Source organism: Pseudomonas sp. o96-267 (assembly GCF_003935465.1).
Taxonomy (GTDB): domain Bacteria; phylum Pseudomonadota; class Gammaproteobacteria; order Pseudomonadales; family Pseudomonadaceae; genus Aquipseudomonas; species Aquipseudomonas sediminis.
Window position 1 is genome coordinate 1 of the sequence record NZ_RHQP01000020.1, and the last position, 55,536, is coordinate 55,536.

Sequence of the window (55,536 nt, forward strand, 5' to 3'; positions counted from 1 at the left end):
GCTTTACGATCAGTTACGAAGACAGGCTGCCGCAGCAGTAACCCAAGCCCCGGTTACACAAAATTCTGCACACCCTCTCGAAACCAGCTTATTGCAGCCAAGCTTCAACAGCCTCTGCGCCGTGTTCGGTTTTCCACGCTTTCAATACCTTGTGGTTGCCACCTTTGGTTTCGATGACTTCGCCAGTGTGCGGATTTTTGTAGCGCTTCACGGTGCGCTCACGGCGAGCACCCTTGGCAGGGGCCACAGCGGTCTTACCAGCGCTCGGATCAAGCAGGGCGATCACGTTACGCAGGGAGTAGTTGTACTCAGCGAGCAGGCTGCGGAGTTTGTTTTCAAACTCGATTTCTTTTTTCAGTTTTTCGTCATTTTTGAGCGCTTCGAGACGAGCTGTTTGCTCGGCGATTTGGGCTTCGAGGGCTTTATATTCGGCAATTATCGACATGACGATTCCTTAGTTGTGACACTTGTATACAGATAATACATATATGAGCACAAAATCCCAATCAGCAGCAAGCCCTTCTCCTGCGAGCTCATTGCTTAATGTGCAAAAGACCTGCTTATAGCGGACATCGGGACAAGACCCGCATAGGGCGTCAGACGGAGAGAGTAAGGCCTGGAAGATGGTAACTCTGTTCAGGCTCAGTCACGTTTCGTCGATTAAGGAGAAGTGTCCAGTGGCCAAGCTCGCCCTCATGCCATTAGTGCGGGGCAATGTGCGATTCAGCACTTCAGCTGAGAGAGCTCTTCCTCCAGCAACGCTAATGCGTCCTGCAATTTTTGTATCTCGATTCTATTTTGGTTAATTATTTCCAAGCGCTTGTTTGCAAGATCCATGTAGAAGTTTCTGCTCTTCTCTATATCAACTTTTTCTTTGAGTAGTGTTTTGTTGGATAGGCGCGCATCTTGAAGTTGAGTAAACCAATAAATGATTTCGAGGCGGCTCTTCTCTAAAAGACTTTCAGGTGTTACACCTGATGCCTTAAGTAGTGCTTGTTCTTTTTTTTGTTGTGCGCGGTTGTTTTTAATTGTGGCTAGTTTTTCTAGTGGCCACTTGCGTAAATATATTGTGTTTCTATGAACCTTTGCTTGTCTGGCTAACTCGGTAACTGATGTGGATAGAGATAGATTCTTTTCAATTTTACGTAACGCGTCAGTGAGTAGCTTATTTATCTCATCATAAGGTTCATCGATGATATTGTCGTTTTGAGTGACGGTCATGCTAGTACCTCTTCGCCAAGGCTCTCAAGCACTGATTTGGCTTCAGCGATTGCGAGCTCAAGCTGTGCAATAGCGATCTGATTGTCTTTGAGATTAAAGTCGCCTGGGTCACGACTCGACGCTATTGATTCAATCTTCCTAAGGGAGATCAGATTCTGAATGTATATTTCACGCCACTTTGGAGCGTTTGCTTTGGTGACTACCGCATTTTTGCAATGGTTAGGATTGCAGCGTAGCGAGCCAATGCATGGCAGGGCCGGGTCATTGATATCTGTGCTATTGCCGTAGCAGTACCCTTGGCCGACATTGATAACGGCAAAACTTTGCTTAACCATCCGATCAAAAATTTCGTCCTTTGTATAGCCCTGTTCTAGATATCCTTGGAAGTACTTTTTCAACATGACGCGATGAGTCTCAGCATTGTCTCCTGCAAATCCTCCGTCTGGATCACAGGTATTAATCACGAGCTCCTTTTCTGCCTCATGCCTTAAGGATGAGCTCTCACTCAAACCATTACCTGATGTCAGGGCTATACCTATTTCCCCATAGTCAATCGTGGTGGCGCTAAAACGATTTTCAGCTATGGAACCGACAAGGTTTCCAAAGTGCTTAAGCTGGAATGAGATAAAAGGAAGACCCACGGAGGCCCGAAACATTTGATGTGCCAGCGAATGGCGTAGGGTGTATGGGGAAATATCTATTGACTCTAACTCTTCAAATGTTAGTGCTTCTGCTAGAAATGCGCATATTTGATGGGTGAGGCCATTCCCGCTGAGCGAATTAGCGTTTGCTGGTGCCCCAGGATGCATAGTGTTCATGTTAGACAGTAAGTAAGGATTTTGTTTGAATCTGTTAATTATTTGAAGTGCGTGTACGGCGTCGACGACTATCGGAATAGCAGCCCATTTGTCGCCAAATAATCCACCATAATTTTCCTTGCCTTTAATAATGTTGCTTGTAATTAGATTGTGGCCGAATTCGTTGGTGGTTAAGCAGCCTGCGCTCGGTATGCCTGAAAGTTCTGAAGGCCTCATGCCGGTGTACTGTGCAATGATGTAAAGTGCGCTGTTGTTTACAAGTGAAATATAGTTGTAAAAGTCATCGTTGAGGTCAGCGTCTGTTAGCTTACAAATAGCCTCTTTGTCTTTCAGCATTCCTGCTCGTTGTGGTGACCAATACTCCGGATTTGGCGAATAAAGAAAGGGTTCGATTTGATTGCCTGTATAGCCTCTGGAGCCTAAGCGGATAGCCACGTAAATGTCATAGCTTTCTCGGCTGAGTTTGCATTTTGCAGCTTCTTGGTAGTTGAGGGCGTCGGCGCATTCTAGTGTGTACGTGTCCGCCACTTTCTCATCTAGATGCTTAAGGAAGTCGACAATGACCAAGGAAGATTTTTGTGATGTCTTCTCGAAGATGTTGTTTTCTAGGTATTTCTTTTTTGTTCTGATTTGTGGGTTTTTTACGCTATTTTGTCGCCAGTTGAGTTCTTCCAGATCGACAAAGCACAACGGTTTTGCGAAAAGATTTTCTTGCAGAAAATTTGAGCGTAAATACTTAAGCCCTGAGCTGGTTTCTCGACGATATGCGAAGTTATACTGCTCGGCGCTAATTGTGTAATCCGACTCAGAAAAATTCACAAGGCTGTAGTGCGTGAGTTCAAAGAACTCAGCACCTTGGCGCTCTTTCTTTAGGGCGCACATCTTGTCAATGAATGGTATTGTGGCCTTGAAAATATCAAGAATGGTGTGTGGCTTAAGTTTTTTTGAGCGACTATTTCTGCCGGAGTACATGACTCCAGGAATCTGTAGGGCGCACAGAATTGCAATTTTCAGCTCAAAGAGAATGGTTGAGTTGAGATTCTCGTACTTACTGAAGTCAATTCTGGACTTTGCGCCTTGGATATTTCTGGCCAGAATTTCACTCTCGTTGTTGAAATCCCATACCATGTCTTTCATCAGGCTCATTTTGCTGACCGGAAGACTCAGCAAGGCCTGAAGTAGTTCACCTGCTTCAGTAAGTTGATCCTGTAGATCAAGCTTCTCCGTTGCAGATTCTTCGCTAAGATAGCGAATAAAGCTTTCCCGTGAGGGTTTGATTTTCTGAATGAGTTCATCAACTGTTGAAATCATATGGTCATTCTCTCAACGAGTGTGCTCGTGATGATATATTCAGAAAGTCGTTCTGCATTTGCCAGTTGCTCTGCATTGAAACCACGTGACGATGGAGTGAGTATGCTCTCAAGAACGTCCAGATTCTCTTGTACCACATGCCCGTATGGTGTCTCGGCGATAAGGCTCGTTTCCATCATTGCCCGATAATCTCTTCGCATCGCGAAGAGATCTGGGAGGTTAGACAGTGTGATGATGCTGTTCTGGCATGACAGGCACTTGTTCAAAAGCGAGCAGGGATTTCCCTCTTTATAGTTGGCTAGGCGTCTGATTTCATCTGGCGGATCGAAGACGTTACGGCACTCAACCAGTCCTGTTCTAATTGGGGCAGCGGGTGTTACTGGTTGAGGCTGTGCTTCTGGGGCGGCTTCTTGTGTGGCGCCCATAGCGTTTTCAATCGTTTTTCTGTGAATCCTGTTTAGCGCTTCGTCGACAATGGCTTGTGATGTCTTGCTGAATTCCAGCCGGTCTAAATACTTAATGGTAGTCGTTATGCTCTTGTGACCAAGAACAACTTGAATGACCCGGAGAGAGGCGCCATGGTCGATCAGTTCGGCAACCAGGCTAGGCCTTAACCGGGATGCGGAAATAGACAGTTTTCTGCCGTCATCGGTTTTCAGGTCGTGTTCATCAGAGAATTTGTTCATCGTGACATTGATGACGACGGAGTTCTCAAACGTTTTTACTTTTCTGAATTCGTTGGCTTTCAGTGACTCATAGATAAAAAGCCTATCTTTTATCGATGTTTCAGCGTGCTCACGAATGTGGCGCGTTAGATTAATAACATCAGTAAATATCTTCTTTATCTCACGGCTTTGCGAGGTTGTAAGCCACTTGAAGTCAGCATGCATGAGATCGAGGTGGTAGATTTTCTCGCCGCCGGAGCGCTCTTTCCAATAACGAAGACAAGGGCGTTTAGTGATTTCGTGGCTCTCAATGAAGTCATCCAGATCAAGGCTTTTCAGTGAGTCGGCGTTAAGTCCGGTGACTTGAGCGAGTCGGATTACATAGGGCGCTAGAACTCTTGATGTCACCTCATAGAGTACGTTCCAGCTCTTATATATATCAACAATACCTAGTGAGGAGTAATTTAGTATTCGAGAAAAAGCTTTTTCGTAAATGTTATCCGGATCCGCTGACCACCTGCTGGTTCGTTGGCAGTTAAGCTTGTTTTCATAAATCCACCTTGCGTTATCCAGCGTGCCAAGCCCGTTGATGATTGATCCATCTTCATTGACTGGGTCGCAGCCTCCGCCGAATGGCACATAGTCTTCTGCGAGTTTATTGGTACTCTCAATTTCTAACTTGCAGGAGTTTGCAATCTTTGCGCGTTCTGATTTTGTATAAGGGCGGTATTCGTCTGTCTTTCTTTTGTGCTCGAAACCTTCAGTGTCAATGAAGTTGTTGAGGCCAAACTCTTTAATTCGTATGGCTCTTTTGAGCATTACACGTGCCGCGCTCAATAGGCCATTGGCGGTATAATATGATATTGTATCTTCGCTTACGCGGTCGGCAAGATAATTTCTGAATCGTGTGAGGTAGTGTGGTGTAATATATTCTTTTGGGTGTTCATGGCCTTTGAAGCCAATTTCTTCGAGGTGTTGGCTGGCATATCTGAACCCTTCACAGTAGTTCAGTATTGTTGATTTACTTGTTGATTTCAGTGAGGCCGCCGCAAATATATGAAGTAGCTGATTGAAAGGGCGCGCGGGATCGCTTTCTATCAAGTCGTTTACTTGCGACAGGGGGATGCCCCTAAGGGCGTTGATCGCTTCCATTCGCGTTTGCGAGTCGCCCCTGCTAATCCTCGTTTGCTCAAGGTCTGCCTCTCGTTCCACGCAGGTCTTGTAATCGATATTGATTACTCCTAGCGCTTCTAAGTCGGCCATGATTTCTGAGAATGTCTGTTCTACAAGTGGTAACTTTTGTCTGGCCCACTTGAGGTTTCCCATTCCTTCAATTTTGTCGAGGCATCTTCGTGCCGAAATCTTGTTGGCAACAATCGGGATGTTGCGCTTATCTTCATCTGAAAGTGATTCGTACCAGTTGAGAAGCTTGCGGCGCCATTCGTTCGAGATTGAGTTGTATCCAGGGATGATGATTTTTTCTTCAATCATTTTGCTTATGATTGAGTCAAAAACCTCTTTGCGTAAAGTGAGAGTGTTATTATGCGTATCAAGTTCGCGTTCAAGATAGCTGGTTGATACGGCGGGCTCGCCGTTTTGCGATAGCTGTACGCTCAGAAGTGACCTGCGACTGGATTTTACATTCTCAGCCCAAGTGCTAATGCTTTCGGTGATTTGGCTCTCAGTGCGCTTCTTGCGTCTTGAATCTTTGGCGCTATCTGGCAATTCTTCTATGGGATCAGAGATAGATCCATCCATCACTTCTTGTCTCCCGAGCGAATTGGCTTAAACGTTCTCTCTTTAAGTCCTTGCATCTCTGCTGCTTTGGTTTTGCCTATGCTTCCGGGAAGGCAGAGTTTCCTGTAAATGTCTTGCGGAATTAGGCTGTATATTTCTGTCGTCTCTAGATGGTTGTGCCCTAGTGATCTTGAGCAGATAACTAGTCGATCTGCGTAATCCGCCCCCAAGTCTTCGCTATTTAAAAACAAATAAGCGGATCCATGTCGGAATTTATGGCCTGAGATATTTCTTCTTATCTGGTTGGACTTAACTGCTCGCTTGCTTACGCGATATAGAAGTTTTTCGACGCTCTTCGTTGTGTACGCTCCACCTTGGGCATTAAAAAATGCAGGTGTTTCTTTGGCAGTTGGATAGCGTCTGGAGCAACGCCGGTACAGTGGGGTTCTGTGGTAATCCTCAATGCGCTCCAGTGTTGCCCTGCTTACGAGCGTTGAGCGTGGCTTGTATTTATTTTTGCTACCTTTGGCTCCCATGATGACTAAGGGGCAGTAGTCCGACTTCAGCGGGCGGTCTTTGGGAGATGAGGTGTAATGGATATTCTGGATTTCCAGTGCGTTTCGGATGTCCTGAAGAGTTAGCCGTGGGAGTTCCGAAATCCGAATCCCTGCGTCGTACATAGCCTGGAGTAGGCAGCGTTCTCGTTCGCATGGGGTATGCATCATCAGTTGTTCAATTTCTTGCATTGAGCACGGTTGAATGATTCCGCGTGGATGTGCTGTTCCACCTCGGATCAACCCTGTCTCGTAAGGATTGTCTTCTCGCAGTGCCGGAGACTCATCGAGCCGCTTACAAAGGTAGGTGTTAAAGAAGTGCTGATATGCAGCATCTCTTCCTACGATAGTTTTGGCTGCAAGGCCTGCTTCAGCCAGGCCGCCAAGATAGGCTTCCAATTGTCCTAGGGAAACGCTTAGGAGAGCCTCATCCCGGTCTGTGCTTTCATACTCGGACTTCGCCTTTAGGTCATCGAGTAGGTAAGAGATGCGGTAGGCGAATGAAAAAACGCTAGCGTCAGCCAGTTTTGTTTTTCGAAAGTTGCCGCAGAGGTAGTCAGAAACCAAAGGTAGCAGGCGCTCATCCTTATCGAAGAGGGCACATCCACTGACGGCCACGATGGGGTCGCTTGCCTCAGGTTGAGCTAGGAACTGCTCCCTGAACTCTCCTTTTAGAAGGATGGAGTTACTTAGGTCGAGGGGCTTCGCTCTTGCCTTTACCACCTTCACTTTTCGAGCACCTTTCGTATAGGTATCGAGGCGTACCGGTGTGCATTCTAGGACTGTTTCTATGGGGATGGGAAGTGCTTGCTATAAGGGTCTTGGATGGTGATGTGCAGTTTAGTGTAGGGGGGTAGAAATCACTGCTTCAGCAGCGTGGTCGGTGCCGATCACCAGGCCGTTGTTGGCATTGGCGATGGCGAACTGGGCGACCATGCGGATGCGTGCCTTGATATTGCCGACGACGAAATCGCGCCGGGCGTCCGTCAGTTTCTGCAGGTGGCTGACCTGCTCGCCGAGGCCGCTCACGCTGCTGGCGATGTTGACCGTGTCTTCTTCATCGGCACGGATGAATTTCAGCGAATCCTGGGCGTCATGTTCGTCGTGCTGGGCGTTGTGCGGCAGGCGCACGGCGATGAAACGGTAACCTGTATCGCCCGTTTCGGCGCGCAGCTCCTCGACCGACAGCTGGGCCAGGCGCCCGGCAGTCAGTGAGTCGACACCACCGCTGATGCCCAGCACCAGTACCTTGAGGCCGGCGTTCTTCAGGGTGTGTTTGATGAAGCTCTTGCGGCGCTCGATCTCTGCGCTCAGCGCTGCCTCATCGGCGAACGGCGGCACTACGTCGAGAGCGGCGGCGATTTCGGCTTGGCGGTTGCTCATGTCTGGGTCCTCACTGGGTCACGCGAAAGACGTGTTTCAGGTAACTGACGAAATTCTCGTCGCGGCATTGGGTCTTGCCAGGCGTATCGGAAATCTTCGCCACCGGCTGACCATTGCAGGCGGTCATCTTGATCACGATGTTCATCGGAGTGACGCCAGGGATGTCGCAGGTCAGGTTGGTGCCGATGCCGAAGCTTACGTGGATTCGCCCGGAAAGTGCACGGTAGAGCTGCAGCGACTTGGGTAGGTCGAGTCCGTCGGAGAACACCAGGGTCTTGCTTCTGGGGTCGATGCCGAGTTTCTCGTAGTGGGCGATGGCTTTTTCCGCCCATACCAGTGGGTCGCCGGAGTCATGGCGCAGGCCGTCGAAGAGCTTGGCGAAATACAGGTCGAAATCGGCGAGGAAGGCATCCATGGTGATGCAGTCGGTCAGGGCGATGCCAAGCAGGCCACGATATTCGCGTACCCAGCAGTCGAGCGCGGCGATCTGGCTGTCGATCAGGCGCGGGCCGAGTTGCTGGTGCGCCATCAACCATTCGTGGGCCATGGTGCCAATGGGCTTGAGGTCGAACTCGCGGGCCAGGTGCACGTTGCTGGTGCCGACGAAGCGCCCGGGAAAGTCGCGCTTGAGGATATGCACCGCCTGCTCCTGCACGCGGTAGGAGAAGCGCCGGCGAGTACCAAAATCAGCCAACTGGAAGCCGGCCAGCTCGCTCGGCGAGGCTTCGGCCTTGAGCCAGTCGAGCTTCTCGTACAGGCGCTCGGCAGCCTGTTCCAGCAGCACTTCGCGGTAGCGATAGCGGTTGCGCACTTCGCTGACGATGGCCAGCAACGGTACTTCGAAGAGGATGACGTGCAGCCAGGGACCGCGCAGGCGGATGTTCAACTGGCCGTCTTCGATGCTGGTGCGCACGTAGCGCAGGTTGAAGCGGAACAAACTCAGAAAGCGGATGAAGTCGGGCTTGATGAAGGGAATGCTGTCGAGAAAGGCAAGCTGGTCGACGCTTAGACTCAGCTCGCTGAGGTGTTCGATCTGGTAGCGAATCTCGGCCAGGTAGGGCGTCAGATCCTCGCTGCTGCGGCAGCGGAACTCCCATTCCACTTCGGCGTTGGGGTAGTTGTGCAGCACCGCCTGCATCATGGTCAGCTTGTAGAAATCGGTGTCCAGCAGGTTCTGCACGGTGCGCTCGGCGAAGATGCTCTCGCTCATCGCAGGTTCTCCTTGGCGAGGGTGTCATCCAGCTGTTCCAGGCTGGTGGCAAGTGTGATGCCCTGTTCGCGCATGGCGATGCAGGCGGTTTCGGCCGTTTCGCTGGCAATGGCTCGGCAGGCCGGTAGATGCACGATCACCTCGAAGCCGGCGCGGCGCAGTTGCAGGGCGGTGGTCATGACGCAGTAGTCCAGGGCCAGGCCGCCGACCAGAACGAGGTCGACGTCATTTTGCCGGAGAAACTCGATCACGCCCGTGCTGCGCTTCTCGGCCAGGTCGTGATAGCAGGCACCGTAGGGGTGCAGGTCCGGTTCGACGCCTTTCCACACGAAGTAGTCGTAATCCAGCGGCGCGGGCAGGTCATCGAGCAGTTCGAAGCCGGGCGTACCAGGCACGCAGTGGCTGACCCAGGTCAGGTCTGCATTGGCCAGCGGCAGGGGGCGCAACATCTCATCGTGGTTATCGACGACCCAGGCCGCTTGCGGGCTATGGGCATCCTTGCTGCCGATGCGCAGCTGGGCGCGTGCGGCCAGTTGGTTCAGCGCCGGAACGATGGTGTCGCCCTCGGGCACCGGTAGCTCGTTGGGGCACAGCGGGGTGAAGCCTTTCTGGGCGTCGACGTCGAAGCTGGCGATCTTCATGGTGCGCCTCCTTCTCTTGGGTGAGTGACTACATATTTCATCTGATGAAATATGTAGTCAAGTGTTTTCGCCAAATCCTGCGTGAAAAAATATGAGTTATTGGTCAAGATGAAATAAGTACATGAAGGAGCAAGCAACAGGATGAGTGCAGTTGAGGTGCTGGCCGGGGTGGATATCGTTGCCCTGCGTTTGAGCGAAGAGGGGACGCTACAGGTGCTTCTGTTGCGTCGCCAGCGTGAACCTTACGCCGGGCAATGGGCGCTGCCGGGCGTGCTGGTCAACGGCCGTTGTGTCGATGCCAGCCTGGACGCCGCCGCTGCCCGAGCACTGGCCGACAAGGCGCGCCTGCAACCGCAGTATCTGGAGCAGGTGGCGACAGTCGGTAATGGTGTGCGCGATCCGCGCGGCTGGTCGCTGAGCACCTGCTACCTGGCGCTGTTGGCGTCTGATGCCGAGCCAGAGGATGAAAACCTGCGGTTCGTCGAGTTGGCGGGTGTCATTGCAGGGGCGCAGGTATTGCCGTTCGACCACGCACAGCTGGTGCGTCTGGCGGCTGAGCGGCTGCGGGGCAAGTCGGTCTACAGCTCGTTGCCGCTGTACCTGCTGGCACCGCGATTCACCGTGACCGATGCGCTGACGGCATTTCAGGGATGTCTGGGGGAGCCGGTGCAGCACACCACCTTGCGCGGGAGGCTGGAGCGGATGAAGGCGCAAGGCTGGATCAGTGATACCGGCGAGAAGAATTACCCGAAGATGGGGCGACCGCAGAATCTGCTGGCGCATAGCCCACACGCGGGTGAGGCATTTATCTTCGACCGCAGCCTGCTGGCTTAGCAGGCGTTCTCTGAATTGCAGGCAAAAAAATAGGCGCCAGAGGCGCCAGGGGAGCATTTCAATCGATGCATAGTCTCTGAACCTGCTTTGTCCGAGAAGTTCCATCCGGTGATGGAAAAAAGCCATCTTTTTTTCGGGCAAAAGAAAAGGCGCCAAGGGCGCCTTAAAACGATGATCTATGGAGTAAGTCGATTATTCAGAGTGAGGCGCTGAGGCAAAGGTTCAGCGCCGCCCGACGAACGGTCATTACTTGGCCGGCATCAGCAACAGGCGCTGGTTGCCATAGACCTTGTCCAGGTTTTCCGCCTTGAACGGGAAGCTCATGTAGCCGCCCTTGAGCCATGCCTCGATGCCGTCAGCGTAGTGTGGGCTGCCTGGGTTGCCCGACTGCCCTGAGCTGTTGACGCCGACCAACGGCTCGTCGGCGGCAAAATCCACCACGATACGCATGGCCGGGATGAGGAAGGTATTGAAGTCCTGGCCCCAGGCGTAGGCAGAGACGTTCAGCGTGCTGTGGTCGCCCCCGGCCGGATAGGGGCCGCGATCCAGATAACCTTTCAATGCGTTGATGCTGCTGCGCTGGCTGGAGCTCATGTAAGGCGCCATGCGCGTGGTATCAGTCACCCACTCATAGGTGTGCAGCTTGCCCCACTGCCAGTTGCGCCGCTCCGTGCCCAACCGGCTCTCCAGCAACTCGATGCTGGCGGCCAGGCTGCGCGCGAGGATAGTCGGTTTGTCTTCCTGCTCTGGCGTGCGGATGTCATTCCAAAAGGGGCTGTCGGCACGGCCGAGCAGGTGATCGGCCTGTGCCGAATAGGAGGTGTTGGCGGCTTGCACCAGCGCCTGCCAGGCCGGGCTGTCTTCCGGGCCCAGTTCGTCGAGGAAAATATGCCGCGCACTCTCATGCAGGAAGGCGCTGTAGATGGCGGTATCAGCAGAGCTGGCAGCGAGCTTGCCGTCGAACGCCAGCAGACGTTTCAGCGCTTCGTCGGCACGTGCGCGTTGCCCAGCCGGCAGGGCGGTGATGGCTTGGCGCAACGAGTCGTGCATGGCCGGGTCGTTGAACATGGCCTGCAATTTGGCGACGAAGGGCGAGGTCTGATCGTACTGCATAGCGATCATGCTGCGGCCATCGTGACGACCGTTGCCGGCCAGCTCGGCAATGCGCTCGGCGCGCTCCGGGTAGTACCAGGAGCTGGACAGCTGCATGCCGTAGCCGGGCGGCACGCTGCGCTCATTGGCGGTACCCAGCCAACCTTGCGGCGGGTCCTGATCGTAGGGGTGGAGCATCGGGTCAGCGAAGCCATCCCAGGCGTAGCGCTCGTCCCAGCCGGGGGAGGGCAGCAGGCCGCGACCTTCGCGGCGGTTCGGGTAGCGGCCGGTGACCTGCCAGCCAATGTGCTGGGCGTCGGCGAAGACGATGTTCAGCGGCATGGCGCGGATTTCCCGCGTCGCTTCGAAGGCCTGGTCCACCGACTGCGCGCGCGACAGGTCGAAGAAGGCGTCGAGGCTCTGGTCACGTTCGAATTGGGTGGTTTTCAGCGCCAGGCCGTAGCCGCTCTTTAGAGCCAGGGGCTGCAGCATATGTTTGCGTTCGCCCAGCACCGAGTTGAGCAGCGGACCGTTACGGGTCTCGTAAAGCGTTTCGCGAATCGGGCGTTGGCCCTTGATGAAGAAGGTCTCCTGGCGCTCGGCGACCGGCAGCCACTTGCTGTCGGCCTGGTACATCAGGCGGCTGCCTTCGCGTTTGATGCGCTCCAGATAAATGTCCTGGTTGTCACCCATGACCATGGTCATGCCCCAGGCCAGCTTGCCGTTGTAGCCGGCGACTACTGCCGGTACGCCTGCCAGGGAGATGCCCGCGGCCTGGTACTTGGGCGAGCGGATCTGCACGAAGCTCCACAGCGAAGGCATGCTCAGCGGCAGGTGTGTGTCATTGGCCAGCAGGCTCTTGCTGCCACGGCTGCGCTGCGGGGCGATGGCCCAGTTGTTCGAGGCGGCGACGCCGAGCATGTGCTGTTCGGCGATCTGCGCTGCGGTGCGGGAAATCGCCTGCAGGCCCGGTAGCTGGCCCTTGAGGTCGAGACCGGCGAGTTTTTCTGCTTCGGCGAAGGGCAGTGGCTCGTCTGGGTAGATCGGCAGCAGCCAGGGCAGCTTGTCGGTGCCCACGCGCTGGGCCATGGTCAGCGCGGCGATCTCTTCCTGCATGTTCACCGCCAGACCGAAGTTGAGCAGGCAGAACAACAGCACCGAGTCCTCGGGCTTCCAGTACTCGGGACGGTAGCCGGACTCGGCCAGATCCATCGGCAGGCGATCGCGGTAGCGGAACAGGTAGGCGTTGACGCCGCGCGAATAGACTTCGAAGAAACGCTTCAGGCGTGGCGAGGCGTCGGCGTAGAGAATTTCCGCACTCTTTTTCAGGTTGACCGCGCGCATGAACCGGTCCATTTCCAGCACGCCGGGCCCTGCCATTTCGGCCAGGCGGCCCTGAGCCAGCAGGCGCATGCCGACCATCTGGCTGAGACGATCACCCGCATGCACGTAGCCCAGGGTAAACAGGGCGTCGTGGAAATTGCTCGATTCGATCAGTGGCATGCCGAGGGCATTGCGTCGCACCGATGCACTTTCTGCCACGCCCTGAATGCGCTCGACGCCGCGCGTCGGTGGCACGCTGTCGGCATAACGGCTATTGAGCAGGGACTGGCAGCCGGCGAGGCTGGTCAGTGAGGCGGCGAGAGTCAGGCAGGCCAGCGTGCGCATGGCGAATTTCCTTGGTGTGCGGGCGGTCGAGGCCGGTCACGCAGGGACCGGCCACAAAGGCGCCAAGGTAATGAGGCTACCGCGACCTGGCAAGAGGCCTCAGGCGTTCGCCTGAGGCCTCTTCAACCCTTCATCCAGCAACCAGCGTGCAGCGACACGCGCAGCGGCCTTGTGTTGTAGCTCCAGTTCGGTGAAGCGTTTCTCGAAGCGGCGCCGTTCGGCCTTGTCCAGCGCTTTCCAGCCCGCATGCGTGGGTACTTCGGCGGTCGCCTCGAAGAGCAGATGGAACACCTGGCAACGGCTGTCATTGCTCAAGGCACTGTCATAGTTGTCGAGCAGCACCTTGATGCGGATGGCTCCTTCGATCAGCGGCAACTGCTCGTCGAGCAGGCTGCTGGCGAGAATGTTCAGATCGCCGCCGATACGTTGTTGGCGTTCTTGCTGTGCTTCGTCGCGCACGCGCTGGTTTGCCCATACGCGGCGCCACAGGTGCCAGGCATAGGCGGCCAGCGCTGCGATCAGCAGCAGGCCGGTCAGAAGCAGGGTGAGGCTCAGAGCATCCATGCGCGGCTCAGGCGCCGTGGCACTTCTTGAATTTCTTCTCGCTGCCGCACGGGCAAGGATCGTTACGGCCGACATCCTTCAACGCGTTGCGCACGGGTTCCTGATGGCCATGGTTGCAGTGCGGGCCGTGCACATGGTCGTGATCGTGATGATCGTGGTCATGGTTGCAGTCAGGGCCGTGGACGTGGGGTTGGTTGCTCATGGTGTTACTCATGCAGGTTATTCGGGGATGAAATCGCCGGGAATTATCTCTCCATTGCGCGCCATGTGCACGCTGCGGCCGAATAACATACCGGTTTTTACCTGGCCCTTGAGGCTATAGCGAATTGGCTCGTTCGGTTTTTCCAGCGCTTTGACGATCTGTCGCACATGACGCCAGAGGTTGGTGCGCACCGGTACTTCGAAAGTGTGATGACCGTGAGCGGGCACGGTGAACCACTCGTTGGAGTAGCCCTCGGCCAGTTGGATGCCGTTTAGATGGACGTTGTAGTCCAGCCCACGCACCGGCAGGCTGACGCCGTTGGGATTGTCGATTCGAAAGCGCAGGCGGAACTCCTGTTCGAGCAGCCTGGCCTTGACCACATCAACTTTGATGAGTTGGACGTCCGGGTCCTTGAAGCCACCTGTCATCCAGGTGGAGCATCCTGTCAGGCCTGAAAGCAGGCCAAAAAACATCAATAGGCTGATAATTCTTATCATTTGCGCCTGAGAAAACATTTCATACCCCCATTGCGGCTCAGTGTAACAAGCAAGCGCTTGGCTGCAACGGGGAAGCACTCATTATTTTCAATGAGATAGTGGGGTGGTCTGGTGCTGTCGAGGTTCGGGAGAGCATGAATGAGAAGCCTGCAGTGTCGGGGCAAAGGAACCTGCGCCATACTGAGCGGCGAATAGGACAGGAGTGTGACCATGAGTCGCTACGAGATCGCCTTCTCCGGACAACTGGTGCCGGGCGCCCAGCCGGAGCTGGTCAAAGCCAATATGGCCAAGTTGTTCCAGGCCGATGCTCAGCGCATTGCCCAGTTGTTCTCTGGGCGTCGCATCGTGATCAAGAACAACCTCGATGCTGCTACCGCGGAAAAATACCGTGCGACCCTGGAGCGGGCCGGTGCGCGGGTCGAGGTCGTCGACATGGATCCGTTGATCGAGGAAGTCGAGCTGGCACCGCCGCCACCCGTGGAGCCGGAACCTGCTCCGGCGGTCATTCCCGCTGCGACCAGGCCGGGGCGCTTGCAGGTCGCTCCACGAGATGAGTACATGGCCGCGTTCAGTGATGTGGATGCCCCGGATTTCGATATCGCTCCGGTGGGTAGCAATCTGCAAGACGCCAGACCCGACGCTGCAGCACCACAGGTCGATCTTTCGCAGTTCAGTCTGGCCCCTGTCGGTAGCGATATGGGGCAAGCCAAGCCTGTAGCTCCCGCTCCTGCGCCGGATACCTCGCACCTGAAACTGCAGGATTGATTGTCCTGCAGGCAATGAAGCGCCGTGAGCTGCTCAGGCAGCCACGGCGTTTTTGCGCTCAGGGCTGCTAACCCGCCTTGCACTTGGCAGCGGCCTCCTCAGGTTTGAGGTTACGCACGCTGGTGAAGAACAGCTCGCAGGTTTGCAGTTTCTCCGTCACCTGCCACTTCTCTGTGCAGGTATTGAGCGTCTGCTGCGGATCAACTGTCGGTTGCCGGCCCATGTTGGCCTGCCAGCAGGCGGCGCTCAGGTCCTGCCCCATGACCTTGATCCCTGCTGCGTTGGCGGCGACCTCGCTGCCCTTGTTGTTGGCCGGGTCGGCCGCATACCAGATATAGCTTGGATGATTGGCGCCGAGCACGGGGACCTGCTTTCCAGGCCTCGCCTCGATCTGGCCGAGGCCCAGCACCGGCAGATTCACTCCGTATTGCTGTGTGATCCAGCTGCGCACCGGCGCACCAAAGGCGACCATCGGCAGGCTGGTATTCCCCGGGCCGGCGCTGAGCTCGCTGACCATGCGCCGTTGATAGCTGGTGAAGTAGCCATAGACGCCTTCCAGAGCACTGCCGGCACTGGCTGGGGCGGCAATCGGAGCGATGTCGACGATGGTCTGATAAGCGGGTGTGTGTTCTGGTTGTACACCATTGAAACTGAGCAGAGAGGCCCAGCGGTCTGTGGTGCTCGAACGCAGGTAATCCTGAGCCTGGGTCAGTGAGTAGTCCGGCGGGAAGTGCAGCAACTCGACGCTCTTGCGGTTCTCCAGGGCCATGCCCAGGGGCAGGAAGAAGTACCAGTTGTACTGCCATTTTCCGTCACGATTCAGCTGGCTGGCGCCCTGATAGGCCAGGTCACCGGTGTCGAGCAGTTGCAGCAGCGGCTTGCCGTAATCCGTTGGCGCGCCGTCGAAGGTGGCGTGAATGCGCTCCCCGTTGCGTGTTACGCGCACCTTGGCCTGGGGGTAACCATCGCGCGTCAGGCTCTGCTGCAGGTAGTGTTCGACCGTCTGCTCCAGCGTCCAGTCGCGGTAGCAGATCACGCTGCAGTTGTTCGGGTAGGCGAACAGGCGACTGACGCGCTGGCTGTCACCCAGATCCAGCGTTTCCCCTTGCAGCCCGCTGGGCTGGTTGGCGCAGCCTGCTAGCAGGCCGGCCAGGATAAGAGCGATACCACTTTTCTTGTGCATGGCTTTCTCCTTGTTGAGTGTCCTCGCGGGACGTTTCAACTGAAGCAGAAAGCAGGATTAACGCCAATCAGGCACTCAGGTAGGGCGCACAGCACTTCTTGAACTTCTGCCCACCCTGGCAGGGGCACGGGTCATTGCGTCCGGCCTTCAGTGGCGCCGTGGGGTCGAGAAAGAACCAGCGTCCGTCCACCTGAACGAAAGCGGAGCATTCGCGGTGACGATGTTCGCCGTTGTCATCGTGCCAGCGGGCGACGAAGGTGACCTGGGCGTGCTCCGGTTTGCCGCCGAATACCTCGCTGCCCTCGACTTCCAGTCCCAGCCATGTGCTCTGCGCACTCCAGGCAGCCATCGCGTCGTGGTCGAGCGCCTGTTGCTGGGCAGGCAAAGTGGTGGCGACCAGATAGTCCACCAGGCCCAGGACATAAGCGGCGTAGCGCGAGCGCATCAGCAGTTCCGCGCTGGGGGCGTGGGCCCCCGCATGATAGCGACCGCAGCACTGGCTCAGCAGGTTGCCGCTGCCGCAGGGGCAATTGGGATCGAGTGGGTTCATCGCTCTACCACCAGTATTTGCCGAAGTTTTGTGGATTAGCCCAGAATTTTGCGTTCAACCAGTCGGGAACTTGCTTGTAATCAAGCAGATCATAGGTGAACAGATGCAGGGTCTGTCCCTCGCGCTGGAACTGTTCACTGGCTTGCAAAGCCAGGGCGAAAAGATCGGTTTCCTGCCAACCACATGCCTTCAGGTCGAGCAATACGGCGACCCGGCTGGCATTGAGGTTGCGGATGCCGCCCAGTAGTTGCAGTCCATCGCGTTTGGGTAAGTGCTCCAGACAGTCGACCAGAATTGCCAGGTCGAAGCGCTGTGCGGCCAGTTCAGGCGCCAGGGGGGCAGCAGGTGCGGTGGTGACCTGACACTGCGGGTGGGCGCTGTGAAAGGCGCTGACTGCGGGTAATTCGCTTGCCCCGAGCAACAGCAGTTTCTCGGGGGTATAGCGGGCAAGCAGTGCCGCAATGGCTTGCTGTGGAGTACGGGTGCTAAGGCTGGCGGTCATCGAACTTCCTCGAAAAGTCTGCAAAGACTAACGTGGTGTCGGTATCAGGCCTAGAGTGAGAGAAAATTATCCGCAGAAGCTGCTATAGCTGGCGGATTGTACAACTCCTGTCTTTACTACTATTGAGTCGGTTATGGGCCGATGAACATTGGAGACCTAAAGTATGAGTATCACAAGGAACGCAGTACCCCTGATTCTGGCTAGTACCCTGCTGACCGGCTGTGCCGGCCTGCAGAAAACCGACTGGCCCACCTGCGCAGCTGTAGGCGGTGTGGGTGGTGCGGCGTTAGGGGCAATCGAAAGTTCTACCTGGGCAGGTGGTGGTGCGCTGGTGGGTGCCGGTATGGCCGCAGCCTATTGCTGGGTGCACGGTGCCGAAGCGCAGCAGGTTGCCGTTGTCGAAGAAGTCGTTGTCGAGGAGGTTGCCGTTGCCGAGCCGGCCGAAGCCGTTCGTGTCGAACTGGACGTCAAGTTCGACTTCGACAAGGCCCAGGTCAAGCAGGAAAGCTACGGCGATATCAAAGCCCTGGCCGACTTCATGAAACAGTATCCGCAGACCAGCACTGTGGTTGAAGGTCACACCGACTCCGTGGGCAGCGATGCTTACAACCAGGGTCTGTCCGAGCGCCGTGCCAGTGCCGTTCGCGACGTTCTGGTCAACCAATACGGTGTCGAGTCCGGCCGTGTGCAGGCGGTGGGCTATGGCGAGAGCCGCCCGGTTGCCGACAACGCCACTGCTGATGGCCGTGCCATCAACCGTCGCGTAGAAGCCGAGGTCGAAGCTCAGCCGTAAGGCGCTTCGCTCAACCGGATAAGGCGTCACCCGAAAGGCCCGGCCGATTTTCATCGGTCGGGCCTTTTCTTGTGTGGAATCTGCCGCTGACCGCGGCTTGCGCGCAATCTTCCTTGTACCTGCACCTCCTCGCTGATAGTGGGCCGCGCCCATGACGGATGCAGCGGGGCACTCTGGCGTTCGCGGGTGATAAACAAAGTCGTTAAAAAATATTCGTCGCTCTGGTGGTCATTGTTGCGAGGGGGTAACGTGCAGCGCTAATTAGAAAATAGCTGCGCAAGAGGGCGGGGATGAAAACATTGTTGACGATGGGCAAGGTACTGGCCTTGGCCTTCTGGCTGGTATTCGGGGCGGCGCTGGCAAAGCGTTTCGGTACCCCGTTCGAACAACTCGTCTATGTGCTCGCGGCCTTTCTTGCGTTGCTGCATGGCGTGCAACTGTGGCTGTTTTCAGACCTCCTGTCCGGTCGCGCTAGCCCCTGGCTGGATCGTCTACAGGTCCTGCTGTTCGGCATTTTCCACCTCTACCCGCTGAAGGTAGAGCACAAGTCCGAATGCATGGCAGCAGCGTTTGAGGAGGCTACTCATGCGTAGTTTCACGCTGTTGCTCTGCCTGTTTGCGGGTACTTCACTTGCTGCTACGCAGGTCAAGGTACCTTCCAATACCTTGATGCGCTTACCGGTCGCCAGCAGCAGTCTGCAGCTTGAGCGACTGGAAGTGGCGGATCAGGCCACCCTGATGATTCCTGCGACGGTGACCGAGCTGCATATCGGCGAGTTGCTGATGGGCCGCGACGCACGCATTGGCGTAGCGCCCAGCGGTCAGCCACTGCGTCTGGTGGTTGAGGATGCCGATATCGGCCCGGGCGCCTGGATCAGCGCCAAAGGCGCCGCTGGTACGTACACCCGGCCAGCCACTCCTGGGCGGGAGATCAAACTCAAGCTGCACAAGCTGACATTCGAGTCTCTGACCCTGGATGTGCGCGGTGGTCAGGGCCGGCCGGGTTATGCCGGGCTCGACGGCGCACATGGGCAGCCGGGTGGTTGCACCTGGGGCCAGGCCAGCGCTGGCTACGATGGTCAGGACGGTACTGATGGTCATGATGGCGCGCCGGGCGGCAATGTGGTGCTGGAAGTGCCGCACCAAGTCGAGGTCGAGCGCATGCAGGTGCTGCTAGATGGCGGCGCGGGTGGTGTAGCCGGATCGGCGGGGCGCCCCGGCCGTGGCGGGGCCGCCAAGGGTTGCCTGGTCTATGGCGTAGAGGGTGCAGCCGATGGCAAACCCGGTCAGCCTGGGCGCGAAGGCGCTGCAGGTCGCAGTGGCGCAGTGCAGGTGTTTCGTTTCTGACCCGACCCAGCCCTCGTTCGCTCATTGCCAGCGAGGGCTGCTTCATCGATCAGAATGATGGACGCATGGTCACCAGCGTCATCAGTGCCAGGCCGATCACCAGATTGCTGCCTACGACCCTGCGAATTCGCCCCAGCACCTCGCCGCCTGCCGGCCAGTTCTCGCTCTCAACGGCGCGCCGCAGCTCCGGTAGCTGCAGTGCTTGAATGCGCAGGAACAGGGCGAGCATCACCAGGTACAAGCCCATCATGATGTGCACATAGCGCGGCGCTGCTTCGAAGCCGCTGTAGCCCATGTGCAGCATGCCCATGCCGGTCACAGGCAAGATCAGTACCGCCAGCCAGACCCAGACGAAGAAGCGTTTGAACACACTCAGCCACAGGCGTAGGCGTGCTGGCGGCTCCAATATTTCCACCGCTGCCGGGCGCAGAATCATCCAGGCGAAGAACATGCCGCCGACCCAGACGACGGCGGCCAGCAGGTGTAGCGCATAGAGCGGTGCGTAAGGTGTCATGCGGTATCTCCAGAGGGGCCGTTTGGCAGCTTGGTTGATTTGATTGGTACGCGAGTCTGCGCCAGATCGACAGGCGCGCTATGATAGCGACCGCTCCGCGAATACTGAAAATTTATCCAGCCTTTTTCGTTTCAGAATCCATGCTCAGTACCGAACTCAAGTCCCAGATCCAGGGCGCCTACTCGCGCTTTCTCGAGGCCAAGTCACTCAAGCCGCGCTACGGCCAGCGGCTGATGATCGCCGAGATTGCCAAGGTGCTCGGCACCATCAAGACCGATGACGAGGGCAAGCGTCTGGGTGAGCCTGCCGTGGTGGCGGTCGAGGCGGGCACCGGTACCGGCAAGACGGTGGCTTACAGCCTGGCCACCATTCCCACGGCCAAGGCCGCTGGCAAGCGCCTGGTGATTGCCACCGCCACCGTGGCGCTGCAGGAGCAGATCGTGCACAAGGATCTGCCCGATCTGCTGCGCAACAGCGGCCTGAACTTCAGCTTCGCCCTGGCCAAGGGCCGTGGTCGTTACCTGTGCCTGTCCAAGCTTGATCACCTGCTGCAGGATGGTGCCGCGCAGAGCGCTACCGCGCAGTTGTTCGAGGAAGAGGGTTTTCGCATCGATGTGGATGAACAGGGCCAGAAGCTGTTCACCGCGATGATCGAAAAGCTCGTCGGCAACAAATGGGACGGCGACCGCGACAGCTGGCCGGAGGAGCTGGAAGACGTGCGCTGGGCGCAGCTGACCACCGACCACAGCCAATGCACCAATCGTCATTGCCCGAACTTTCAACAGTGCGCCTTCTACAAGGCGCGCGAGGGCATGGGCAAGGTCGATGTGATCGTCACCAACCACGACATGGTGCTGGCCGACCTGGCCCTGGGCGGCGGCGCAGTGTTGCCCGACCCGCGTGAAACCATCTACGTCTTCGACGAAGGCCATCACCTGCCGGACAAGGCCATCGGCCATTTCGCTCACTTCACCCGCTTGCGCTCGACCGCCGACTGGCTGACCCAGATCGACAAGAACCTGACCAAGCTGCTGGCGCAGAACCCGTTGCCGGGGGATCTCGGCCGGCTGATCGAACAGGTGCCGGAGCTGGCCCGCGAGCTGAAGACCCAGCAGCAATTCATGTTCACTGTTTGTGAAGAGATTGCCGACTTCAAGGCCGGCGAGGACATGGAAGGGCGCGAACGCCCGCGTCACCGCTTCGTCGGCGGCGTGGTGCCGGAGCACCTGACCGAGTTGGGGCTGGAGTTGAAGAAGGGCTTTTCCAAGCTCAACGACCTGTTTACCGGGGTTACCGAGCTGCTCAAGGAAGCGATGGACGGCGAGGGTGCCGTGGGCATCGCCAGCCACCAGGCTGAGGAGTGGTATCCGCTGTTCGGCAGCCTGATGGCACGCGCCAAGGGCAACTGGGAGCTGTGGCTGGCTTTCACCGCCGAAGACCCGGAAGAAAGCCCGCCGATGGCGCGCTGGTTGACCCTGGCCGAGAGCGGCGCGCTGTTCGATATCGAGGTCAACGCCAGCCCGATCCTGGCCGCCGAGACGCTGCGCCGTAACCTGTGGAATGTCGCCCATGGCTGCCTGGTGACGTCCGCGACGCTGACCGCGCTGGGCACCTTCGACCGCTATCGCATGCGTGCGGGCCTGCCCAAGGTGGCGGTCGCCGCCATCGTGCCGAGCCCCTTCCATCATGCCGATGCCGGCCTGCTGCGTGTGCCTGATCTCAAGGCCGACCCGCGCGAGGCTGCAGTGCATACGGCAGCGATTATTCGCGAGCTGCCAGACCTGGTGGCGGGCAGTCGCGGAACGCTGGTGCTGTTCTCCTCACGCAAGCAGATGCAGGACGTGTTCGATGGCCTGGATCGTGACTGGCGCAAACGGGTGTTCATTCAGGGCAACCTGTCCAAACAGGAGACCCTGAACAAGCACAAGGCACGCGTCGATTCAGGTGAGGAAAGCGTGCTGTTTGGCCTTGCCAGTTTCGCCGAAGGTGTCGACCTGCCGGGTGCCTACTGCGAGCACGTGGTGATCGCCAAGATACCCTTTGCCGTGCCGGATGATCCGGTGGAGGCGGCGCTGGCCGAGTGGATCGAGGCGCGCGGTGGCAATCCGTTCATGGAAATCGCCGTGCCGGACGCTTCGCTGCGCCTGGTACAGGCTTGCGGTCGCCTGCTGCGCACCGAGGCCGACCGCGGCACCATCACCCTGCTGGATCGGCGTGTGGTTACCCAGCGCTACGGCAAGGCCATTCTCAATGCGTTGCCGCCATTCCGTCGGCAGATCGACTGACTGACTTATTCACCGCCCCTGTTGCGTTGCTCCAGCTCATCGCCCAACCGCCCCAGCGTCGGCCGAATGCCGGCGCGGTGCGCGGCGCGGGCGATGGCGTGAGCGGCCAGCGGTGCGCTGGCCAGCAGAATCAGCAGGCCGATAAAGGCCTCCAGGGCCAGCTCGCCACTGCTGGCCAGAGCCACTGCGCCAAGTAACAGGACGGCGCCGAGCACGCCGGCCTTGCTCGCGGCGTGCATGCGGCTGTAGCTGTCGGGCAGGCGCAGCACGCCAATCGCACCAAGCAGAGAGATCACCGCGCCGCTCAGCACCAACAGCGAGGCCAGCCAGGCCTGTACTTCGTTCATGGGCGTTCCTCGCTTTTTTCCGGCATCTGGCTGTGGGCATCGTCGAACAGGAAGGCAAAGGCTGCCGTACCGAGAAACGACACCAGTGCCAGCAGCACGGCGACGTCGATGAACAGCGCCTCGCCGCGCATCAGACACAGCAGTGCCATGGCGGCGACCGCCAGCAGGGTGAGGGCATCGATGGCCACCGCCCGATCCGGGCGGCTCGGGCCGCGCAGCAGGCGATAGAGGCTGATCAAACCGCTCAGTGCGAGCATGGCTGCAGCCAAGGGCAATACCCAGGCGGCGCCGGCCAGGTGCAGGGTCATGGCGTTACTCCTTCGGCTTTGCCGGCATCGAGCCAGGCCAACAGGCGGCGTTCCAGCTCGATGAGGGTTTCGGTCACGTCTTCACGGCGACGTGCATCGAGTGCGTGGATATAGAGCAGGCCTTGCTCCTCGTCATAATCCAGGACCAGGGTGCCGGGGGTCAGAGTCAGCAGCGTGCCGAGCAGGGTGACCTTGTCCACTTCGCGGCGGGTCACCGGGTAGGCAAGCACTGCTGGTTCCACGTCGACCCGGCGCGCCAGCACCAGAATGGCGACGTGGTAGGTCGCGAGAAATACCTGGGCGATGAACCACAGGCAGAAACTCACGCCATGTTCCAGGCTGCGTGCGTAACGACCAAGGCGCCGGAAGGCCAACCCCAGCAGGCGGGCGATCAGGTACAACAGGGCGAAGGCCAGCAGGCCGCCGCCCAGATGGCCGGCGCCGAGGCTCCATGCCAGGCCAGCGCTGGCCAGCAAATGGATGACAAACAGCATCAGATACCTCCTGCGCCGGTGAAGGGTTGCAGATAGGCTTGCGGGTCGGCGAGCTGCGCGGCGGCTGCCACGGCATAGTCGATCAGCGGACCGGCGCCCAGGCCTATCAACACGGTCAGCAGCGCCAGGGCACTCATGCCCAGCCAGGCCGCGCGTATGCCGGTAACCGTTTGCAGCGCTTCTTCACCTCCTGGATGGGGCTTGAGAAAGGCTTCGTTCCAGATCTTGTTCATCGACAGCAGGGTGAATACGCCGGTCAGCAGGGCAATACCCGCCGCCCACCAGGCAGCGGCATCCAGGCTGGCCTTGACCAGCAGGAACTTGGCCCAGAAACCGGACAGCGGTGGAATGCCCGCGAGCGACAGCGCCGGAATGGCGAACAGCAGCGCCAGCCAGGGCATGCGCTTATATAGCCCGCCCATGTCGGCCAGCCGCTCGGAGCCACAGATGCGCGCCGCCAGGCCGCCGATGAAGAACAGGTTGGCCTTCACCACGATATGGTGGATCAGATAGAACACCGCGCCGGCCAGCGCCAGCGGGGTGGCCAGGGCAAGGCCGAGGATCATGTAGCCAACCTGGCTGACAATGTGGAACGACAGGATGCGCCGCACCTCGGTCTGCGCCGCCGCACCGAGCACACCCACCAGCATGGTGGCGCAGGCGACCCACAGCAGCAGTTGATGCGGCAGGCCATGCTCCGGCCAGAGCAGGGTCACCAGGCGGATCAGTGCGTACACGCCAACCTTGGTCAGAAGCCCTGCGAACATCGCCGAAACGGCTGTCAGGGCGACGTGATAGGTCGCCGGCAGCCAGCCAAATACCGGGAACAGTGCGGCCTTGATGGCGAACGACAGCAACATCAGCAGCAGTGCCGGCGTTACGCCAAGTGGCGCTTCACCGCTGCGCATGATCACCGCCAGCTCGCCCATGTTCAGCGTGCCGCTGGCACCGTAGACCAGGCCGGCAGAGAGCAGGAAGATCAGCGTGGCGAACAGGTTCAGGGCCACGTAGGTCATGCTGCCGGCCAGTCGGCGGCTGCCACCGCCAAGCGCCATCAGGGCGAAGGAGGCGATCAGCAGCACTTCGAACCAGACATACAGGTTGAAGATATCAGCGGTGATGAATGCACCACAGATACCGGTCAGCAGCCCCTGAATGAACAGGTGAAAGTCGCGACCGATCTTGCTGTCATTGTCCTTGGCCACGCCATAGAGCAGGGTGACTAGCGCCACCAGGGCGCTGATGGCGATCATCACCGCCGACAATCGGTCGATCACCAGGCTGATGCCGAACGGCGCCTCCCAATTGCCCACCTGACCGCTGAGCACCACGCCTTGCGCGGCCTGCCAGACCAGCACCAGGCCGACGGCCAGCAGCAGGGCGGCGCCGCTTAGGCTGAGCACACGCACGGCCAGCAGGTGGCGGCGCAGGATGATCGCCAGCAGCAGGCTGCACAGGGGGATGAGAATCGGTGCAACGAGTAACGCGTGATTCATCGGCGAGCCTCCGCGCCACTGGCGTCGTTTTCATGCTCGCTGTCGTGCCAGTCCGGTGCCGGTTGCTCGGTGATCGAGCTGACCGAGTCGGTGGTCTTGTCGCCATGCAGTTCGCGGGTGCGCTTGAGCAGCGCCAGGGCGAAGATGAACAGGCTGAAACCGATGACGATGGCGGTCAGCACCAGCGCCTGCGGCAACGGGTTGGCGGTGCTGACTGCGTTGCCAGCCTCGACGAATGCCGGGCGTTCGCCGAAGAAGCGCCCAGCGGTGAGTACCCCCAGGTTGATTGCATTACCCAGGACCACGACGCCCAGCACGACGCGCTTGAGGTTGCGATCCAGGAGCATCCACAGGCCCAGACCCGCCAGGCCTCCGGTAGTGATTGCGGCTAGCCATTCCATTACTGGCGAACTCCCGTGAGCTTGTCGATCATGTGCAGGGCGGAGCCGAACACGGTGAGGAAAACGCCTATATCGAAGAGCAAGGGCGTACCCAGCGGCAGCCCGCCGGGGAAGGTCCAGAGCCCGGTAAGAAAGGCGCTGCCTGCGATCAGGCCAAGAATGCCGGCGCCCGCCGCACAACCCAGGCCGATACCGATCAACTGCGCAGGCGCAACGGGCAGCACCCGGCGAATCTGTCCGTGGCCGTAGGTCAGCACCAGCAGGATCAGGCCGCAGGCCGCCACCAAACCGCCGATGAAACCGCCGCCGGGCAGGTTGTGACCGCGCCACAGCACCAGCAGCGAGGCGGCCATCATCAGCCAGGCCAGCGGGCGCAGGCCTTGGCGCAGCAGCGGCGAGGTGAAGGCGTCTTCACCGCTATGCTCGTTACCGAAGCGCCGACCGGTGCTCAGCAGGCTGGCCGCCGCCAGGGCAGAGAGAGCGACCACGAGGATTTCGCCGAGGGTATCGAAGGCTCGGAAGTCCACCAGGATCACGTTGACCACGTTGTGCCCGTGGCCACCCGGCAAGCTGTTGGCCTGATACCACTGGGCGATTTCACCCGGCAGTGGCAGGCTTACCGCCAGCAGCAGGGCGCCGGTCACGCTGAGGCCGAAGAGAATCGCCACGCTGGCATGCAGGCGTCGCTTCCACGGCGCGCGTGCGCCGCTGGCAGGAACCGTTGGCATCTTGCGAAACACCAGGGCGAGGAAGATCAGGCTGAGGGTTTCCACCATCAGCGGGGTCATCGCCACGTCCGGTGCATTGACCGAGACGAACACCAGCGCCAGACCCAGACCGCAAGCACCCAACGCCGCCAGCAAGGTCAGTCGGCCAGGCAGGAACGCTGCTGCCAAGCCACCAGCCAGTGCCAACAGGCAGCCGGCCAAGCCCAGCGGTGAGATGGGGCTGTAGCTGCCCTGCAGCAGTTGCGGCAGCGCCTGCAACAAGCCGACTGCCAGGAGGCCACCGACCGCCAGGGCCAGCAGCACCAGATGCTGACGCAAGGAGCCGTGCTGAAAACGTGCGGCAAGCAGCCCTGCGAAGTGGAATACGCGTTTGAGCAAACGATCCCAGATCAGGTCGCCGCTGACGTTCCAGGCCGCGTTGGCGCGATCAAGCAGCCGTCTGACGCGGTCACGCATGACATAGAACAGCACGCCCAGCGAAACGGTCAGCAAGCTGGCTACAAGCGCTGGAGTGATGCCGCCCCATAGATACAGGTGTACATCCACCGGGCCACGTGCCACGGCCTGTACCGCATTATTCACCAGCCAGGTTTCCGGCCAGGCATTCCAGGCGCCGAGCAGGAAACCGCCGATGGCCAGCAGCATCGGCCCCAGCCACATCGGCAGGCCAACTTCATGCGGCGTGCGCGGGTAGTCGCCGCGCTTGCCGAGGAAGGTCTGTAGGAAGACCAGGCCGGCAGCGGCAAATAGCAGGGCGTTGGTAAGGATCATCACCAATGTCACCGCCCAGCCGATATGACCCATCTCGATCAGGCCGGTGTACTTGAATTCCTTGGCGATGAAGCCGAAGAACGGCGGCAGGCCCGCGTTGGAGAATGCGGCCAGTGCTACGGCGGCGCCAGTCAGCGGCATGAAGCGGATCAGGCCGCCAAGACGGGCCACTTCACGGGTGCCGGTGGCGTGGTCGATGGCACCGACTGCCATGAACAGCGCGCCTTTATAGAGAGAGTGCGCCACCAGATAGAGCACGAACGCCTGCAGGCCATAGCTGGTGTTGGTGCCGATCAGCATGGTCAGCTGGCCCAGCACGGTGACCGTGGTGTACGCCAGCAAGCGCTTGAGGTCGGTCTGGCGGAAGGCCAGGAAGGCGCCGAGCACGGCAGTGGCCGCGCCGAAGGTAATCAGCAGCGTGCCCCACCCGACGGAGCCGCCGAGCACCGGGTTGAGGCGGGCCAGCAGATAAATACCGGCTTTTACCATGGTTGCCGAGTGCAGGTAGGCCGACACTGGCGTCGGTGCGTTCATCGCGTTGGGCAGCCACAGGTGGAAGGGCACCTGCGCCGACTTGGTGAAGCAGCCCAGCAGCACCAGCGCGATGATCGCCGGCAGCAGCACATGGCCTTCGATCTGCTCGGCGCTGAGGCTGGAGAACTGCCAGTTACCGGTCGCGCCACCGAGCAGAATCAGCCCTGCCAGTAGCGCCAGGCCGCCGCCGCCGGTGATCAGCAGCGCCTGCAGCGCCGCCCGGCGCGAGACGGCTTTGTCGTGTTGAAAGCTAATCAACAGGAAGGAGGCGATACTGGTCAGTTCCCAGAACACGAACATCGCCACCAGATCGTCGGCCAGCACCAGGCCGAGCATCGCCAGCATGAACACCAGCAAGTAGGCATGAAAGCGACCGAGGTGGGCATGGCTGGCTAGATAACTGCCGGCGTACAGCACGATCAGGCTGCCGATGCCGCTGATCAAAAGGGCAAAAACCAGCGAGAGGCCATCCAGGCGCAGGCTTAGGTTGATGCCCAGCGCCGGAATCCAGCTCAGGCTCTGCATCACCGCGCCACCGTCGGCGATCAGCGGAATCTGTTGGACGAACCAGACGAAGGCCGCCAGGGGCGCCAACATCAGCAGCCAACCCGTGCGAGCACCCAGCAGACGCGTCAGGCCGGGAGCCATGATTGCAGCCAGGGCGATCAGGGACAGTAGGTAGAGCACTCGTTTCTCCTATGCCGAGCGTCGAATCCAAGGCGGCCTGACGACCACATACGTACCGTTACTGCTCTGTTCAGGGCGTATCGGTCAGATCAGGCCGCATTTGTTTCATCATAGGAAAAACCAATCGAACATCGCTATTTTATGAAGTTTCAGAACATTGCATGATAAGCGGCTGTCATCATTGGCAGCTTAGAGCCAAGCAGCGAAACGGGAGATCAGCGTGCAGATTCAGGGCTATTTCGACTTGCGCTTCGAAGCGGTGAGGGACGCATTCGCCGCTCTGTTCGACGATGCGCAGGAACGGGGCGCGGCCCTGTGCGTGACGGTGGGTGGGGAAACTGTGGTCGATTTGTGGGCCGGCATCATGGACAAGGACGGCCAGCAGGCCTGGCACAGCGACACCATCGCCAATCTGTTCTCCTGCACCAAGCCCTTCGCTGCTGTGGTGGCCCTGCAACTGGTGGGTGAGGGCAAGCTCGATCTGGATGCGCCGGTGGCGCGCTACTGGCCGGAGTTCGCTGCCGCAGGCAAGCAGCGCATCAGCGTGCGTCATCTGCTCTGTCATCAGGCAGGGTTGCCGGCGTTGCGCCAGACTCTGCCCGCCGAGGCGCTTTATGACTGGCAGACCATGACCGACGCGTTGGCGGCTGAAGAGCCCTGGTGGCCGCTGGGTGAAGGTCATGGCTACGCGCCCATTACCTATGGTTGGCTCATCGGTGAGCTGATTCGCCGTGTCGAAGGTCGTGGCCCCGGCGAGAGCATCGCTGCGCGCATCGCCAAGCCGTTGGGCCTGGATTTCCACGTCGGCCTGGCTGACAGTGAATTTGATCGCGTCGCCCATATCGCTCGCGGCAAGGGCAATCTTGGCGACGCTGCAGCGCAGCGTCTGCTCAAGGTGATGATGAGTGAGGCCCAAGCCATGAGCACGCGCTCGTTCACCAACCCGCCGTCGATCATGACCAGTACCAACAAGCCGGAGTGGCGGCGCATGCAGCAGCCGGCCGCCAATGGCCACGGCAACGCGCGCAGCCTGGCGGGCTTCTATGCCGGTCTGCTCGACGGCAGCCTGCTCGATGCCGAGCTGCTGGGTGAAATGACCCGTGAGCACAGTGTCGGTGACGACAAGACCTTGCTGACCCGCACGCGTTTCGGCCTGGGTTGCATGCTCGATCAGGCCGATGTGGCCAACGCCACTTATGGCATGGGGGCAAAAGCCTTCGGCCATCCCGGCGCCGGTGGCTCCAGCGGTTTTGCCGACCCGGAACGAGACCTGGCATTCGGTTTCGTTACCAACAATCTAGGACCGTTCGTCTTGATGGACCCCCGCGCGCAGAAACTTGCGCGACAGATTGCGGACTGTATCTGATTGAAACGGCTAAACTTGCGCCAACCGTTCAGTACCAACCATAACAGGCCGTTGAAAAACGTAGGCGAGGCAGCCAGTGCAAGGCAAAAACAGGCGAAAAAGCGGAGTTTACGAGCTGTAAATGAGCATTTTGATCGGACTCGCGCACGAGCCTGTTTTTAACGCAGCAATGGCAACGCAGGTAGTTTTTCAACAGCCTGATAACGAATCGACCATTAGATCTGTTTGACCCCGGGGGCTACATGCGTGCCAACAAGATTTTTGCCTTTACCTGCTGCCTGCTGATCGCGGGCTGCGCCGGCTCGGAAAAGAAGGAAGTCGCCAAGCCGGCAGTGATGCCACCGCCTCAAGTGACCCGCGCCTGGCTCGACGAGTACGAGCCGAAACTGCGTGAAGCGGTCAAGGGCAGCCACTTCGAGTTCGAGCGCCGCGAGAACCTGCTGGTGGTCACCGCTCCGGTGCAGGGCTCGTTCAATCCGGATCGCCCGCAGATGCTGCTGCCGGTCAGCTTGGGCCCGATCACTCGCGTGGCCAAACTGCTGGAAGCCGACGAGGATGTCGCCGTGGTCGTGCTCGGCCATGCCGACACCAGCGGTGACGACGCGAAGAACCGCGAACTCAGTCAGCAGCGCGCGCGTGCCGTGACCTCGATTTTTCGTCTCAGCGGCCTCAAGCAGAACCGCCTGCAGGTCATGGGCCTGGGCTCCGACGCACCCCGTGCGGCAAACGACAGCGCGGCCGGCCGTGCGCTCAACCGCCGTGTGGAAATCCTCCTGACCTCGCGTGACACCATGCAGGGCCTGATCGCCAAGTACAGCCAACCGGCCAAAGCGGAGCTCAAGGATGCACCCAAGGTAGCTGCTGCAGATCAAGGAAAAGTGGGCAAGTCGGAGTAAGCTTGCGGGCATTTCCACCCTGCGCGGGCAGGCACTAGAAACCAGACGGATTGGCTTCTGGCTCTGCCCTGAGTAATTGCCATGACCCAAACCCTGGCCGATATGCGCCGCGACTACACCCGTGACGGCCTGAGCGAAGCCCAGGCCCCGCTGGAGCCCTTTGCCCTGTTTCGTCAATGGTTCGATGACGCGGTCAAGACCGAGCAACTACCGGTCGAACCCAACGCCATGACCCTGGCCACCGTCGACGAAGATGGCCGCCCGCACTGCCGGGTGCTACTGCTCAAGGGGCTCGACGAACGCGGCTTCACCTTCTTCAGCAACTACGACAGCGCCAAGGGCCGCCAGCTCGCGGCGCGCCCGTTCGCCGCCATGACCTTCTTCTGGCCCAGCCTGGAGCGCCAGGTGCGCATCGAAGGCCGTGTCGAGCAGGTCACCCCGGCCGAATCCGACGGCTACTTCCAGGTACGCCCGCTGGGCAGCCGCATCGGCGCTTGGGCTTCGCCGCAGAGCAAGGTGATTCGCGACCGCGCCGAGCTGGAAAACCTGCTGGCGGAAACCGAAAGACGCTTTCTCAACCAAACGCCACACTGCCCACCGCACTGGGGCGGCTACCGTCTGCTGCCCGAGCGCATTGAATTCTGGCAGGGCAGGCCAAGCCGGCTGCATGATCGCCTCAACTATCGGTTCAAGGGTGATGCCTGGATTCGTGAGCGGTTGGCGCCCTGACCATCAGCTACCGTCGAGCATGCTGTTCGCCAATAAGGCTGTACGAAACGAGCACATAAGATACCCTTGCGCCACGAACCAACCAGGACGCTGCGAACCGAACGATGGGTTTTGAACAATTAGCCGAGCTACGTGACCGCCTGCGCGCCGAGAAGCAGCAGGTACAGCAGGTAAAGACCGAAAGCGCGAAGCCGCAAAAACGCAAGCAGCCGCCCAAAGGCAAGGCGCGTGAGCAGGATCCTACCGTCGAGGCGATCTGGCGCTTGCAGAAGCACTTCCCCTTGGCCTTCCCGGTCAATCCGGCGCCCAAGGTGCCGTTGAAGGAAGGCATTCTCAAGGACGCCGAGCAACATCTGCAGTTGCTCGGTATCACCGTTGAGCAGCTCAAAGCGGGTATTGCCGCCTGGTGCCGCGGTGGTCGTTACTGGGCTGCCATGACCGAAAATGCACCGCGTCTGGATCTGCAAGGCCAGCCCGTTGGTATGGTGACGGCGGCGCAGGCGCTGCATGCCAAGCAGCAGGCCAGGCGGCACCGTGCCGAAGCTCGGCGTAATCAGGCCAAGGCTAAAGCTCCAGCGGACGACAAGGCCGTTGAGAGCGCTGCAGCGCCTGCTGCTGAGTAAATCCTGGCTAGCTGAAGGTTTTGCCGGCGCTGCGAGGGATACCTCGTGAAGCGTCGCTGGCGCGCCTACAATGACGGCCTCATTCGCGAGGCCGTTTTTCATGCTCGAACTCGACTCTACCCTGGCGCAGCACATTGTCGACCGCGCCATGGCCATCCTGCCGCACAACATCAATGTGATGGACGCCCAGGGCATGATCATCGGCAGCGGTGACCCCAGTCGACTGCACACCCGTCATGAAGGTGCGCAATTGGTGCTGGCCAATTGTCGCGTGGTGGAGATCGACGCTCAGGCGGCGGCGTGCCTGCGAGGCGTCAAGCCCGGCGTTAACCTGCCGTTGCTGCATGCCGAGCGTCTGATTGGCGTGCTCGGTATCACGGGCGACCCCGAGATCGTGCGGCCCTATGCCGAACTGGTGCGCATGGCAGCGGAAATGTTGGTCGAGCATCGCGTTCTGCAGGCTGAGCGTCACTGGCAGCGGCACCAGCAAGAGGCCTGGTTGCGACAGCTGCTCGATCCCATGCTGCGTCTGTCCAGTCTTGAGGTCGATGCCGAACGCCTGGGCATGCAACTGACCTGGCCGCGACAGATGTGTCTGCTGCAACTCGATGGTGAGGGCGATCCGCTGCCGCGTCAGGCGCGTCTGCTCGCCGCATTGGGGGGCAAGAGTGAACATCTGGTGGCGCCGCTCGGGCGCCATGAACTGCTCTGGTGTCGGCCCTACAGTGCCACGCGCGATGATCGCGCCTGGCTCCAGCAGGCTGACGAGCGCGAGTGGGGCGTAGGGTCGCTGGCGCTCAGCGATCCGCTGCATGATCTGACCGAGCTGCGCCAGGCCAGCCTGGTCCTGCGTGATCTTCAGGCCTATGGCCAGGCGCGCTTTCCTGATCGTCGCCTGCTACGCCTGGACGAATTGCGCCTGCCGACGCTGCTCTATGCCCAGCGCCACAGCTGGTTACTGCAGGGCTGGCTGGCGCCGTTGCGGCAGGTGCTGATGCAGGACCCCCAAGGCACGCTAAGAGCCACGCTGGAAGCCTGGTGCGCGCATGACGGCCAGGTACAAACCTGTGCGCAGGAATTGGGCATTCATCGCAATACGTTGCGCTACCGCCTGGAGCGCATCGCCGAACTCAGTGGCCTGGACCTCAATAGGCTGGATCAGCGCCTGCAGCTATCTTTGGGGCTGGGCTTGCTGGAACCCGCCGCGGTAGCGCCGGTGAGCGTTCGGTAATTCACCTCGGCTGGTGAACACGGGGTGCTGGCTTTGTGCGATTGCACAGCCAATTGCACTCAGCGCTTGTTGTTTTGGTGCTGGCGCACAGGGCGATGCTGGTGCAGGCTGAGCCACAATGTGGCGCCTGTCGGCATTCCCATCCGGGCCCTGCGCCCGCCATAACAACAATGAGGAGACTGGTCATGGGCCTGGTCCTGATCCTGGTGGCACTGATTGCATTCATCGTGCTGTCCACTACCCGTTTGAAATTGCACCCCTTCCTGGCATTGCTGGCTGCTGCGCTGATCGCCGGCTTTGCCTATCAGCTGCCTGGCGGCGAAATCATCAAGACCATGACTGCCGGCTTCGGCGGCATTCTCGGTTACATCGGTATCGTCATCGTGCTCGGCACCATCATTGGCGTGATCCTCGAGCGCAGCGGCGCCGCCATTACCATGGCCGAGACGGTGATTCGTCTGCTGGGCCAGCGTTTCCCCACCCTGACCATGTCGATCATCGGTTACCTGGTATCGATTCCGGTGTTCTGCGACTCCGGCTACGTCATTCTCAACTCGCTGAAGAATGCCCTGGCTGCACGCATGAAGGTGTCCGTGGTGGCCATGAGCGTGGCGCTGGCGACAGGTCTGTATGCCACCCATACCTTCGTGCCGCCAACCCCCGGCCCGATCGCTGCCGCCGGCAACCTGGGCCTGGAAACCTCGCTTGGTCTGGTGATCCTGGTCGGTCTGTTGGTCGCTGCGGTCACCGCTGTGGCCGGTATGCTGTGGGCCAACCGTTTCCTCAAGCAGAACGACCACGACTTGCTGGAAGAAGCGCCAAGCGAGCTGCTCGCCGATAACGTCGACTTCGATGCACTGCGCGCTCGCTACGGCAAGCTGCCCAGCGCTTGGCAGGCGTTCTCGCCGATCTTCGTGCCGATCATCCTGATCTGCCTGGGCTCGGTCGCTGCTTTCCCGAGCAAGCCCTTCGGCACTGGCGTTTTCTTCGATGTGCTGAGCTTCCTCGGTCAGCCGGTTGCGGCGCTGCTGGTCGGTCTGGTGTTGGCGTGCTCGCTGCTCAAGGGCGAAGGCAAGCGTCAGCAGTTTCATGACTATGTCGCTCATGGCCTGAAAGAGGCGGCGCCGATTCTGCTGATCACCGGTGCCGGTGGCGCCTTCGGTGCCATCCTCAAGGCCACCGCGTTGACCGGTTATCTGGGCGACACCCTGTCGGCACTGGGTATCGGCTTGTTCATGCCGTTCCTGGTGGCTGCTGCGCTGAAGAGTGCCCAAGGCTCCTCCACTGTCGCGCTGGTCACCACTTCGGCGATGGTTGCGCCTCTGCTGGGCAACCTGGGCCTGGACAGCGAGATGGGCCGCGTGCTGACGGTAATGGCCATTGGTGCAGGTGCGATGACCGTTTCCCACGCCAACGACAGCTTCTTCTGGGTCGTGACCCAGTTCAGCCGCATGAAAGTGGCGACCGCTTACCGTGCCCAAACCATGGCGACCCTGATCCAGGGTATCGCCGGTATGGCCGCTGTCTGGCTGCTGAGTCTGGTTCTGCTGTAATCCGCTATACCGGCAGGCGCCCAGAAGGTCGCCTGCCTCCGTTCGAGGTACCTATCATGAAAATCGTCATTGCTCCTGACTCCTTCAAGGAGAGCCTCAGCGCGCCCGACGTGGCCGCCGCCATCGCTCGCGGTTGGCAGCAGGTGTTTCCCGAGGCCGAATGTTTGCTGAGGCCAATGGCCGATGGCGGCGAAGGTACGGTCGATGCGCGGCTCGCGGCCGGCGGCGGCGAGCGCCGCGATTGTGAGGTGCGTGGCCCCCTGGGTGAGCCGGTCAAGGCGCATTGGGGGTGGCTGGGGCAGGGCACTGCGGTCATCGAGATGGCAGCTGCCAGTGGTCTGCACTGGGTGCCGCGTGAACAGCGCGAAGCTCGTCTGGCCTGCAGCTTTGGCACTGGCGAGCTGATCCGCGAGGCGCTGGATGCCGGTGCTACGCGAATCATCCTGGGGCTGGGCGGCAGTGCTACCAATGACGCCGGTGCCGGCCTGTTACAGGCGCTGGGGATGCGCTTTCTCGATGTCCATGGGCGCGAGTTGGCGCCGGGTGGCGCGGCTTTGGCTGGTCTCGACCAGCTTGATTTGAGTGGGCTCGACGCGCGTCTGCTCAGGGTGCAGATCGAGGTCGCTGCTGATGTCGACAATCCCTTGTGCGGGCCTCGCGGCGCATCTGCGGTGTTCGGTCCGCAGAAGGGGGCGACGCCTGAGCATGTCGCCGAGCTGGATACGGCGCTCGGTCGCTTCGCTCGTATCGTGGCGGCGACGCTGGGCGAGGACCACGCCGAGTTCCCTGGTGTGGGCGCGGCGGGCGGTCTCGGCTTCGCTGCGCGTGCCTTCCTCAAGGCAAGCTTCCGCCCCGGTATCGCGCTGGTGGCCGAGCTGTCCGGCCTCGCTGCCGCAGTAGAGAACGCGGATCTGGTGATTACCGGGGAGGGGCGTATGGATGCCCAGACCCTGCATGGCAAGACCCCGGTCGGGGTAGCGCGCGTGGCGCGTGCGGCAGGGGTACCGGTCATCGCCTTGTCCGGTAGTCTGGGCGACAACTATCAGGCGCTGTACGACGCTGGTATCGAAGCTGCATTCAGCCTGGCGCCGGGGCCATTGTCCCTGGAGCAGGCGATGGCCGGTGCGGCGGCTGAGTTGCAGGCGCGTACCACGGATATCGCCCGTCTCTGGCGCCTCGCTCGATCCTGATAGGGCGAACCTCGCTGAACCTGATCTGTCTGAAATAACTATTGTTCAGGCTCCGTCGTGACAGTTTCGCTCGCCCGGCGTCTAATGGATTGAGATACCTCTGGAGGAATTGCTATGCGTAAACCCACTCTGCTCATTACCTCGCTGGCCGCGGTGTTGGCCCTCGGGGGCTGTCAGTCCAGCCTGACTGGCGATACCTACAGCCGCGATGAGGCCCGAGCGGTGCAAACAGTACGCATGGGAACCATCGAATCGCTGCGCCCGGTCAAGATCGAAGGGACCAAGACGCCGATCGGTGCCGGTGCCGGTGCTGTAGTTGGCGGTATCGGTGGTAGTGGCCTCGGTGGTGGGCGCGGCAGCGCGGTCCTGGCTGTGGTCGGTGCCGTCGCTGGCGGTCTGTTGGGCGCCGCCGCTGAAGAAGGCATAACCCGTACTCAGGGTGTTGAGATCACCGTGCGTGAAGACGATGGCACCATGCGTGCCTACGTCCAGGAAGTCGAGCCGAACCAGGTGTTCCGTGTCGGCGAGCGCGTGCGCGTGATGACGGTCAACGGTACCAGCCGCGTTACCCACTGATCGTGACAAGCAAGCCGGAGCAGCTTAGGTTGCTCCGGCTTTTTGTTGTCTGCCATCTCTGACGGCAACTCTCAGGCTCGGACAAAAACGCTCGCGGCAATTTTTTGTGGCCTCGCTATAGTGGTGGTCGGCTGCCGGCAGCGCTTGCAGCAGCCTGCATGTTACCAAGTGTGTTTAACGATAATTCAATGCATGACGTTGCGTTGATAGTTATGGATAATCGGCCGTTATGCTTGTGCCGACAACGACTTAGCTGTGCCGTTGTGGTGCATGAAATATCACCGTCAGGGAGTTGCGACTCCAATTCTCGGCGTTGGGTCAGCTGACCTGGCGTGCCTGTTTAAGGGGTTTTCCGATGGCGCTTGCGCTGATTGTCGCCTTGCCATTTCTTGGGTTGTTTCTGCCGGTGCTGGCCGACAGGCTCGGACGCTCGGCCTGCGCCGCAGCTGCGGCTTTGGCACCCATCGTGGCGCTGGTGCTGCTGTTCAACTATCAGTCGGCGGTCTTCGCCGGTGAGGTGCTGCGGGTCAAGCTGGAGTGGCTGCCGCACCTGGGTCTGAACCTCAGTCTGCGCCTCGATGGCCTGGGCTTTCTGTTCGCCCTGCTGATTCTCGGCATCGGCCTGCTGGTCATCCTCTACGCGCGCTATTACCTGGCCAAGACCGAGCCCATGGGGCGCTTCTTCGCCTTCCTGCTGCTGTTCATGGGCGCCATGCTCGGTGTGGTGCTGTCGGAAAACCTGCTGCTGATGTTGATGTTCTGGGAGCTGACCAGCCTGTCGTCGTTCCTGCTGATCGGTTTCTGGGGCTCGCGCTCCGATGCACGCAAGGGCGCGCGCATGGCGCTGGCAATCACCGGTGGCGGTGGTCTGGCGCTGCTCGCCGGTATCCTGCTGATCGGTCACATCGCCGGCAGTTTCGAGCTGTCTCAGGTGCTGGCCGCTGGCTACGCGATCCGTGCGCACGAGCTGTATCCGCTGGCGCTGGTACTGGTACTGCTGGGCGTGTTCACCAAGTCGGCGCAATTCCCTTTCCACTTCTGGCTGCCGCATGCGATGGCGGCGCCTACGCCGGTATCGGCGTATCTGCACTCGGCGACCATGGTCAAGGCCGGGGTGTTCCTGCTGGCACGCCTGTACCCGGCGCTGGCTGGCTCCGAGTGGTGGTTCTACATGGTCAGCCTGACCGGCCTGGCCACGTTACTGGTGGGAGCGCTCATGGCGCTGTTCCAGCATGACCTCAAAGGCCTGCTGGCTTATTCGACCATCAGCCACCTGGGCCTGATCACGCTGTTGTTCGGCCTGGATACCCAACTGGCGGCCGTGGCGGCGGTGTTCCACATCATCAACCATGCGACCTTCAAGGCCTCGCTGTTCATGGCCGCCGGCATCATTGACCACGAGACCGGCAGTCGCGACATGCGGCGGATAAACGGTTTGTGGAAGTACATGCCGCATACGGCGGTGCTGGCGATGGTGGCGGCCTCGGCCATGGCTGGCGTGCCGCTGCTCAACGGCTTTTTGAGCAAGGAAATGTTCTTCACCGAAACCCTGCACCAGCACCTGCTGGGCGGTTTCAACTGGGTGATTCCGGCAGCCGCGACCTTGGCCGGGGTGTTCTCGGTGGCCTACTCGCTGCGTTTCATTCACGACGTGTTCTTCAACGGCGAGCCGATCGACCTGCCCAAATACCCGCCGCATGAGCCGCCGCGCTATATGAAGGTGCCGGTCGAGGTGCTGGTGTTCATCTGCCTGCTGGTGGGTATCGTGCCGGCCTATACGGTCGCGCCGCTGCTGGCCGCCGCCGCGTCCTCTACCCTGGGTGGCACACTGCCTGAGTACAGCCTGGCGGTCTGGCACGGTCTCAACCTGCCGCTGCTGATGAGCTTCGTCGCGCTGTTCGGCGGGATCATCGTCTACACCTGTCGCAAGCCGCTGTTCCGCTGGTATGAAGGCCTGCCTAGCCTCGATGCCAAGGACGCCTTCGACCAGGTGGTGCGCTACATGACGCGTCTGTCCGTCCGTATCACCGCGTTGCTGGAAAGCGGTTCGCTGCAGCGCTACCTGGCCTGGATGCTGGGCAGTGCCCTGACCCTGGTGGTAATCGCGCTGTCGCCGCTTGAGCAGTTGACCGGTAGCGTGCCAATGACGCCAATCGATCCGCTGACAACCATTGGCATGCTGATTCTGATGGTGACTGCGGTGCTCACCGTGTTTTTCCACCGCCGCCGCCTCGTGGCGCTGATGATCCTCAGCGCTGCTGGTCTGATGGTGGCACTGGCCTTCGCCCGCTTCTCCGCCCCGGATCTGGCGTTGACCCAGTTGTCGGTGGAGGTGGTGACCATCATCCTGCTGATGCTCACCCTGTACTTCATGACCGACCGCACACCTGCCGAGTCCAGCAGCCTGCGTGGCTTGCGTGATCTGGTCCTGGCGCTGGGCAGCGGCACCATGGTGGCGATGCTGACCTACGCCGTGCTGACCCGCCCTTACCAGAGCATTTCCTCGTTCTTCCTCGAGAACAGCGTCTCCGGGGGCGGCGGTACCAACGTGGTCAACGTAATCCTGGTGGACTTCCGCGGCTTCGATACCCTGGGTGAGATCACCGTGCTGGCGATTGCTGCCATCGGTATCTACGCGCTGCTGCATGGCCTGCACCTGCCGCATCCGACCCACGACAAGAACGGTCGTCCGTGGTCGACCGATGCGCATCCGATGATCCTCGACAACCTGGCGCGGGCCATGCTGCCGATGGCGCTGCTGATTTCGGCGTTCATCTTCCTGCGCGGGCATAACCTGCCGGGCGGCGGCTTCATCGCCGGCCTGATCACCTCGGTGGCGTTGATTCTGCAGTACATCTCCCATGGTGTGACCTGGACTCAGGAACGCCTGAAATTCAGCTATCACGCCACCGCCGGCTGGGGCGTGCTGATCGCCGGGTTGACTGGTCTGGGCAGTTGGCTCTTCGGCTCGCCGTTCCTGACTTCGGCATTTGGCCATTTCCATATTCCGCTGATTGGCGAAATCGAACTGGCGACCGCGATTCTCTTCGATCTTGGGGTGTATCTGGCCGTTGTCGGCGCCACCCTGCTGATCCTTTCCAATATCGGCCATGTCAGTCAGGACGAGTCGTGCAAGGAGGTCATCTGATATGGAGGCAGTATTCGCAATTACCCTCGGGGTGTTGGCTGCCAGCGGCGTCTACCTGCTGCTGCGGGCGCGCATTTTTCCGGTGGTGATGGGGCTGACCCTGATCTCTTACGCGGTCAACCTGTTTATCTTCGCCATGGGCCGGCTCGGCACGGGCGTGCCGGCGGTGATCGGCAAGAGCGCCGAGTATGGTGATCCGTTGCCACAGGCGCTGGTACTGACCGCCATCGTCATTGGCTTCGCCATGACGGCGTTCGTCGTGGTGCTGGCCCTACGTGGCATGGGTGAGCTGAAAACCGATCACGTTGATGGCGAGGAGCCGCGCGCATGAGTCACGCCATCATCCTCCCCATTCTGCTGCCGATGTTTTTCGGCGCGTTGTTGCTGGTCGGCCACGGCTGGTCGCGTGATGTGAAGCGGGGTGTTTCCCTGATCGGCTGCCTGGCGCTGCTGCCGGTGTGTCTGTATCTGGTGCTGTTGGCCGGTGCGGGGCAGTTGCAGGTTTATGCCTTGGGTAACTGGGTCGCGCCGTTCGGCATCATGCTGCTGCTCGACCGCTTCAACGCTGCGCTGCTGTTGCTTACCTCACTGCTCGCCTGCTTCGCCCTCATCTACGCCTGCCGTGGCGATGATGAGCGTGGGCCGAACTTCCATGCGCTGTTCCAGTTCCAGTTGCTGGGCATCAATGGTGCGTTCCTGACCGCCGACCTGTTCAACCTGTTCGTGTTCTTCGAGATTCTTCTGATCTCGTCTTATGCACTGTTGCTGCATGGCAACCGTGCCAATCAGGTCAAGGCCGGCGTGCATTACGTGGTGCTCAACCTGCTGGGCTCGTCGTTCTTCCTGATCGGTGTCAGCCTGTTGTACGGCCTGACCGGCACCCTGAACATGCCGGATCTTGCGGCGCGCGTAGCCAGCGCTGATGTCGCCGATGCACCGCTGATCAAGGCCGCGGCCTACCTGCTGCTGATCGTCTTCGGCCTCAAGGCTGCCGTGCTGCCGCTGTGCTTCTGGTTGCCACGCGCCTATGCCGCGGCGCCCGCTTCAGTGGCGGCGTTGTTCGCGATCATGACCAAGGTTGGCTTCTACGCCATCGTCCGCGTGTTCACCCTGGTGTTTGGCGAAGAGGCTGGGCCGCTGGCTAACCTCGGCCATGAGCTGCTCTGGTGGATGGCGCTGCCGACCATTGCCTTCGGTGTGATTGGTGCTCTGGGTGCGCGACAGTTGCAGGCGCTGCTGGCGTATCTGGTGGTGGTCTCGGTGGGGACGCTGATGGCTGGCTTCGCCATGGGTAACGTAGCGGCGTTGAGTGCTGCGCTTTATTACATGGTGCATAGCACACTGATCAGCGCGGCATTGTTTCTGTTGGCGGGGCTGGTGGTCGCCCAGCGTGACAGCGCCGGTGGCGATCTGCAGCAGGAGCGTGTGCTGCGTCAGCCGTTGGTGCTGGGCTGCATGTTCTTCTTTGCCTCCATCTCCGTGGCCGGGTTGCCGCCGTTCTCTGGTTTCCTCGGCAAGATGCTGCTGCTGCGCGCGGCAGAGCCGGGCTGGCAGGCATGGAGCCTGTGGCCGGTGATTCTGATTGGCGGTCTGTTGACCTTGGTGGCACTGAGCCGCGCCGGTACCAGCCTGTTCTGGCTGGGCCATGGCGCGGATGCGTCGCCGTCGAAAGCTGAGCCGGCGGATCGTATCAGCCTGCTGGCTGCGCTGGGCCTGTTATTGGCCAGCCCGCTACTGCTGATCGCTGCTGCCCCGATAATGGCGTATCTGGAGGCTGCCGCCGCGCAATTGCTCGATCTGCAACCCTACCTGTCGATCATCGCTGGAGGTGCGGCATGAGGCGTTTGTTCCCCCATCCGCGGATGATGCTGGTGCTGGCGGTTCTCTGGCTGCTGCTGGTCAACACCCTCAACCTGGGGCATATCCTGCTCGGGCTGTTTCTGGGCTGGTCGATCGTGCACCTGTGCGGCGATTTCCTGCTGACCGTGCCTAAAGTGCGCAAGCCCCTGGGGCTGCTGCTGTTCATCTGCAAGGTGTTCTACGACATCGTGGTGGCCAACCTGCAAGTAGTGAGGCTGGTGCTAGGGCCGAAATCACGCCTTGAACCGGCATTCGTCGAGGTACCGGTGGAGATAGAGGACGAGTTCGTCCTGTCGGCCCTGGCCTGCATCATCTCGCTGACGCCTGGCACGGTCTCTGCCGGTCTCAGCTCCGACCACAAGACATTGCTGCTGCACGGGCTCAACGTGCCGGATCGCGACGAGCTGATCGCCGAGGTCAAGAGTCGCTACGAAAAGCCGCTGCTGGAGATTTTCGAATGCTCGAGAACGTAGTCTTTCTGTGCATGGGCATCCTCACGCTGGCCATGCTGCTCAATGTCGCGCGCCTGGTCGAGGGGCCGAGCGTGGTCGACCGCGTCCTGGCCCTGGATACCCTGTATATCAACGCGCTGGCGCTGATCGTGCTGTTCGGCATCTGGCTGGCGTCGGACCTGTTCTTCGAGGCCGCACTGCTGATCGCAGTGATGGGCTTCGTCGGTACGGTTGCGGTGGGCAAACACCTGCTGCACGGCGACATCATCGATTAAGGGGGAATGACCATGCCGTTCTGGCTGGAACTGTTGATTTGCGCTTGCCTGGTCCTGGGCAGCCTGTTCGCCCTGGTCGGTGCCATCGGGTTGTATCGCTTGCCGGACTTCTTTACCCGTCTGCATGGTCCGACCAAGGCCACGACGCTGGGGGTCGGCGCTACGCTGATCGCTTCGATGCTGTTCTTCGCTCATCACACCGGCAGTCTCAGTCTGCATGAGCTGCTGATCACCTTGTTCCTGTTCCTCACTGCGCCGGTCAGTGCGCACATCCTGTCCAAGGCGGCGATGCAGCAGAAGGTCGAGCTGACCGAGAAGACCCGTGGCCAGCCGTGGGACGATGATCACTGATTCACTGTCAGGTATTTCTCGTGCCTGGCTGTCACTGTCGCCAGGCAATTCCCCGGCCTAGACTGCGCCCTGAAATCAAGTTCAGGGGGAGTTGGGAGCATGAGCGAGCTGATCATTCGTCAGGCCGTTGCCGAGGATATCGAAGCGCTCTGCGCGCTGATTCTCGAGCACGGGCCCAATCCCTGGAATCATTTACCTGAAGTCGAAGTTCGCCAACACCTGCAGGATATTGAGACGAACGCGACGCTGGCGGTGTTGGCCGAGGAGCAGGAGCAACTGCTGGGTTTCGTCAGCTATCGTCTGACGCAGGATTTCGCGGCTCATCAACCTGCGGCGCGTGCCGGGCAGTTGCATGGCTATATCTGTGAGGCGGTGGTGCACCGCGATTGCGCGGGTCGCGGACTTGGTGCTCATCTGCTCACGGAGGCAGTGCAGGACTTGTGGCGTCGGGACGTATGCGACGTCTATATCGACCGTCACGAAGAGAATGCCGCATCGGCAGGGATGATGCGCAAGGCTGGTTTCAGTGAGTTACTGACCTATGCCGACCCCGCGCGTCGTCCGAATGGTTCGCGGCGTTCGACGCTGTGCTGCCTGCGCTGCGGGGACCTTTGACGCTTGTGCGGCTGCGCGCTATCGAGACTGACGGATATGCGTAGGGTGGGTTAGGCGCCTGTCGCCTATCTTGATAAGCCTGCAAAGTCTGTTGCGCCGTAACCCACCATTGGCGCAGCGCAGGGCCCTCGCCTGGTGGGGTATGCGGCGCAATACGATGGCGGTGATCGGACATTTACAGGCTTGGCGCCGCTAACCCACCCTACGGGGTGCGTGATCCGAATAGGGCTTAGCTATTCAACCCAAGCATATCCTTGGCCACCGCTTCGGCCACACGAATGCCGTCGACGCCAGCAGAGAGGATGCCACCGGCATAACCGGCGCCTTCACCAGCTGGGTACAGACCCTTGAGATTCAGGCTCTGCAGATTCTCGTCACGGGTGATGCGCACCGGCGATGAGGTGCGCGTTTCGATGCCGGTGAGTACCGCGTCGGCCAGGTCGAAACCCTTGATCTGCTTGCCGAAGGCCGGTAGCGCCTCGCGGATGGCTTCGATGGCGAAATCCGGTAGCGAGGGCGCCAGATCACCCAGTTTCACCCCCGGCTTGTAGGACGGCTGCACCTCGCCAAGGGCGGTGGATGGCGTGCCCTTGATGAAGTCGCCGACCAGTTGCCCGGGCGCCTCGTAGTTGCGACCGCCGAGCACGTAGGCGTGCGACTCCAGGCGCTCCTGCAGTTCCACGCCAGCCAGCGGGCCGCCCGGGTAGTCCTGTTCGGGGGTGATGCCGACGACGATGCCGGCGTTGGCGTTGCGCTCGTTGCGCGAGTACTGGCTCATGCCGTTGGTGACCACGCGCTCCGGCTCGGAGGTGGCGGCGACCACAGTGCCGCCCGGGCACATGCAGAAGCTGTAGACCGAGCGACCATTGCTGGCGTGGTGCACCAGCTTGTAATCGGCAGCGCCGAGTTTCGGGTGGCCGGCGTACTTGCCCAGGCGGGCGCGGTCGATCAGCGACTGCGGGTGTTCGATGCGGAAACCGACCGAGAAGGGCTTGGCCTCTAGGTACACGCCACGGGCATGCAGCATGCGGAAGGTGTCACGCGAGCTGTGGCCGAGGGCGAGTACCACATGGCGGCTGAGGATCTGCTCGCCACTTTCCAGCACCACGCCGGTGAGCTGGTCGTCTTCGATGAGCAGGTCGCTGACACGCTCCTGGAAGCGCACTTCGCCGCCGAGCGCCTTGATCCCTTCACGCATCGTTGCCACCACGCCGGTCAGGCGGAAGGTGCCGATATGCGGCTTGCTGACGTATAGGATCTCGTCCGGCGCGCCGGCCTTGACGAACTCCTGCAGCACCTTGCGCCCGTGGTGATGCGGGTCCTTGATCTGGCTGTACAGCTTGCCGTCGGAGAAGGTGCCGGCGCCGCCTTCGCCGAACTGCACGTTGGATTCCGGGTTGAGCTGGTTCTTGCGCCACAGGCCCCAGGTGTCCTTGGTGCGTTGGCGTACTTCCTTGCCGCGCTCGAGCACGATGGGGCGCAGGCCGGCCTGGGCCAGGATCAGCGCGGCGAAGATACCGCAGGGGCCGAAACCGTCCACGATCGGGCGTTCGTCCAGCGGCGTTTCAGCTTTGCCCACGGGTTTGTAGGCGATGTCCGGTGCCGGGCCGACATGCTTGTCACCACTCAGGCGAGCGAGCAGGGCGGCTTCGTCTTTCACTTCGCAGTCGACGGTGTAGATGAACGGCATGTCGCCGTACTTCTTGCGCGCATCATAGCTGCGCTTGAACACGCTGAAGGCCAGCAGGTCATGGTCGGCGATGCCCAGGCGCTGGACGATGGCCGGGCGCAGGGCATCATCGGCATGGTCGAGGGGCAGTTTCAGTTCGGTCAGGCGAAGCATGGGCGGTGTCCTGGTTGGCCGGTGGTGATCCGGCAAGGTGAAGAAGGGGCGCGATTGTACGGGATTCGCTGCCCGGATGGAGGAGGCCGGCAATCTCGAACGACTGGCGGCTTTGCTCCGTTGAGCGTAGGTGAATGATGTTCTGAACGCTGCGCAAGTACGGGCTCAGCCACGCTGGCGTTCGATCGCGCGCCCCCGAATGAACATCAGGGCAGCGCCCGCGAAGGCTGCTGCTGCGGCATAGACGATCACGGCTTGCGAGTCGAGGCTGTCGATGATCAGCCCTCCTAGAACCGCACCCGCAGCAATGGCGACCTGGAAGGTCGATGACAGCAGGGCGCCAGCGCTTTCCGCGTGATCGGCGGCGGCGCGCGCGTTCCAGATCGAGATCGATACCGGGAAGGCGCCGAAGGCGAAACCCCATAGCGCAATCGCGACGAAGGCAATGTTGGCCTGTGTGCCGAAAAGGATCAGCGTGAGTGCAACGGCAGCGATCAGGAACGAGCAACTGCTGACAGCCCAGGCCGGACTGCGCGCGGCGACGGCGCCGCCGGCAAGGTTGCCGAAAAAGCCGCTGACACCGAAGGCCAGCAAGGCAAGCGAAACGGTCGCGACATCCAGGCGGGGAACCTCCTCGAGGAAGGGGCGGATGAAGGTCAGCGCGGCGAAGTGCCCGGAAATGACCAGCAGCCCGGTGCCGATGCCGACGACGACCGCACGCCGCGTCAGCGCTGCCTTGAAGGAGGCCAGGCCCGGCGCTGCCGCGGCCGGCAGTTTGGGCAGGGTCAGCATCTGGATCGCCAGCGCCACCACGCCAATACCGGACGCCGCCAGGAAGGTTGCCTGCCAGCCCCACAATTCTCCCAGGTAGGCACCCAGCGGGGCAGCGAAGATGGTGGCGAGCGAGATGCCCATCATGATGATCGAAATGGCCCGCGGCACCTTGTCCGGCGGCACCAGGCGCAGGGCAAGCGCTGCCATCATGGCCCAGAAGCTGCCGAGGGCGAAGCCCAGCAGTCCACGTGCGATCAGCAGTACCGTGATGTTCGAGGCATAGGCCGAAAGGATGCAGGAGAACACCAGCATGGCCATCAGCCCCCAGACGATCTTTTGTCGATCCAGGCGGCCCGAGAACAGCACCACCAGTGGTCCGGCGAATGCGGCGACCACGGCGGTGGCGGTGATGGCCTGGCCCACCGCGCCGTTGGATACGCCCAGGTCCGCGGCCATCGGCGTCAGCAGGCTGATCGGCAGGAATTCCGCCGTGACCAGGCCGAAGGCGCCCAGGGCAAGAGAGATGACGGCCCACCACGCAGCAGACATGGATCGGGTGTCAGCAGATGAATCGGTATGGGGCATTACGGAATCCTTCATTTTCGTCTCCCGGTAGCTCAGCCGAACTGCACCAGTTCGAGCGAGGGCAACGGCCCACCGGGGAATTGCATCAGGCGCCCACCTTCGGCCAGCTCGCCAAGGTCGAGAGCGGCGAAGCCCAGCTCATCGATCAGTGCGCTGACCTGGGTTTTTGCGTGATTGTCGTCACCGGCCAGGAACAGCACACGCCGGCCGCCGCGCTCGGCGGGATCGGCGATGAGCAATCTGGGGTTCAAGTGGTTGAACGCCTTCACTACATGGGCGCCCGGCACCAGGTCGGCAAACACCTCGCTTGAGGTGCGGCCATGCAGATCGATGGGATTGAACAGCGGCGCTTCGATCGGGTTGTTACTGTCGATGACGATACGCCCGGCGAAGTCGGCAAGCCCGGACAGTGCGGCTGGCAGCTTCGACCAGTTCACCGCGACCAGCACGATGGACTGTGCTGCCGCCTGCTCACGGGTGCCGGCACGGATGCTCGGGCCGATGGATTGTACCAGGCCTTGCAAGCTCTCTGGCCCACGGCTGTTGGCGAGGATTGCCGGAATGTTCCGCCGCGCCAGGGCGCGAGCGAAGGCCGCACCGATCTGACCGGCACCGATGATGCCGATGTATGGGGACGTGCTCATGAGCAGGTTCCTTATTGAAATTGGTCGTGGCGTCTGCGGGGCAGGCCTTTGGCCGGCCCCACAGCGCTTCAGGAGGTAAAGCCACCGTCGGCGTGAATGTCTGCGCCAGTGATGAGCGAAGCCTGCGGACTGGCGAGGAAGGCCACGAGGTTGGCGATCTCGGTCGACTCTCCGTAACGACCCAATGCGATGCGCGGGGTGAGCAGCTTGGCGATCTCACCATCGGCCGGATTCATGTCGGTGTTCACCGGGCCGGGGTGGATGCTGTTGACCGTGATCCCGCGTGGCCCCAGGTCATGCGCCAGGCTGCGGTTGAAACCGGCTACGGCGCCTTTGGTCAGGCCATATGCAGCGAGCCCGGGAACGCCCGCGTATTTGGTTACGGAGCTGCCGATATGAATGATGCGGCCGCCCTCCTGCATGTGCCGTACGGCTTCCTGGGTGGCGACGAAAACACCAGTGACGTTGATGTCCAGCATTGCCTGGTAGTCTTCGAAGCGGGTGTCTTCGATGGCACTGGCCGAGGCGATACCGGCGTTATTCACCAGAATGTCGAGGCTGCCGAACGCTTCTACCGTCTTCGCGACGGCGGCGCGCACGGCCTCGGGTTCGGCTGCGTTAGCCTGGATCGCCAGCGCTCGACCGCCCGCCGATTCGATTTCGACCGCGACTTCTTCAGCCAGTTTGGGCGAGCCATTGTAGGTGAAGGCAACTTGGGCACCGTCAGCGGCCAGGCGTTTGGCGATAGCTGCGCCGATAGAGCGAGAGCCGCCTGTTACGAGAGCCGTCTTGCCGGCCAGGGGAAGGGGTTGGGAAGAAATTACGTTGCTCATGGTTCACTCCGTTTGATTGCCGAGACATTCGGTGGAGTGACTATCGCGTTTTCATTCATCTTTGATTAGCAGCTAATCATTTGGATTATCTTCAAGTATCTGTTTAAGATCGGTCTATGGAGACATTAGCCAACCTGGAATCATTCGTACGCAGTGCCGAGAGCGGTAGCTTCTCGGCGGCTGCACGTCGCCTTGCTCTGACGCCGGCAGCGGTGAGCCGCAATGTCGCCATGCTGGAGCGCAACCTGGGTGTACGGTTGTTCCAGCGCTCGACGCGCAAGCTGACGCTGACCGAGGCGGGCGAGTCTTTCTTGGCCGCGGTTAGCGGCAATCTGGAGTCCTTGCAGAACGCCATCGCCGCCGTATCAGCCGATGATGGCCAGCCGGCCGGTGTGCTCAAGATCAGCCTGGCGCCATCCTTTGGGACCGGTTACCTGCTGCCTCTTTTGCCCGAGTTCCTGCAGCGTTATCCCCGCGTTCGCCCTGAATGGCATTTCGAGAACCGTACGGTCGACCTGATTTCCGAGGGCTACGACGCCGCCATCGGCGGTGGCTTCGAGCTGGCCAGCGGCGTGGTCGCCCGCACACTGGCGCCGCTGCACGTCGTTGCCTTTGCCTCTCCCGCTTATCTGGCTCGGCACAGGTTGCCAGCCGATCCATCAGGCCTGATCGAGCTGGACTGCATCGTCATGCGCTCTCTGTCTTCGGGTCGTATCCGTACCTGGAACATGCGCAACGCACAGGGCGATGAAGTGATCGCGACGATGCGTGAGACCCTGGTGGTCAACGATCCAACTGCTGTGCGAGAGGCTGCGCGGTTGGGCCTGGGAGTGGCGATGCTTGCCGTGCCCGATGTGTTGCCCTGGCTGGAGACGGGCGAGCTGGTGCGGGTGCTGCCGCGCTGGTGGGCGGATGCCGGCGCGTTGTCGCTGTATTACCCCAGTCGTCAGTTGCTGCCGGGCAAGACACGCAGCTTCATCGACTTCGTGGTCGAGGCCTTCGAGCGGGAAGATTACGCGCGGCGTTTCGCCGGAAGTTTGGGCTAGCACCCCGTTGAGCAATCCATGCCGGTGACACCTGGCGGGGCCACCGGCATTGGCGCGGCTCAGTTACGCATGGCGCCGAAATGTGCGCAGCCACGCAGCACCTGGCCGTCGAGGCGCAGTTCGGCGCTGAGGTGGTTGACCGCGCCGCTCATGCCGTCGACGCAGCGCTGCGGTGCAACCCACAGGTCCAGACGCTGACCGTTGGCTTCGCTGCTGAAACTCAGGCGACCATCCGGCAGCTGTTCTTCCAGATAAGGCAGGGCCAACGGCTCTTGATCAGGGCGGTTCAGTACCAGGCCCTTGCTACCGACTTCCACTTGCCAGAACGGCTCGTTGCCGCTGGCGCGCAGGGCCAGGCGCTTGAAATTGAGGTCGTCGCAGCCGTGTCCTTCACCTTGCAGGCGATAGATCTGGCTGACCTCGAAGCGACCATCGCTGCCCTTGCCCTTGCCCTTGCCCTGGCTGCCGCCCAGATGCCCGGCCAGATCGGCGAACAGGCTGGCCTGGCTATCACTGCCAAGTTGCATGACTTCGCGCTCGATACCGGTGGTGTCGCCATCGACCAGCACGAAGCGACGCTGTTCCTGGCAGGGAGTGAACAGCAGTTGACCATTTTCGACCTGGACTTGACCTTGCAGGCGAGTCGCCGGCGGTGGGCCTTCCGGCTTGCCGGTGTAGACCTGGCAGGCGGCCAGGAGCGGGAGAAGGGCGACGCTGGTAAGCAGGGAGCGGGTGATGGACATGAGTCTCTCCAGATACGAGCGGCCACCATAGCCACAGCGCGACCTTGGCTCAAGCCGTTTGCTTTGACTGGGCCGCACGAGTACGGCCTAATTCGCCCCTTCATAAGCCGTCGAGCAGCTTCTGCAATGCCCAACCCCGCCATGCGCCCCAGCACGCTTCATTTGCCCCAGGGCCACTGGGCGACGGTGCTCGATTGCCTGTGCGATCACTTTCCCGCCATCGACCGCGCCACCTGGCTGCAACGTATGGCGCGCGGTCGGGTGCTGGATGCGGCCGGTGCGCCTATCGATGCCACGCACCCTTATCGCGTCGGGCTCAAGGTGCGCTATTTCCGTGAGGTGCCGAACGAGACGCCGATTCCCTTCGACGAGCAGGTGCTGTGGCAGGACGAGCACCTGCTGGTCGCCGACAAACCGCATTTTCTGCCGGTGATGCCGGCCGGTGAATACGTTGAGCAGACGCTGCTGGCACGCCTGATCAAGCGCACCGGCAATCCCGATCTGGTGCCAATCCACCGCATCGACCGGCTGACGGCCGGCCTGGTGCTGTTCTCGGTCAATCCAGCCAGTCGCGGCCAGTATCAGGCACTGTTTCGCCAGCGTGCGGTGGAGAAGTGCTATGAGGCCATCGCCCCTGCATTGCCGCAGCTGCAGTTTCCCTACCTACACCGTTCACGGATGGTTGATGGCGAGCCGTTCTTTCGTATGCAGGAAGTTGCTGGCGAGGCCAACAGCGAAACGCGAATCGAGGTGCTGGAACGACGCGGCGAACTGTGGCGTTACGGCTTGTCGCCGGTAACCGGGCGTAAGCATCAACTGCGCGTACATCTGGCCGGGCTCGGTGCGCCCATCGTCGGCGACGATTTCTATCCGCAGTTGCTGGAGTCGCGTAATCAGCCGGATGACTACGGCAAGCCGCTCAAGCTGCTGGCGCGCGGCTTGCGCTTCGTCGACCCGGTCAGTGGTCAAGTGCGTGAGTTCCAGAGCGAATTGCAGCTGCAGTGGTAGCTTCCACTCGTGGGAGGGGCTTCAGCCGCGAGCTTTTCGCCGCTACGACTGCATGGATGCAGGAGGTAGAGCGAAGCAGGACGCCAGAGCCGAAAGCGTCTTCCACCGTGTGTTGCCGAAGGCATAAAAAAAAGCCCGCACAAGGCGGGCTAAGCGTGGCTCTTGCACCAGAGCTTGAATAAGGGTTCGGCGAGGAACATCACCAGAAACAGCCGTAGCACCTGCAGGGCAGTGACCAGCGCTACCGATAGCTGCAAGGCTTCGGCGGTCAGACACAGCTCCGTGATACCGCCCGGCATCATGCCCAGCATCAACGACAGATGGTCTTCGCCGGCCAGCCAGCCAAGGGCTTCGCCGAGTGCGGCAGCGGCGAGCATCGCCAGCAGGGTGAAGGCCAGCACGCGGGCGAGAAAACCCGGCGCGCTGCGGAAGAAGGCGCGGTCGAAGTGACAGCCCAGGGCGCAACCGATCAGCCATTGGCCAAGCTGGCCCATGCCTTGCGGCAGGCCCAGATGCAGGTCGAAACTGGCACTGGCCACGGCGCAGGCGACCAGTGGCCCAAGCATCCAGGGGTTGGGTTGTTTCAGACGTCCCCAGAGCACTGCCAGCACAGCACCAGCGGCGAGCAGACCGGCTAACCAGGTCCAGTCCACCGGTGCGCGAGGTGGTGCGCTGACGTCGGGTAGGCCCCAGGTGAACAGCGCCGGAATCAGCAGCACCACCAGCAGCAGGCGCAGGCTATGCGCTGCCGCCACGCGCGCGGGCTGGGCATCGTGACGCAGGGCCAGATTGACCATCTCGCTGGCGCCGCCAGGCATGCTGGCGAAGAAGGCGGTAGCACGGTCTACGCCGGCACGGCGCAGGATGGCGATGCCGATCAGGCTGAGCAGAAGCGTGCCGAAAGCGCCCATGATGATGACCGGTAGATGGCTGAGCACCTGTTCCAGCACGTCGCTGGTGAAATGCAGGCCGATACCGCTGGCCACCAGCCACTGGCCGGCCTTGCGCCCGCCGGGCAGTTCACTGAAGGGGCGGTCGGCCAGACAGCGCACGGCGATGACCGCCAGCAAGGAACCGACCATCCACGGCAAAGGCCAGCCGGCGAGGCTGGCCAGGTAACCGCCGACCACTCCGGCCAGCGGCGTTACCCAAAGATCACGCGGCAGTGGCATCAGCCCCAGCCTTGATCTGCTTGCGTCGACGCATCCAGCGGATGCCCGGCAGGGCCAGCATCAGCGCTACCAGCGCCCACAGTACCAGGGTGATCGGGCTGCCCCAGAGGATGCCCAAGTCACCAGCGGAGATCGACAGCGCGCGACGCAGGTTGTCCTCCATCATCTCACCCAGTACGAAGCCGAGAATCACTGCCGAGAGTGGGAAATCCAGCTTGCGCAGGATGTAGCCAAACACGCCAAGCGCGATCATCAATACCAGGTCGAAGGTGGTGCTGTGTACCGCGTAGACACCGACCATGCTGATCACGGTGATGGCGGGCACCAGCACCCAGTTCGGCACGCTGAGCATGCGCGAGAACAGGCCGACCAGCGGAATGTTCATCACCAGCAGGATGATGTTGCCGATGAACAGCGAGGCGATCAGACCCCAGACCACGTCTGGCTGCTGTTCGAACAGCAGCGGGCCGGGCGTTATGTTGTACAGGGTCAGCGCACCAATCATCACGGCAGTGGTGCCTGAACCCGGCACGCCAAGGGTCAGCATCGGGATCAGCGAGCCGCAGGCCGAGGCGTTGTTAGCCGACTCAGGCGCCGCAACGCCGCGCAGGTCACCGTCGCCGAACTTGCCGCTGTCACCCGCCAGGCGCTTCTCGGTCATGTAGGTCATGGCGCTGGCGATGGTTGCACCGGCGCCCGGCAGTACGCCAATGATGAAGCCGGCGACCGAGCTGCGAATCATGGTCCAGAAGGTGAAGCAGTATTCCTTGAAGTTGAACAGCACGCGGCCGCTGGCCTTCACGGCCTTCTGGCCGTTGTGGGTGTTTTCCAGCATCAGCAGAATTTCGCTGACACTGAAGAAGCCGATCACCACGATGACGAACTGGATACCGTCGGACAGGCTGACGCTGTCGAAGGTGAAACGGTAGACCCCGGTAGTGGAGTCGACCCCGACTGTGGCCAGTGCCAAGCCGATCAGGGCCGAGAGCAAGGTCTTGACCGGCTTGTCGCCGACCATGCCGCCGAGGCAGGCAATCGCGAAGATCATCAGTACGAAGTACTCGGCCGGGCCGAAGGCCACTGCCCATTTCGCCAGGATCGGTGCGAACAGCACCACACCGCAGGTGGCGATCATGCTGCCGGTGAAGGAGCTCACTGCCGACAGCGACAGGGCGATGCCAGCCTTGCCCTGACGTGCCAGCGGGTAGCCGTCGAGGGTGGTCATCACCGCTGCAGCATCGCCGGGTACGTTGAGCAGAATGGCGGAAATACGCCCGCCATACTCGCATCCCAGATAGACGGCGGCGAGCAGAATCAGTGCGGTTTCCGGCGGCAGGCCAAGGGCGAAGGCCAAGGGCAGCAGCAGGGCAACACCGTTGATCGGGCCCAGGCCCGGCAGCAGACCGACGATGGTGCCAACGAAGGCACCGAACAGGGCAACCAGCAGGTTGGTCGGCCGGGTGGCGACGTCAAAGCCCTGCATCAGAAAATGTAATGTTTCCATCTCAGCTCTCCACCAACGCTTCGAACACGCCCAGTGGCAGCGGAACGTCTAGCGCATAATCGAACAATGCATACAGCAGCACACCCATCAGGGCGCCGCTAATCAGGCACGGCAGCACACGACCCGTGAACAGCAAGCCCAGAACGAAGGTTGCCAGTGCGGTACTCAGGACGAAGCCCAGGGGTTCGAAGAGCAGGGCATAGGCCAACAGGGTCAGGATGCAAAGGCCTGCACGCTGCAGCGCCTGGCGGCTGAGCGCCTCGGTCTGCGGACCCGGCTTGAAGATCAGCCAGGCGGCACCAGCAGCCATCAGTACCAGCAGCAGCAGCGGATAGGCCCTCGGGCCGACAGGGTCGTAGGCGAAGGGTGCCTGGAAACCCCAGGCGATGACTGCGAGAAAGGCGCACAACAGCAGCCAGATCGCAGCGAACAGGCGAACGTACATAGCAGTGGTCTCTTGCGTTGGGACAGGATCGAGCGGCGAGGCGCTCAACTACAGGTTCGGCGTCGGGCGACGCCGAACCTGTCGATGCACTTATTCCTGCATCAGGCCGAATTCACCGGCCAGGGTCTTGTACTCGGCAACCTGCTTGTGCACCAGGGTATCGAGGTCATCACCGGTAACCGACAATGGCAGCAGGTCGCGTTGTTCACGCAGTTTGGCGAACTCTTCGCTGGCCAGCAGGGTGTCGAACTGCTGTTTCCACCAGTTGAACTGCTCGTCGCTGACTTCCGGGCCCATGTAAAAACCGCGGATCACCGGCCAGGTGATGTCGTAGCCCTGCTCCTTGGCTGTCGGGATCTCGGCCAGCTTGCCCGGCAGACGCTCATCGGAGAGCACCGCAAGGATGCGTACTTTCTTCGCTTCCAGTTGCGGGGTGACTTCACCCAGGCCGCTGCTGGTGACCTGTACATGGCCGCCGAGCATGGCGGTGAGGGTTTCACCGCCGCCTTCGAAGGCAACATAGCGCAGGTTCTTCGGCTCGATCCCGGCCAGGCGGGCGATCAGCGCGGTCTGCATCCAGTCCTGGCCGCCGATGGTGGCGCCGGCGCCGAAGACGATGCTGGACGGATCTTTCTTCAGGGCCTGAACCAGGTCATCGAGATTTTTGTACGGAGAGTCGGCGCGCACGGTGATCGCACCGTAGTCGGTACCGACCGCGGCCAGCCAACGTACGGCGTTTTCGTCATAACGACCGAACTTGCCCTGGGCCAGGTTCAGCAGCGAGCCCGAGGAGAAGGCGGTGATGGTGCCCGGGTCCTTGGCGCGCTGAGCGACCACGGCGTTGTAGGCCACGGCGCCGACACCGCCTGGCATGTAGGTGACGCGCATTGGCGCCTTGAGCAGGCCTTCGTCTTTCAGACCACTCTGGGCCAGTTTGCAGGTCAGGTCGAAACCACCACCGGGCTTGGCCGGGGCGATGCATTCGGGGCGCTTGGGTTCGGCAGCCAGCAGTTGGCTGGCGAAGGCCAGGCAGGCAGTCGCCAGAGCGGCGCGGGTCAGTACGGATTTCATGATGGGTGATTCCTCACGAGTCTTGTTGTTGTTTACCAAATCGGCAGGGTGTAGCCGACGATGACACGGTTCTCGTCCGCGTCGCGGGCGAAGTCGGAGCGGAAGCTGGCGTTGCGCACGCGTACGTAGAGGTCCTTGAGCGGGCCGGTTTGCACCACGTACTTGAACTCGATATCGCGTTCCCATTCGCCGCCACGGTCGTCGGAGCCGGCGATACGTGCGTCGTCACCACGGATGTAACGGGTCATGAACGTCAGGCCGGGAACCCCGATGCTGGCGAAGTTGTAATCGTAGCGGGCCTGCCAGGAACGCTCGTCGGCGTTGGCGAAGTCGTTGATCTGCACGAAGTTGACCAGAAACGGATCGCTGCCATCGATGTAGGCAAAGCCGGTGTCGCCGCTCATGTCCTGGAAACCCAGGCCGAATTTGTGCGCCCCCAGGCCATAGCTGACCATGCCGTTGATGGCGCGGTTGTCGACCTTGCCGGCCTTGGCCGCGCCGCTGTCGCTGCTGTAGATCAGGCGCAGATCGCTGCTCAGGGTGCCAGGACCGATCTTGTGGCTGGTGAGCAAGCCGAGGAAGTGCTGACGATAGATGTCATCCAGATCGGCGAAGTAGTAGCGGCCGGTGACACCCGGGGTGAATTTGTAGTCGACGCCGGCCAGGTCCAGATGATCGGCACTGATGCCACCGGCAAAGCGGCTGTTCTTGCTGTTCAGTACCAGGTCTTCTTCGTCGGTGGATGCTCGGTCGATGACCTTGTCCAGGCGACCACCAGTGAAGGTCAGGCCCTCGAGTTCTGAAGAGGTCAGCAAGCCACCTTCGAATACCTGCGGCAGCAGACGGCTGTCGCTGGCCTTGACCACGGGCAGCTCGGGAACGTGCGAGCCATAGCGCAGCT

General features: G+C 60.7%; 53 protein-coding genes and 2 pseudogenes (1 of these 55 only partly in view). 23 read left to right on the top strand and 32 right to left on the bottom strand.

Going from position 1 to position 55,536, the window contains the following annotated elements:
- Positions 1-88: 88 nt before the first annotated feature.
- The 8 genes and pseudogenes from EGJ86_RS14660 to EGJ86_RS14695 form a co-directional block, all read right to left on the bottom strand.
- The gene (locus EGJ86_RS14660) at positions 89-445 is read right to left on the bottom strand and encodes a histone-like nucleoid-structuring protein, MvaT/MvaU family (RefSeq protein WP_125835601.1); all 357 of its coding nucleotides are present in this window, start codon (positions 443-445) and stop codon (positions 89-91) included.
- A 278-nt stretch (positions 446-723) separates the two neighbouring features.
- A complete protein-coding gene (locus EGJ86_RS14665; RefSeq protein ID WP_125835603.1) occupies positions 724-1,221 on the bottom strand; it encodes a hypothetical protein in 498 nt (165 codons plus the stop codon).
- Positions 1,218-3,350, bottom strand: coding sequence for a site-specific integrase (locus tag EGJ86_RS14670; RefSeq protein ID WP_256672450.1), 2,133 nt, complete (start codon positions 3,348-3,350; stop codon positions 1,218-1,220). The genes EGJ86_RS14665 and EGJ86_RS14670 overlap by 4 nt, the downstream gene beginning before the upstream one ends.
- Entirely contained in the window at positions 3,347-5,773 is a 2,427-nt protein-coding gene (locus EGJ86_RS14675) for a tyrosine-type recombinase/integrase (RefSeq protein WP_125835605.1), read from the bottom strand. Before EGJ86_RS14675 ends, EGJ86_RS14670 begins: the two co-directional genes overlap by 4 nt.
- Positions 5,773-7,035, bottom strand: coding sequence for a tyrosine-type recombinase/integrase (locus EGJ86_RS14680; protein ID WP_125835606.1), 1,263 nt, complete (start codon positions 7,033-7,035; stop codon positions 5,773-5,775). Before EGJ86_RS14680 ends, EGJ86_RS14675 begins: the two co-directional genes overlap by 1 nt.
- Positions 7,036-7,164: 129 nt before the next feature.
- Positions 7,165-7,689: pseudogene (gene nadE, locus EGJ86_RS14685) on the bottom strand (NAD(+) synthase); the annotation flags it as partial.
- A gap of 10 nt (positions 7,690-7,699) precedes the next feature.
- Positions 7,700-8,899, bottom strand: a complete 1,200-nt coding sequence (gene pncB, locus EGJ86_RS14690; RefSeq protein ID WP_125835607.1) for a nicotinate phosphoribosyltransferase — start codon at positions 8,897-8,899, stop codon at positions 7,700-7,702.
- Positions 8,896-9,540 (bottom strand): nicotinamidase, encoded by a 645-nt coding sequence (locus EGJ86_RS14695; protein WP_125835608.1) that lies wholly within the window; start codon positions 9,538-9,540, stop codon positions 8,896-8,898. The genes pncB and EGJ86_RS14695 overlap by 4 nt, the downstream gene beginning before the upstream one ends.
- Positions 9,541-9,681: 141 nt before the next feature.
- Here EGJ86_RS14695 and EGJ86_RS14700 point away from each other — a divergent pair, with 141 nt between their 5' ends.
- A complete protein-coding gene (locus EGJ86_RS14700) occupies positions 9,682-10,374 on the top strand; it encodes an NUDIX domain-containing protein (RefSeq protein WP_125835610.1) in 693 nt (230 codons plus the stop codon).
- 246 nt (positions 10,375-10,620) lie between these two features.
- On the opposite strand, the gene EGJ86_RS14705 is transcribed toward EGJ86_RS14700, so the two are convergent.
- The 4 genes from EGJ86_RS14705 to EGJ86_RS14720 form a co-directional block, all read right to left on the bottom strand.
- Positions 10,621-13,134, bottom strand: a complete 2,514-nt coding sequence (locus tag EGJ86_RS14705) for a penicillin acylase family protein (RefSeq protein WP_125835612.1) — start codon at positions 13,132-13,134, stop codon at positions 10,621-10,623.
- Between the two features lie 99 nt (positions 13,135-13,233).
- Positions 13,234-13,698, bottom strand: coding sequence for a DUF2489 domain-containing protein (locus EGJ86_RS14710; RefSeq protein WP_125835614.1), 465 nt, complete (start codon positions 13,696-13,698; stop codon positions 13,234-13,236).
- 7 nt (positions 13,699-13,705) lie between these two features.
- Entirely contained in the window at positions 13,706-13,900 is a 195-nt protein-coding gene (locus EGJ86_RS14715) for an SEC-C metal-binding domain-containing protein (RefSeq protein ID WP_039964455.1), read from the bottom strand.
- 17 nt (positions 13,901-13,917) lie between these two features.
- Positions 13,918-14,415 (bottom strand): LEA type 2 family protein, encoded by a 498-nt coding sequence (locus EGJ86_RS14720; protein WP_099522091.1) that lies wholly within the window; start codon positions 14,413-14,415, stop codon positions 13,918-13,920.
- A 192-nt stretch (positions 14,416-14,607) separates the two neighbouring features.
- Between EGJ86_RS14720 and EGJ86_RS14725 the strand changes: the two genes are divergently transcribed.
- Complete coding sequence (locus tag EGJ86_RS14725; protein WP_125835616.1) at positions 14,608-15,162, top strand: hypothetical protein; 555 nt, start codon at positions 14,608-14,610, stop codon at positions 15,160-15,162.
- 67 nt (positions 15,163-15,229) lie between these two features.
- Here EGJ86_RS14725 and EGJ86_RS14730 read toward each other — a convergent pair whose 3' ends face one another.
- From EGJ86_RS14730 to EGJ86_RS14740, 3 genes are all read right to left on the bottom strand, one after another.
- Complete coding sequence (locus tag EGJ86_RS14730) at positions 15,230-16,345, bottom strand: hypothetical protein (RefSeq protein WP_125835617.1); 1,116 nt, start codon at positions 16,343-16,345, stop codon at positions 15,230-15,232.
- Positions 16,346-16,412: 67 nt separating this feature from the next.
- Positions 16,413-16,895, bottom strand: coding sequence for a YchJ family protein (locus EGJ86_RS14735; protein WP_125835618.1), 483 nt, complete (start codon positions 16,893-16,895; stop codon positions 16,413-16,415).
- Between the two features lie 4 nt (positions 16,896-16,899).
- Positions 16,900-17,397, bottom strand: a complete 498-nt coding sequence (locus tag EGJ86_RS14740; RefSeq protein ID WP_125835619.1) for a DUF6231 family protein — start codon at positions 17,395-17,397, stop codon at positions 16,900-16,902.
- 439 nt (positions 17,398-17,836) lie between these two features.
- Here EGJ86_RS14740 and EGJ86_RS25350 point away from each other — a divergent pair.
- The 3 genes and pseudogenes from EGJ86_RS25350 to EGJ86_RS14755 form a co-directional block, all read left to right on the top strand.
- Positions 17,837-18,190 (top strand): annotated as a pseudogene (locus EGJ86_RS25350) (OmpA family protein); the annotation flags it as partial.
- A 290-nt stretch (positions 18,191-18,480) separates the two neighbouring features.
- On the top strand, positions 18,481-18,783 hold the full coding sequence (locus EGJ86_RS14750; protein WP_106732975.1) for a DUF1145 domain-containing protein: 303 nt from the start codon (positions 18,481-18,483) through the stop codon (positions 18,781-18,783).
- Complete coding sequence (locus tag EGJ86_RS14755) at positions 18,776-19,537, top strand: collagen-like protein (RefSeq protein ID WP_125835620.1); 762 nt, start codon at positions 18,776-18,778, stop codon at positions 19,535-19,537. Before EGJ86_RS14750 ends, EGJ86_RS14755 begins: the two co-directional genes overlap by 8 nt.
- Before the next feature lie 49 nt (positions 19,538-19,586).
- Here EGJ86_RS14755 and EGJ86_RS14760 read toward each other — a convergent pair whose 3' ends face one another.
- Positions 19,587-20,051 carry a CopD family protein gene (locus EGJ86_RS14760; RefSeq protein WP_125835622.1) on the bottom strand — a complete coding sequence of 155 codons (465 nt, stop codon included), beginning with the start codon at positions 20,049-20,051 and terminating at the stop codon, positions 19,587-19,589.
- 140 nt (positions 20,052-20,191) lie between these two features.
- Here EGJ86_RS14760 and dinG point away from each other — a divergent pair, with 140 nt between their 5' ends.
- On the top strand, positions 20,192-22,336 hold the full coding sequence (gene dinG / locus EGJ86_RS14765; protein ID WP_125835623.1) for an ATP-dependent DNA helicase DinG: 2,145 nt from the start codon (positions 20,192-20,194) through the stop codon (positions 22,334-22,336).
- A 5-nt stretch (positions 22,337-22,341) separates the two neighbouring features.
- Here the strand turns inward: dinG and mnhG are convergent, their stop codons facing one another.
- From mnhG to mbhE, 6 genes are read right to left on the bottom strand one after another with little or no spacing between them, the layout of a single operon-like run.
- Entirely contained in the window at positions 22,342-22,683 is a 342-nt protein-coding gene (gene mnhG / locus EGJ86_RS14770) for a monovalent cation/H(+) antiporter subunit G (protein WP_004423812.1), read from the bottom strand.
- Positions 22,680-22,991, bottom strand: a complete 312-nt coding sequence (locus tag EGJ86_RS14775) for a monovalent cation/H+ antiporter complex subunit F (protein ID WP_004423813.1) — start codon at positions 22,989-22,991, stop codon at positions 22,680-22,682. The genes mnhG and EGJ86_RS14775 overlap by 4 nt, the downstream gene beginning before the upstream one ends.
- The gene (locus EGJ86_RS14780; RefSeq protein WP_125835625.1) at positions 22,988-23,485 is read right to left on the bottom strand and encodes a Na+/H+ antiporter subunit E; all 498 of its coding nucleotides are present in this window, start codon (positions 23,483-23,485) and stop codon (positions 22,988-22,990) included. The genes EGJ86_RS14775 and EGJ86_RS14780 overlap by 4 nt, the downstream gene beginning before the upstream one ends.
- Entirely contained in the window at positions 23,485-24,981 is a 1,497-nt protein-coding gene (locus EGJ86_RS14785; RefSeq protein ID WP_125835627.1) for a proton-conducting transporter membrane subunit, read from the bottom strand. Before EGJ86_RS14785 ends, EGJ86_RS14780 begins: the two co-directional genes overlap by 1 nt.
- Positions 24,978-25,382: a sodium:proton antiporter gene (locus tag EGJ86_RS14790; protein WP_099522079.1), complete on the bottom strand. Its 405-nt coding sequence runs from the start codon at positions 25,380-25,382 to the stop codon at positions 24,978-24,980. Before EGJ86_RS14790 ends, EGJ86_RS14785 begins: the two co-directional genes overlap by 4 nt.
- Positions 25,382-28,102 carry a hydrogen gas-evolving membrane-bound hydrogenase subunit E gene (gene mbhE, locus EGJ86_RS14795; protein WP_125835629.1) on the bottom strand — a complete coding sequence of 907 codons (2,721 nt, stop codon included), beginning with the start codon at positions 28,100-28,102 and terminating at the stop codon, positions 25,382-25,384. Before mbhE ends, EGJ86_RS14790 begins: the two co-directional genes overlap by 1 nt.
- A gap of 220 nt (positions 28,103-28,322) precedes the next feature.
- Here mbhE and EGJ86_RS14800 point away from each other — a divergent pair, with 220 nt between their 5' ends.
- The 15 genes from EGJ86_RS14800 (at position 28,323) to EGJ86_RS14870 (ending at position 42,967) form a co-directional block, all read left to right on the top strand.
- Entirely contained in the window at positions 28,323-29,468 is a 1,146-nt protein-coding gene (locus tag EGJ86_RS14800) for a serine hydrolase domain-containing protein (protein ID WP_125835630.1), read from the top strand.
- Between the two features lie 242 nt (positions 29,469-29,710).
- Positions 29,711-30,364, top strand: a complete 654-nt coding sequence (locus tag EGJ86_RS14805; protein WP_099522076.1) for an OmpA family protein — start codon at positions 29,711-29,713, stop codon at positions 30,362-30,364.
- Between the two features lie 81 nt (positions 30,365-30,445).
- Complete coding sequence (gene pdxH / locus EGJ86_RS14810) at positions 30,446-31,093, top strand: pyridoxamine 5'-phosphate oxidase (protein WP_125835631.1); 648 nt, start codon at positions 30,446-30,448, stop codon at positions 31,091-31,093.
- 104 nt (positions 31,094-31,197) lie between these two features.
- A complete protein-coding gene (locus EGJ86_RS14815) occupies positions 31,198-31,716 on the top strand; it encodes a ProQ/FinO family protein (RefSeq protein WP_106732964.1) in 519 nt (172 codons plus the stop codon).
- 100 nt (positions 31,717-31,816) lie between these two features.
- Entirely contained in the window at positions 31,817-32,947 is a 1,131-nt protein-coding gene (locus EGJ86_RS14820) for a sugar diacid recognition domain-containing protein (RefSeq protein ID WP_125835633.1), read from the top strand.
- Between the two features lie 185 nt (positions 32,948-33,132).
- Positions 33,133-34,500 (top strand): GntP family permease, encoded by a 1,368-nt coding sequence (locus EGJ86_RS14825; RefSeq protein WP_125835635.1) that lies wholly within the window; start codon positions 33,133-33,135, stop codon positions 34,498-34,500.
- Between the two features lie 56 nt (positions 34,501-34,556).
- Complete coding sequence (locus EGJ86_RS14830) at positions 34,557-35,690, top strand: glycerate kinase (protein ID WP_125835636.1); 1,134 nt, start codon at positions 34,557-34,559, stop codon at positions 35,688-35,690.
- A 114-nt stretch (positions 35,691-35,804) separates the two neighbouring features.
- The gene (locus tag EGJ86_RS14835) at positions 35,805-36,266 is read left to right on the top strand and encodes a hypothetical protein (protein WP_125835638.1); all 462 of its coding nucleotides are present in this window, start codon (positions 35,805-35,807) and stop codon (positions 36,264-36,266) included.
- 355 nt (positions 36,267-36,621) lie between these two features.
- Entirely contained in the window at positions 36,622-39,414 is a 2,793-nt protein-coding gene (locus EGJ86_RS14840) for a monovalent cation/H+ antiporter subunit A (protein ID WP_125835639.1), read from the top strand.
- 1 nt (position 39,415) lies between these two features.
- Entirely contained in the window at positions 39,416-39,745 is a 330-nt protein-coding gene (locus EGJ86_RS14845) for a Na+/H+ antiporter subunit C (protein WP_099522068.1), read from the top strand.
- Entirely contained in the window at positions 39,742-41,253 is a 1,512-nt protein-coding gene (locus EGJ86_RS14850) for a monovalent cation/H+ antiporter subunit D (RefSeq protein ID WP_125835641.1), read from the top strand. The genes EGJ86_RS14845 and EGJ86_RS14850 overlap by 4 nt, the downstream gene beginning before the upstream one ends.
- Positions 41,250-41,747 carry a Na+/H+ antiporter subunit E gene (locus tag EGJ86_RS14855; protein ID WP_125835642.1) on the top strand — a complete coding sequence of 166 codons (498 nt, stop codon included), beginning with the start codon at positions 41,250-41,252 and terminating at the stop codon, positions 41,745-41,747. The genes EGJ86_RS14850 and EGJ86_RS14855 overlap by 4 nt, the downstream gene beginning before the upstream one ends.
- On the top strand, positions 41,732-42,001 hold the full coding sequence (locus EGJ86_RS14860) for a K+/H+ antiporter subunit F (protein ID WP_013714638.1): 270 nt from the start codon (positions 41,732-41,734) through the stop codon (positions 41,999-42,001). The genes EGJ86_RS14855 and EGJ86_RS14860 overlap by 16 nt, the downstream gene beginning before the upstream one ends.
- A gap of 12 nt (positions 42,002-42,013) precedes the next feature.
- Positions 42,014-42,352 carry a Na+/H+ antiporter subunit G gene (locus tag EGJ86_RS14865; RefSeq protein ID WP_125835644.1) on the top strand — a complete coding sequence of 113 codons (339 nt, stop codon included), beginning with the start codon at positions 42,014-42,016 and terminating at the stop codon, positions 42,350-42,352.
- 99 nt (positions 42,353-42,451) lie between these two features.
- The gene (locus EGJ86_RS14870; RefSeq protein ID WP_125835645.1) at positions 42,452-42,967 is read left to right on the top strand and encodes a GNAT family N-acetyltransferase; all 516 of its coding nucleotides are present in this window, start codon (positions 42,452-42,454) and stop codon (positions 42,965-42,967) included.
- A gap of 229 nt (positions 42,968-43,196) precedes the next feature.
- On the opposite strand, the gene EGJ86_RS14875 is transcribed toward EGJ86_RS14870, so the two are convergent.
- The 4 genes from EGJ86_RS14875 to EGJ86_RS14890 form a co-directional block, all read right to left on the bottom strand.
- The gene (locus EGJ86_RS14875; RefSeq protein WP_125835647.1) at positions 43,197-44,810 is read right to left on the bottom strand and encodes an NAD(P)/FAD-dependent oxidoreductase; all 1,614 of its coding nucleotides are present in this window, start codon (positions 44,808-44,810) and stop codon (positions 43,197-43,199) included.
- A gap of 165 nt (positions 44,811-44,975) precedes the next feature.
- Positions 44,976-46,169 (bottom strand): MFS transporter, encoded by a 1,194-nt coding sequence (locus EGJ86_RS14880; RefSeq protein WP_256672451.1) that lies wholly within the window; start codon positions 46,167-46,169, stop codon positions 44,976-44,978.
- Positions 46,170-46,201: 32 nt separating this feature from the next.
- Entirely contained in the window at positions 46,202-46,813 is a 612-nt protein-coding gene (locus EGJ86_RS14885) for an NADPH-dependent F420 reductase (protein ID WP_106732955.1), read from the bottom strand.
- 68 nt (positions 46,814-46,881) lie between these two features.
- Positions 46,882-47,646, bottom strand: coding sequence for a 3-oxoacyl-ACP reductase family protein (locus EGJ86_RS14890; RefSeq protein ID WP_125835649.1), 765 nt, complete (start codon positions 47,644-47,646; stop codon positions 46,882-46,884).
- Between the two features lie 116 nt (positions 47,647-47,762).
- On the opposite strand from EGJ86_RS14890, the gene EGJ86_RS14895 reads away from it, so the two are divergent.
- On the top strand, positions 47,763-48,692 hold the full coding sequence (locus EGJ86_RS14895) for a LysR family transcriptional regulator (RefSeq protein WP_106732953.1): 930 nt from the start codon (positions 47,763-47,765) through the stop codon (positions 48,690-48,692).
- Positions 48,693-48,751: 59 nt separating this feature from the next.
- Here the strand turns inward: EGJ86_RS14895 and EGJ86_RS14900 are convergent, their stop codons facing one another.
- A complete protein-coding gene (locus tag EGJ86_RS14900; protein ID WP_125835651.1) occupies positions 48,752-49,435 on the bottom strand; it encodes a COG3650 family protein in 684 nt (227 codons plus the stop codon).
- Positions 49,436-49,561: 126 nt separating this feature from the next.
- On the opposite strand from EGJ86_RS14900, the gene EGJ86_RS14905 reads away from it, so the two are divergent.
- Positions 49,562-50,443: an RluA family pseudouridine synthase gene (locus EGJ86_RS14905; protein ID WP_125835652.1), complete on the top strand. Its 882-nt coding sequence runs from the start codon at positions 49,562-49,564 to the stop codon at positions 50,441-50,443.
- Between the two features lie 149 nt (positions 50,444-50,592).
- On the opposite strand, the gene EGJ86_RS14910 is transcribed toward EGJ86_RS14905, so the two are convergent.
- From EGJ86_RS14910 to EGJ86_RS14930, 5 genes are all read right to left on the bottom strand, one after another.
- Positions 50,593-51,615: an AbrB family transcriptional regulator gene (locus EGJ86_RS14910; protein WP_125835654.1), complete on the bottom strand. Its 1,023-nt coding sequence runs from the start codon at positions 51,613-51,615 to the stop codon at positions 50,593-50,595.
- Positions 51,599-53,119, bottom strand: coding sequence for a tripartite tricarboxylate transporter permease (locus EGJ86_RS14915; RefSeq protein WP_106732949.1), 1,521 nt, complete (start codon positions 53,117-53,119; stop codon positions 51,599-51,601). Before EGJ86_RS14915 ends, EGJ86_RS14910 begins: the two co-directional genes overlap by 17 nt.
- 1 nt (position 53,120) lies before the next feature.
- Positions 53,121-53,564 carry a tripartite tricarboxylate transporter TctB family protein gene (locus EGJ86_RS14920; RefSeq protein WP_125835656.1) on the bottom strand — a complete coding sequence of 148 codons (444 nt, stop codon included), beginning with the start codon at positions 53,562-53,564 and terminating at the stop codon, positions 53,121-53,123.
- Positions 53,565-53,654: 90 nt separating this feature from the next.
- On the bottom strand, positions 53,655-54,635 hold the full coding sequence (locus EGJ86_RS14925) for a tripartite tricarboxylate transporter substrate binding protein (protein ID WP_104727086.1): 981 nt from the start codon (positions 54,633-54,635) through the stop codon (positions 53,655-53,657).
- A gap of 32 nt (positions 54,636-54,667) precedes the next feature.
- Positions 54,668-55,536, bottom strand: partial view of an OprD family porin gene (locus EGJ86_RS14930; RefSeq protein ID WP_256672453.1) — the 3' portion only. It continues 397 nt past the right edge of the window; the window shows 869 of its 1,266 coding nt (coding positions 398-1,266); its start codon lies beyond the right edge, outside the window; it ends in the stop codon at positions 54,668-54,670.

Excerpts from the sequence above, each read along its gene's own strand:
- EGJ86_RS14675 (WP_125835605.1), bottom strand. The coding sequence starts at position 5,773 with ATGGATGGATCTATCTCTGATCCCATAGAAGAATTGCCAGATAGCGCC.
- EGJ86_RS14790 (WP_099522079.1), bottom strand. The coding sequence starts at position 25,382 with ATGGAATGGCTAGCCGCAATCACTACCGGAGGCCTGGCGGGTCTGGGC.
- pdxH (WP_125835631.1), top strand. The coding sequence starts at position 30,446 with ATGACCCAAACCCTGGCCGATATGCGCCGCGACTACACCCGTGACGGC.
- EGJ86_RS14695 (WP_125835608.1), bottom strand. The coding sequence starts at position 9,540 with ATGAAGATCGCCAGCTTCGACGTCGACGCCCAGAAAGGCTTCACCCCG.
- EGJ86_RS14735 (WP_125835618.1), bottom strand. The coding sequence starts at position 16,895 with ATGAACCCACTCGATCCCAATTGCCCCTGCGGCAGCGGCAACCTGCTG.
- EGJ86_RS14900 (WP_125835651.1), bottom strand. The coding sequence starts at position 49,435 with ATGTCCATCACCCGCTCCCTGCTTACCAGCGTCGCCCTTCTCCCGCTC.
- EGJ86_RS14780 (WP_125835625.1), bottom strand. The coding sequence starts at position 23,485 with ATGCTGTTTGTCATCCATTTGCTGGCCAGCGCTGGCCTGGCATGGAGC.
- EGJ86_RS14860 (WP_013714638.1), top strand. The coding sequence starts at position 41,732 with ATGCTCGAGAACGTAGTCTTTCTGTGCATGGGCATCCTCACGCTGGCC.
- EGJ86_RS14875 (WP_125835647.1), bottom strand. The coding sequence starts at position 44,810 with ATGCTTCGCCTGACCGAACTGAAACTGCCCCTCGACCATGCCGATGAT.
- EGJ86_RS14670 (WP_256672450.1), bottom strand. The coding sequence starts at position 3,350 with ATGATTTCAACAGTTGATGAACTCATTCAGAAAATCAAACCCTCACGG.
- EGJ86_RS14755 (WP_125835620.1), top strand. The coding sequence starts at position 18,776 with ATGCGTAGTTTCACGCTGTTGCTCTGCCTGTTTGCGGGTACTTCACTT.
- mnhG (WP_004423812.1), bottom strand. The coding sequence starts at position 22,683 with ATGAACGAAGTACAGGCCTGGCTGGCCTCGCTGTTGGTGCTGAGCGGC.
- EGJ86_RS14750 (WP_106732975.1), top strand. The coding sequence starts at position 18,481 with ATGAAAACATTGTTGACGATGGGCAAGGTACTGGCCTTGGCCTTCTGG.
- EGJ86_RS14870 (WP_125835645.1), top strand. The coding sequence starts at position 42,452 with ATGAGCGAGCTGATCATTCGTCAGGCCGTTGCCGAGGATATCGAAGCG.
- EGJ86_RS14720 (WP_099522091.1), bottom strand. The coding sequence starts at position 14,415 with ATGTTTTCTCAGGCGCAAATGATAAGAATTATCAGCCTATTGATGTTT.
- EGJ86_RS14785 (WP_125835627.1), bottom strand. The coding sequence starts at position 24,981 with ATGAATCACGCGTTACTCGTTGCACCGATTCTCATCCCCCTGTGCAGC.
- EGJ86_RS14825 (WP_125835635.1), top strand. The coding sequence starts at position 33,133 with ATGGGCCTGGTCCTGATCCTGGTGGCACTGATTGCATTCATCGTGCTG.
- EGJ86_RS14710 (WP_125835614.1), bottom strand. The coding sequence starts at position 13,698 with ATGGATGCTCTGAGCCTCACCCTGCTTCTGACCGGCCTGCTGCTGATC.
- EGJ86_RS14925 (WP_104727086.1), bottom strand. The coding sequence starts at position 54,635 with ATGAAATCCGTACTGACCCGCGCCGCTCTGGCGACTGCCTGCCTGGCC.
- EGJ86_RS14915 (WP_106732949.1), bottom strand. The coding sequence starts at position 53,119 with ATGGAAACATTACATTTTCTGATGCAGGGCTTTGACGTCGCCACCCGG.
- EGJ86_RS14890 (WP_125835649.1), bottom strand. The coding sequence starts at position 47,646 with ATGAGCAACGTAATTTCTTCCCAACCCCTTCCCCTGGCCGGCAAGACG.
- EGJ86_RS14775 (WP_004423813.1), bottom strand. The coding sequence starts at position 22,991 with ATGACCCTGCACCTGGCCGGCGCCGCCTGGGTATTGCCCTTGGCTGCA.
- EGJ86_RS14920 (WP_125835656.1), bottom strand. The coding sequence starts at position 53,564 with ATGTACGTTCGCCTGTTCGCTGCGATCTGGCTGCTGTTGTGCGCCTTT.
- EGJ86_RS14805 (WP_099522076.1), top strand. The coding sequence starts at position 29,711 with ATGCGTGCCAACAAGATTTTTGCCTTTACCTGCTGCCTGCTGATCGCG.
- EGJ86_RS14840 (WP_125835639.1), top strand. The coding sequence starts at position 36,622 with ATGGCGCTTGCGCTGATTGTCGCCTTGCCATTTCTTGGGTTGTTTCTG.
- EGJ86_RS14760 (WP_125835622.1), bottom strand. The coding sequence starts at position 20,051 with ATGACACCTTACGCACCGCTCTATGCGCTACACCTGCTGGCCGCCGTC.
- EGJ86_RS14895 (WP_106732953.1), top strand. The coding sequence starts at position 47,763 with ATGGAGACATTAGCCAACCTGGAATCATTCGTACGCAGTGCCGAGAGC.
- EGJ86_RS14885 (WP_106732955.1), bottom strand. The coding sequence starts at position 46,813 with ATGAGCACGTCCCCATACATCGGCATCATCGGTGCCGGTCAGATCGGT.
- EGJ86_RS14850 (WP_125835641.1), top strand. The coding sequence starts at position 39,742 with ATGAGTCACGCCATCATCCTCCCCATTCTGCTGCCGATGTTTTTCGGC.
- EGJ86_RS14700 (WP_125835610.1), top strand. The coding sequence starts at position 9,682 with ATGAGTGCAGTTGAGGTGCTGGCCGGGGTGGATATCGTTGCCCTGCGT.
- EGJ86_RS14835 (WP_125835638.1), top strand. The coding sequence starts at position 35,805 with ATGCGTAAACCCACTCTGCTCATTACCTCGCTGGCCGCGGTGTTGGCC.
- EGJ86_RS14815 (WP_106732964.1), top strand. The coding sequence starts at position 31,198 with ATGGGTTTTGAACAATTAGCCGAGCTACGTGACCGCCTGCGCGCCGAG.
- EGJ86_RS14715 (WP_039964455.1), bottom strand. The coding sequence starts at position 13,900 with ATGAGCAACCAACCCCACGTCCACGGCCCTGACTGCAACCATGACCAC.
- EGJ86_RS14660 (WP_125835601.1), bottom strand. The coding sequence starts at position 445 with ATGTCGATAATTGCCGAATATAAAGCCCTCGAAGCCCAAATCGCCGAG.
- EGJ86_RS14725 (WP_125835616.1), top strand. The coding sequence starts at position 14,608 with ATGAGTCGCTACGAGATCGCCTTCTCCGGACAACTGGTGCCGGGCGCC.
- EGJ86_RS14865 (WP_125835644.1), top strand. The coding sequence starts at position 42,014 with ATGCCGTTCTGGCTGGAACTGTTGATTTGCGCTTGCCTGGTCCTGGGC.
- EGJ86_RS14910 (WP_125835654.1), bottom strand. The coding sequence starts at position 51,615 with ATGCCACTGCCGCGTGATCTTTGGGTAACGCCGCTGGCCGGAGTGGTC.
- dinG (WP_125835623.1), top strand. The coding sequence starts at position 20,192 with ATGCTCAGTACCGAACTCAAGTCCCAGATCCAGGGCGCCTACTCGCGC.
- EGJ86_RS14820 (WP_125835633.1), top strand. The coding sequence starts at position 31,817 with ATGCTCGAACTCGACTCTACCCTGGCGCAGCACATTGTCGACCGCGCC.
- EGJ86_RS14845 (WP_099522068.1), top strand. The coding sequence starts at position 39,416 with ATGGAGGCAGTATTCGCAATTACCCTCGGGGTGTTGGCTGCCAGCGGC.
- pncB (WP_125835607.1), bottom strand. The coding sequence starts at position 8,899 with ATGAGCGAGAGCATCTTCGCCGAGCGCACCGTGCAGAACCTGCTGGAC.
- EGJ86_RS14905 (WP_125835652.1), top strand. The coding sequence starts at position 49,562 with ATGCCCAACCCCGCCATGCGCCCCAGCACGCTTCATTTGCCCCAGGGC.
- EGJ86_RS14730 (WP_125835617.1), bottom strand. The coding sequence starts at position 16,345 with ATGCACAAGAAAAGTGGTATCGCTCTTATCCTGGCCGGCCTGCTAGCA.
- EGJ86_RS14880 (WP_256672451.1), bottom strand. The coding sequence starts at position 46,169 with ATGCCCCATACCGATTCATCTGCTGACACCCGATCCATGTCTGCTGCG.
- EGJ86_RS14665 (WP_125835603.1), bottom strand. The coding sequence starts at position 1,221 with ATGACCGTCACTCAAAACGACAATATCATCGATGAACCTTATGATGAG.
- EGJ86_RS14855 (WP_125835642.1), top strand. The coding sequence starts at position 41,250 with ATGAGGCGTTTGTTCCCCCATCCGCGGATGATGCTGGTGCTGGCGGTT.
- EGJ86_RS14705 (WP_125835612.1), bottom strand. The coding sequence starts at position 13,134 with ATGCGCACGCTGGCCTGCCTGACTCTCGCCGCCTCACTGACCAGCCTC.
- EGJ86_RS14740 (WP_125835619.1), bottom strand. The coding sequence starts at position 17,397 with ATGACCGCCAGCCTTAGCACCCGTACTCCACAGCAAGCCATTGCGGCA.
- EGJ86_RS14830 (WP_125835636.1), top strand. The coding sequence starts at position 34,557 with ATGAAAATCGTCATTGCTCCTGACTCCTTCAAGGAGAGCCTCAGCGCG.